This is a genomic window from Colwellia sp. SU-HH01172 (assembly GCF_057553355.1).
This window is the reverse complement of the sequence record NZ_BAAJMB010000009.1, coordinates 173,015-230,685: the sequence shown is the minus strand read 5'-3', so window position 1 is coordinate 230,685 and position 57,671 is coordinate 173,015. Positions and strand designations below refer to the sequence as shown.

The 57,671-nt window shown below is 38.7% G+C and carries 51 protein-coding genes and 1 tRNA gene (1 of these 52 cut by a window edge); 29 read left to right on the top strand and 23 right to left on the bottom strand.

What is annotated here, in order from left to right; translation table 11 throughout:
* Nucleotides 1-363: 363 nt before the first annotated feature.
* The 8 genes from AC27JP_RS19515 to AC27JP_RS19480 all read left to right on the top strand — a co-directional run bounded on the left by AC27JP_RS19515 (nucleotide 364) and on the right by AC27JP_RS19480 (nucleotide 4,631).
* Nucleotides 364-696 (top strand): hypothetical protein, encoded by a 333-nt coding sequence (locus tag AC27JP_RS19515; protein WP_487117602.1) that lies wholly within the window; start codon nucleotides 364-366, stop codon nucleotides 694-696.
* 116 nt (nucleotides 697-812) lie between these two features.
* Entirely contained in the window at nucleotides 813-1,319 is a 507-nt protein-coding gene (locus tag AC27JP_RS19510; protein ID WP_487117601.1) for a GNAT family N-acetyltransferase, read from the top strand.
* A 111-nt stretch (nucleotides 1,320-1,430) separates the two neighbouring features.
* Complete coding sequence (locus AC27JP_RS19505; RefSeq protein ID WP_487117600.1) at nucleotides 1,431-1,784, top strand: hypothetical protein; 354 nt, start codon at nucleotides 1,431-1,433, stop codon at nucleotides 1,782-1,784.
* A 124-nt stretch (nucleotides 1,785-1,908) separates the two neighbouring features.
* On the top strand, nucleotides 1,909-2,487 hold the full coding sequence (locus AC27JP_RS19500; RefSeq protein WP_487117599.1) for a hypothetical protein: 579 nt from the start codon (nucleotides 1,909-1,911) through the stop codon (nucleotides 2,485-2,487).
* Nucleotides 2,488-2,614: 127 nt separating this feature from the next.
* Nucleotides 2,615-2,941: a hypothetical protein gene (locus AC27JP_RS19495; RefSeq protein WP_487117598.1), complete on the top strand. Its 327-nt coding sequence runs from the start codon at nucleotides 2,615-2,617 to the stop codon at nucleotides 2,939-2,941.
* 127 nt (nucleotides 2,942-3,068) lie between these two features.
* Nucleotides 3,069-3,506 carry a GFA family protein gene (locus tag AC27JP_RS19490; RefSeq protein WP_487117597.1) on the top strand — a complete coding sequence of 146 codons (438 nt, stop codon included), beginning with the start codon at nucleotides 3,069-3,071 and terminating at the stop codon, nucleotides 3,504-3,506.
* 191 nt (nucleotides 3,507-3,697) lie between these two features.
* Nucleotides 3,698-4,042: a hypothetical protein gene (locus tag AC27JP_RS19485; RefSeq protein WP_487117596.1), complete on the top strand. Its 345-nt coding sequence runs from the start codon at nucleotides 3,698-3,700 to the stop codon at nucleotides 4,040-4,042.
* Between the two features lie 133 nt (nucleotides 4,043-4,175).
* Nucleotides 4,176-4,631 (top strand): GNAT family N-acetyltransferase, encoded by a 456-nt coding sequence (locus tag AC27JP_RS19480; RefSeq protein ID WP_487117595.1) that lies wholly within the window; start codon nucleotides 4,176-4,178, stop codon nucleotides 4,629-4,631.
* Nucleotides 4,632-4,721: 90 nt separating this feature from the next.
* On the opposite strand, the gene AC27JP_RS19475 is transcribed toward AC27JP_RS19480, so the two are convergent.
* The 7 genes from AC27JP_RS19475 to AC27JP_RS19445 all read right to left on the bottom strand — a co-directional run bounded on the left by AC27JP_RS19475 (nucleotide 4,722) and on the right by AC27JP_RS19445 (nucleotide 13,028).
* Nucleotides 4,722-5,318 carry a tyrosine-type recombinase/integrase gene (locus tag AC27JP_RS19475; protein ID WP_487117594.1) on the bottom strand — a complete coding sequence of 199 codons (597 nt, stop codon included), beginning with the start codon at nucleotides 5,316-5,318 and terminating at the stop codon, nucleotides 4,722-4,724.
* A gap of 210 nt (nucleotides 5,319-5,528) precedes the next feature.
* Entirely contained in the window at nucleotides 5,529-5,804 is a 276-nt protein-coding gene (locus AC27JP_RS19470; RefSeq protein WP_487117593.1) for an HU family DNA-binding protein, read from the bottom strand.
* A 572-nt stretch (nucleotides 5,805-6,376) separates the two neighbouring features.
* On the bottom strand, nucleotides 6,377-7,099 hold the full coding sequence (locus tag AC27JP_RS19465) for a FadR/GntR family transcriptional regulator (RefSeq protein ID WP_487117592.1): 723 nt from the start codon (nucleotides 7,097-7,099) through the stop codon (nucleotides 6,377-6,379).
* Between the two features lie 361 nt (nucleotides 7,100-7,460).
* A complete protein-coding gene (locus tag AC27JP_RS19460; protein ID WP_487117591.1) occupies nucleotides 7,461-8,504 on the bottom strand; it encodes a polysaccharide lyase family 7 protein in 1,044 nt (347 codons plus the stop codon).
* A gap of 151 nt (nucleotides 8,505-8,655) precedes the next feature.
* Nucleotides 8,656-10,914: a VCBS domain-containing protein gene (locus tag AC27JP_RS19455; RefSeq protein ID WP_487117590.1), complete on the bottom strand. Its 2,259-nt coding sequence runs from the start codon at nucleotides 10,912-10,914 to the stop codon at nucleotides 8,656-8,658.
* A 173-nt stretch (nucleotides 10,915-11,087) separates the two neighbouring features.
* On the bottom strand, nucleotides 11,088-11,618 hold the full coding sequence (locus tag AC27JP_RS19450; protein WP_487117589.1) for a hypothetical protein: 531 nt from the start codon (nucleotides 11,616-11,618) through the stop codon (nucleotides 11,088-11,090).
* Between the two features lie 24 nt (nucleotides 11,619-11,642).
* Nucleotides 11,643-13,028, bottom strand: coding sequence for a polysaccharide lyase family 7 protein (locus tag AC27JP_RS19445; protein ID WP_487117588.1), 1,386 nt, complete (start codon nucleotides 13,026-13,028; stop codon nucleotides 11,643-11,645).
* Nucleotides 13,029-13,511: 483 nt separating this feature from the next.
* On the opposite strand from AC27JP_RS19445, the gene AC27JP_RS19440 reads away from it, so the two are divergent.
* The 9 genes from AC27JP_RS19440 (at nucleotide 13,512) to fbaA (ending at nucleotide 26,666) form a co-directional block, all read left to right on the top strand.
* Complete coding sequence (locus AC27JP_RS19440) at nucleotides 13,512-16,607, top strand: TonB-dependent receptor (protein WP_487117587.1); 3,096 nt, start codon at nucleotides 13,512-13,514, stop codon at nucleotides 16,605-16,607.
* Between the two features lie 188 nt (nucleotides 16,608-16,795).
* The gene (locus AC27JP_RS19435) at nucleotides 16,796-17,674 is read left to right on the top strand and encodes an NAD(P)-dependent oxidoreductase (protein ID WP_487117586.1); all 879 of its coding nucleotides are present in this window, start codon (nucleotides 16,796-16,798) and stop codon (nucleotides 17,672-17,674) included.
* 160 nt (nucleotides 17,675-17,834) lie between these two features.
* Nucleotides 17,835-20,081 (top strand): chondroitinase-B domain-containing protein, encoded by a 2,247-nt coding sequence (locus AC27JP_RS19430; protein ID WP_487117585.1) that lies wholly within the window; start codon nucleotides 17,835-17,837, stop codon nucleotides 20,079-20,081.
* A 76-nt stretch (nucleotides 20,082-20,157) separates the two neighbouring features.
* Complete coding sequence (locus AC27JP_RS19425) at nucleotides 20,158-22,305, top strand: heparinase II/III domain-containing protein (RefSeq protein WP_487117617.1); 2,148 nt, start codon at nucleotides 20,158-20,160, stop codon at nucleotides 22,303-22,305.
* Between the two features lie 17 nt (nucleotides 22,306-22,322).
* Nucleotides 22,323-22,673: a cupin domain-containing protein gene (locus tag AC27JP_RS19420; protein ID WP_487117616.1), complete on the top strand. Its 351-nt coding sequence runs from the start codon at nucleotides 22,323-22,325 to the stop codon at nucleotides 22,671-22,673.
* The gene (locus tag AC27JP_RS19415) at nucleotides 22,670-23,968 is read left to right on the top strand and encodes an MFS transporter (RefSeq protein ID WP_487117584.1); all 1,299 of its coding nucleotides are present in this window, start codon (nucleotides 22,670-22,672) and stop codon (nucleotides 23,966-23,968) included. Before AC27JP_RS19420 ends, AC27JP_RS19415 begins: the two co-directional genes overlap by 4 nt.
* 50 nt (nucleotides 23,969-24,018) lie before the next feature.
* Entirely contained in the window at nucleotides 24,019-24,951 is a 933-nt protein-coding gene (locus AC27JP_RS19410) for a sugar kinase (protein ID WP_487117583.1), read from the top strand.
* Nucleotides 24,952-24,974: 23 nt separating this feature from the next.
* Nucleotides 24,975-25,592, top strand: coding sequence for a bifunctional 4-hydroxy-2-oxoglutarate aldolase/2-dehydro-3-deoxy-phosphogluconate aldolase (eda, locus tag AC27JP_RS19405; protein WP_487117582.1), 618 nt, complete (start codon nucleotides 24,975-24,977; stop codon nucleotides 25,590-25,592).
* Between the two features lie 9 nt (nucleotides 25,593-25,601).
* Complete coding sequence (gene fbaA / locus AC27JP_RS19400) at nucleotides 25,602-26,666, top strand: class II fructose-bisphosphate aldolase (RefSeq protein ID WP_487117581.1); 1,065 nt, start codon at nucleotides 25,602-25,604, stop codon at nucleotides 26,664-26,666.
* Between the two features lie 691 nt (nucleotides 26,667-27,357).
* Here fbaA and AC27JP_RS19395 read toward each other — a convergent pair.
* From AC27JP_RS19395 to AC27JP_RS19380, 4 genes are all read right to left on the bottom strand, one after another.
* A complete protein-coding gene (locus AC27JP_RS19395; RefSeq protein ID WP_487117580.1) occupies nucleotides 27,358-30,273 on the bottom strand; it encodes a TonB-dependent receptor in 2,916 nt (971 codons plus the stop codon).
* A gap of 866 nt (nucleotides 30,274-31,139) precedes the next feature.
* Nucleotides 31,140-31,994, bottom strand: coding sequence for a hypothetical protein (locus AC27JP_RS19390; protein WP_487117579.1), 855 nt, complete (start codon nucleotides 31,992-31,994; stop codon nucleotides 31,140-31,142).
* A 1-nt stretch (nucleotide 31,995) separates the two neighbouring features.
* Nucleotides 31,996-32,229, bottom strand: coding sequence for a helix-turn-helix transcriptional regulator (locus tag AC27JP_RS19385; protein WP_487117578.1), 234 nt, complete (start codon nucleotides 32,227-32,229; stop codon nucleotides 31,996-31,998).
* 453 nt (nucleotides 32,230-32,682) lie between these two features.
* Nucleotides 32,683-32,892 (bottom strand): hypothetical protein, encoded by a 210-nt coding sequence (locus AC27JP_RS19380; RefSeq protein WP_487117577.1) that lies wholly within the window; start codon nucleotides 32,890-32,892, stop codon nucleotides 32,683-32,685.
* Between the two features lie 212 nt (nucleotides 32,893-33,104).
* Between AC27JP_RS19380 and AC27JP_RS19375 the strand changes: the two genes are divergently transcribed.
* The gene (locus AC27JP_RS19375; protein WP_487117576.1) at nucleotides 33,105-33,371 is read left to right on the top strand and encodes a helix-turn-helix domain-containing protein; all 267 of its coding nucleotides are present in this window, start codon (nucleotides 33,105-33,107) and stop codon (nucleotides 33,369-33,371) included.
* 17 nt (nucleotides 33,372-33,388) lie between these two features.
* Here AC27JP_RS19375 and AC27JP_RS19370 read toward each other — a convergent pair whose 3' ends face one another.
* Entirely contained in the window at nucleotides 33,389-34,252 is an 864-nt protein-coding gene (locus AC27JP_RS19370; protein WP_487117575.1) for a phage integrase N-terminal domain-containing protein, read from the bottom strand.
* A gap of 846 nt (nucleotides 34,253-35,098) precedes the next feature.
* Here AC27JP_RS19370 and AC27JP_RS19365 point away from each other — a divergent pair.
* The gene (locus AC27JP_RS19365) at nucleotides 35,099-35,980 is read left to right on the top strand and encodes a hypothetical protein (protein ID WP_487117574.1); all 882 of its coding nucleotides are present in this window, start codon (nucleotides 35,099-35,101) and stop codon (nucleotides 35,978-35,980) included.
* Nucleotides 35,981-36,006: 26 nt separating this feature from the next.
* A complete protein-coding gene (locus AC27JP_RS19360; protein ID WP_487117573.1) occupies nucleotides 36,007-36,804 on the top strand; it encodes a DUF5677 domain-containing protein in 798 nt (265 codons plus the stop codon).
* Nucleotides 36,805-37,161: 357 nt separating this feature from the next.
* On the opposite strand, the gene AC27JP_RS19355 is transcribed toward AC27JP_RS19360, so the two are convergent.
* A tRNA-Ile gene (locus AC27JP_RS19355) sits at nucleotides 37,162-37,238 on the bottom strand.
* A 171-nt stretch (nucleotides 37,239-37,409) separates the two neighbouring features.
* A complete protein-coding gene (locus AC27JP_RS19350) occupies nucleotides 37,410-40,157 on the bottom strand; it encodes a choice-of-anchor B family protein (RefSeq protein ID WP_487117572.1) in 2,748 nt (915 codons plus the stop codon).
* Nucleotides 40,158-40,308: 151 nt separating this feature from the next.
* Here AC27JP_RS19350 and AC27JP_RS19345 point away from each other — a divergent pair, with 151 nt between their 5' ends.
* Together AC27JP_RS19345 and AC27JP_RS19340 are read left to right on the top strand one after the other, a co-directional pair.
* Entirely contained in the window at nucleotides 40,309-41,184 is an 876-nt protein-coding gene (locus AC27JP_RS19345) for an MbnP family copper-binding protein (protein ID WP_487117571.1), read from the top strand.
* Complete coding sequence (locus tag AC27JP_RS19340) at nucleotides 41,174-42,313, top strand: MbnH family di-heme enzyme (protein ID WP_487117570.1); 1,140 nt, start codon at nucleotides 41,174-41,176, stop codon at nucleotides 42,311-42,313. The genes AC27JP_RS19345 and AC27JP_RS19340 overlap by 11 nt, the downstream gene beginning before the upstream one ends.
* Nucleotides 42,314-42,434: 121 nt before the next feature.
* On the opposite strand, the gene rpoD is transcribed toward AC27JP_RS19340, so the two are convergent.
* The 4 genes from rpoD to rpsU all read right to left on the bottom strand — a co-directional run bounded on the left by rpoD (nucleotide 42,435) and on the right by rpsU (nucleotide 47,030).
* On the bottom strand, nucleotides 42,435-44,273 hold the full coding sequence (gene rpoD, locus AC27JP_RS19335) for an RNA polymerase sigma factor RpoD (RefSeq protein WP_487117569.1): 1,839 nt from the start codon (nucleotides 44,271-44,273) through the stop codon (nucleotides 42,435-42,437).
* 131 nt (nucleotides 44,274-44,404) lie between these two features.
* Nucleotides 44,405-46,162: a DNA primase gene (gene dnaG, locus AC27JP_RS19330; RefSeq protein ID WP_487117568.1), complete on the bottom strand. Its 1,758-nt coding sequence runs from the start codon at nucleotides 46,160-46,162 to the stop codon at nucleotides 44,405-44,407.
* 151 nt (nucleotides 46,163-46,313) lie between these two features.
* Nucleotides 46,314-46,760 (bottom strand): GatB/YqeY domain-containing protein, encoded by a 447-nt coding sequence (locus AC27JP_RS19325; RefSeq protein ID WP_487117567.1) that lies wholly within the window; start codon nucleotides 46,758-46,760, stop codon nucleotides 46,314-46,316.
* Between the two features lie 54 nt (nucleotides 46,761-46,814).
* The gene (rpsU, locus tag AC27JP_RS19320) at nucleotides 46,815-47,030 is read right to left on the bottom strand and encodes a 30S ribosomal protein S21 (RefSeq protein WP_011045067.1); all 216 of its coding nucleotides are present in this window, start codon (nucleotides 47,028-47,030) and stop codon (nucleotides 46,815-46,817) included.
* A 385-nt stretch (nucleotides 47,031-47,415) separates the two neighbouring features.
* Here rpsU and tsaD point away from each other — a divergent pair, with 385 nt between their 5' ends.
* Complete coding sequence (gene tsaD, locus AC27JP_RS19315; protein ID WP_487117566.1) at nucleotides 47,416-48,465, top strand: tRNA (adenosine(37)-N6)-threonylcarbamoyltransferase complex transferase subunit TsaD; 1,050 nt, start codon at nucleotides 47,416-47,418, stop codon at nucleotides 48,463-48,465.
* Between the two features lie 38 nt (nucleotides 48,466-48,503).
* Here tsaD and plsY read toward each other — a convergent pair whose 3' ends face one another.
* Nucleotides 48,504-49,088, bottom strand: a complete 585-nt coding sequence (gene plsY / locus AC27JP_RS19310; protein WP_487117615.1) for a glycerol-3-phosphate 1-O-acyltransferase PlsY — start codon at nucleotides 49,086-49,088, stop codon at nucleotides 48,504-48,506.
* Nucleotides 49,089-49,353: 265 nt separating this feature from the next.
* On the opposite strand from plsY, the gene folB reads away from it, so the two are divergent.
* The 4 genes from folB (at nucleotide 49,354) to AC27JP_RS19290 (ending at nucleotide 52,396) form a co-directional block, all read left to right on the top strand.
* Entirely contained in the window at nucleotides 49,354-49,716 is a 363-nt protein-coding gene (gene folB, locus AC27JP_RS19305) for a dihydroneopterin aldolase (protein WP_487117565.1), read from the top strand.
* The gene (gene folK / locus AC27JP_RS19300) at nucleotides 49,709-50,212 is read left to right on the top strand and encodes a 2-amino-4-hydroxy-6-hydroxymethyldihydropteridine diphosphokinase (protein WP_487117564.1); all 504 of its coding nucleotides are present in this window, start codon (nucleotides 49,709-49,711) and stop codon (nucleotides 50,210-50,212) included. Before folB ends, folK begins: the two co-directional genes overlap by 8 nt.
* Nucleotides 50,213-50,218: 6 nt before the next feature.
* On the top strand, nucleotides 50,219-51,031 hold the full coding sequence (locus tag AC27JP_RS19295) for an undecaprenyl-diphosphate phosphatase (protein ID WP_487117563.1): 813 nt from the start codon (nucleotides 50,219-50,221) through the stop codon (nucleotides 51,029-51,031).
* 210 nt (nucleotides 51,032-51,241) lie between these two features.
* On the top strand, nucleotides 51,242-52,396 hold the full coding sequence (locus AC27JP_RS19290) for an acyl-CoA dehydrogenase family protein (RefSeq protein WP_487117562.1): 1,155 nt from the start codon (nucleotides 51,242-51,244) through the stop codon (nucleotides 52,394-52,396).
* A gap of 49 nt (nucleotides 52,397-52,445) precedes the next feature.
* On the opposite strand, the gene AC27JP_RS19285 is transcribed toward AC27JP_RS19290, so the two are convergent.
* Both AC27JP_RS19285 and AC27JP_RS19280 read right to left on the bottom strand, forming a co-directional pair.
* Nucleotides 52,446-53,429, bottom strand: a complete 984-nt coding sequence (locus AC27JP_RS19285; RefSeq protein ID WP_487117561.1) for an ABC transporter substrate-binding protein — start codon at nucleotides 53,427-53,429, stop codon at nucleotides 52,446-52,448.
* 255 nt (nucleotides 53,430-53,684) lie between these two features.
* Nucleotides 53,685-54,293, bottom strand: a complete 609-nt coding sequence (locus AC27JP_RS19280) for a YdeI/OmpD-associated family protein (protein WP_487117560.1) — start codon at nucleotides 54,291-54,293, stop codon at nucleotides 53,685-53,687.
* 183 nt (nucleotides 54,294-54,476) lie between these two features.
* Here AC27JP_RS19280 and AC27JP_RS19275 point away from each other — a divergent pair, with 183 nt between their 5' ends.
* Nucleotides 54,477-55,322: a tetratricopeptide repeat protein gene (locus tag AC27JP_RS19275; protein WP_487117559.1), complete on the top strand. Its 846-nt coding sequence runs from the start codon at nucleotides 54,477-54,479 to the stop codon at nucleotides 55,320-55,322.
* A gap of 107 nt (nucleotides 55,323-55,429) precedes the next feature.
* Here the strand turns inward: AC27JP_RS19275 and msrA are convergent, their stop codons facing one another.
* Nucleotides 55,430-55,972 carry a peptide-methionine (S)-S-oxide reductase MsrA gene (msrA, locus tag AC27JP_RS19270; protein ID WP_487117558.1) on the bottom strand — a complete coding sequence of 181 codons (543 nt, stop codon included), beginning with the start codon at nucleotides 55,970-55,972 and terminating at the stop codon, nucleotides 55,430-55,432.
* Nucleotides 55,973-56,209: 237 nt separating this feature from the next.
* Nucleotides 56,210-57,313 (bottom strand): DUF3083 family protein, encoded by a 1,104-nt coding sequence (locus AC27JP_RS19265; RefSeq protein WP_487117557.1) that lies wholly within the window; start codon nucleotides 57,311-57,313, stop codon nucleotides 56,210-56,212.
* A 175-nt stretch (nucleotides 57,314-57,488) separates the two neighbouring features.
* Between AC27JP_RS19265 and AC27JP_RS19260 the strand changes: the two genes are divergently transcribed.
* Nucleotides 57,489-57,671, top strand: the 5' portion of a protein-coding gene (locus AC27JP_RS19260) for a DUF3820 family protein (RefSeq protein ID WP_487117556.1). 39 nt of this gene lie beyond the right edge of the window; only the first 183 of its 222 coding nucleotides appear in the window; its start codon is at nucleotides 57,489-57,491; the stop codon falls past the right edge of the window.

Genomic DNA, 57,671 nt, shown 5'->3' with positions numbered 1-57,671 from the left:
AGGTGTTAAATAAAACGTTATTTGATAAATTTGTATATTCCAAAATATTTGCCTTTCTCATATTGTTTAGTCTGGCAAGTTTGTTGTTGCTAGACGTATTGTTTTCCTATTTTGGTAACGTTTTAAGTATTGCAGACTACGTTTTCATTACTTTACAATTAGTGGGTGTTTCTCTTGTTTTTACAATACCTGCCGACTTATTTCTTATGTTTAAACGTAAAGCTAAAACTAAATAAAAGTACAGAGTATAAAACTTATAACAAGCTGTTCAAGCGGGACAAATAACAGTTGGCTGGTTCCGCTTCGCTTCACATTTTAGCCAACTACAATTTGCCCCTTAACAGGGCGTTAGGTGACTTTAGAGTGAAGTATCTTCGTACAAGTTTGGCAACAGATTGGAAGTTAGAAAAATCTCTATCTCAGCAAGTTGTTGAAAAGGTTCTTTGGTTTATCCCAAAAGCAAATCCTGATTATGAAAATAAACTTCATCTTGTAAATGAGTGGTTAATTGAATTTGATGAAAATGGGTTGCCTGATAGAGAAATAGGTTTGGATCAAAATGGTAATTTTGTTCTATCTGGCCCTAATCCAAATAATTATGGTTTTTGGCTGGACAGTAATGTGCAATACAAAGACATTACTGGTGTAAATTGCACATCAGAGACCTTTAATAAATTATGGAAAGAGGTTTGGTGAACTAGTCACCTAACAAGCAAATTAACAGGACAAAAAACAGTTGGTTTTGCTCCTGCGTCGCTATTTTAACCAACTATTTTTTGCCCATTATTTGGGCGTTATATCTCTTGGAGTTCATGTTGACTGTAGTGAAAACTGAAAGGTTAAATATTCGAAAAATCACTAATGCAGATGCACAAGAACTATCTAAAGTATTAGCTGATCCTATTGTAATGAAATACTCTACTGTGGGTGTTCATTCTGAAAAACAAATTCTTGAGTATATTGCTAATTGTCAGAAACAATATTGCTTAAATGGTTATGGGCACTGGGCGATTTATGATGCTACAAGTTCAGAGTTTATTGGTGTTTGTGGTCTAAATAAACATGAAATAGATTCAGGTGAAGTTATACATATTAACTATCGTCTAGCTGCTAACAAACAAGGCAAAGGTTATGCTATTGAATCTACGCTTGGAGTTCTAGACTTTGCTAAGAACTCATTAAACCTGGAATCTATTCATGCACTCATCGAGCCTGAGAATACTAGCTCTGTTAAAGTTGTAAATCGAACAGGTTTTCAGTTCATTAAGGCATCGCTCTTTCGTGGATTTAAAATTGATATTTATCAGGTTACGCTATAAAAACGAGATATAACAAGCTGTTCAAGCGGGACAAATAACAGTTGGCTGGTTCCGCTCCGCTACACATTTTAGCCAACAATTTTTTGCCTCTTAACGAGGCGTTATGTTTTTATGAGAATACTGATAATTTCGTTAATGTTTCTTAGCCTTAGTGGTCATGCTTGTAAGCTTAATCCTGAGTATAAGAAACTGCGCGCAGAGTTAACTAAGGAAGTACGTGAACCATATAATTCATGTATAAACTCTACTCGTGCCTACTTTTTTTATAAAGCCGTTGCAAAGTGCGAACAGGAAGGACGAGGTAAAGATATATCCGGTGGGTGCTACCATGTTGTTGGTTATGAAGAAACTCATGATGAATCTGAATTAAATCATTGCAAAGTTTTAAAACCAACAACAGAAGAATTTGTAGCTCTTTTAAAGGCAAACGCAGAACATCAAGCAATCAAAAGGTGCTTGGATTAGCTCAAAACATAACAAGCAATTAAAGCGGGACTTTTTACAGTTTGCTCGGTTTCGCTACGCTACACAATTTTAGCAAACTATTAAAAAGCCCCTTAATTGGGCGTTAGCTGTATAAGAGAGTTTAGTGAACCCTGTCGAGTTAGTTTTCTATAAGTTAGTTTCTCATGAGATCGAGTTATCAGAATTTGAGAGATGGGTTTACTCTGAATCAGATCTTGAGCAGACATTAACGTCGGATGATTACTTAGAGCTTATTTCAATAAATTACAAAACACCTTCAGGGCTATATGAAGCAGAAAAAGTGCTTTCTAATTATTTTTCAATGGGCAAATATTATGAATGGAGCATTCGCAATATACTTCAAAAAATAATTGAAAAACCAGACGATGCTAATAAATATATTGAGCAGTGCTATGACTTATACTGTGACGGTTTTAACTTTATGGATAACCTTGGATTAGGTTATGGCCTTGGTTTAACTTGCCCTGATTCATTTAATGAAAAAGTAGATGATTATTATCCTCAAATCTTAGATGAAGTTGAAAAAGTAGTTGAGTGGTTAGATAGCGGTAAAATAGTAATTTCTGGTCATAGTGGTGAATATCAAGGTATAGAATATGACGATAATCGTAGTTCCGATGAAAAGGAACCTACGGGCTACAAAAGGCAAAAAGTTAAAAAATGGTGGCAATTTTGGTTGTAAATACAGCTAACAAGCCAATTAAGACGGGACTGCTAACAGCTTGCTCGGTTTCGCTTCGCTACACATTTTAGCAAGCTATTATCAGCCCCTTATTGGGGCGTTAGCTGTTTCTCAATATGGAAGTTGTATGAATGAAGATTTAGATAACAAAAGTAGAATTGCATTGATAATTTCTCTAGCAGGCCTATTAAGTATATTTCTTTGTTTCAGCTTGGGTTACCCAGCTTTGTTTTGGATTGGATTTATAATGCTTTTTGTTGGCTGGTTAATGCCTACGAGTATGAGGTTCTGTGACTTTTGTGGTAAAAGGCTTGAGTATGCACGCCAACAGTTTAAGTTTAGCGATTTATATTCTTGTAAAACCTGTGAGCATAAAATTCGCGTAGGTAAGTTATCGCTAGATCACCCAGAATATAAAACCCAAATGAATGAGAACAGAGATAAAAACAGCTAACAAGCTGTTCAAGCGGGACAAATTACAGTTGGCTGGTTTCGCTCCGCTTCACATTTTAGCCAACTACAATTTGCCCCTTAACAGGGCGTTGTGTGTTTAGTCAAACTTCGGGCACCGTAGATAAAATATGAATAAAGAAAAATTGAGAACAGGAAGTTGCTTATGCGGTTCTGTCCGCGTTGAAGTACCAAAGAATCTCGTTGATCTAGGAGTTTGCCATTGCTCAAAATGTAAAAAATGGGCTGGCGGTCCCCTTATGGAGATAGAATGTGGAACCGCCGTTAATTTTCTGGGTAAGGAAAACATAACCGTTTTTAAATCTTCTGAATGGGCAGTTCGAGGATTTTGTCAAAAATGCGGTAGTCATTTGTTTATTCGTGATGATAAAAGCGGAGAATATGGTATTCCACCCGGCTTATTTGAAGATGACGAAAATATAGAGTTTAATAGGCAAGTGTTTTTTGACCATAAACCCAAGTATTACAGTTTTTCTGATACTACAAAAAATATAACAAGTGATTATGTTTATAAGCATTTTCCGCAAACAAAAGAATCAAACACATAACAAGCAAATTAATCAGGACTAAAAAGTTGGTTTTGCTCCTGCGTCGCTAATTTTAGCCAGCTATTTTATTGCCTGTTATTTAGGCGTTATATGTATAGCCTGATTCGCCGTTATTTTCTAATAATTACACTTACTTATCATCCTTCCATGTTATGGTTTGCACCTTACAATAATAATCAAAGGAATAGTTTATGAAAAAGACATTAGCATTATTTATTTTTACTTTAACAACTTGTATGAGTAACGCTGCAGTTGTAAGTACAGGTAAAATTTCTCTAGCGGACAAACAATTACATTTGATTGCTGACCCATATGTGGCGAGAGTTTATGTAATGGGAGCAGAAATGGCTCAAGATACATTGGGTTGTGAGCATAGTACCCCAGTAATACTTTTGGGCGATAAAAATCCACAAGGTGAATTACTATATAACACTTTATTATCGGCGAAAAAAGCGGGACAGAATGTTAGTTTAGAAGCTAAAGAGTGTTGGGACGGTTATTCTGTTCCTGTAGTTTTTTCTGTCAAGACTTACTAAATACATATAACAAGAACTTCAAACTGAAAAAATACAGTTGGTTGTTTTCACTTCGTTCAACATTATAACCAACTATATTTTTCCGCTTAAGTAGGCGTTAGATAGCAATTCTGGCTTTGGAGCTAAACGAAGTATGATAGCAGCACTTGAAAATTCAAATGACATTATTGCAAAGGAAATACATTCTGTTTTTCAAAACTCTTACCAGATTGAAGCACAACTTGTTGGTGTTGTTGATTTTCCGCCTTTATTAAGAAGTTCTAACAATATAGTAAATTCAAAAACTAATTTTTATGGTTTTAGTTATGAAAGTTGTCTTGCCGCAGTTATTGAAATAAAAATAGATGAAAAGCACTTAGATATTCATAGTTTAACAGTCGACCCAAAGTATTTTAGAAAAGGGATCGCAGACAAATTGATAAGTTATGTACTAAATTCATTTGATATATCAAGTGCTACAGTAGAAACTGCTGCTGTAAATAAGCCCGCTATTAATTTATATAAGAAACATGGTTTTCTTGAGTTTAAAAGATGGACTCCATCACACGGTATTAAAAAAGTAGCAATGTCAGTGAAGTTTGCTACTTAGTATGAAGTTTGAAGTGTGGCAAATGTATTTGAAATTCTGTCTCACTATGGGGGCGTTAGTGCCTCAGGTTTTGAGGCGCTTATGAAATTTTTAAGTTTCAGTACTTTCAGATATAGATAAAGCATCTTCTATTTCGACCCCGAGGTATTCAATTGTACTTTGCAGTTTTGAATGTCCCAGCAGTAACTGTATAGCCCTTAAATTCTTTGTTTTTGCATAAATTAAAGATGCTTTAGTTCGTCTGAGCGAGTGCGTACCATATTGGGTGATGTCTAAGCCTAGGGTGGACACCCAATTTTTGACTATATTTGCATAGTAGTGATAGCAAATATGTTGCCCTAGCTTTCTTGGGCTAGGAAATATAAAGTCAGAGGAAGATAGATTTTTAAAATATAGCCACTGGCTCAAGCATTGTTGAGTCTTTGGCGTTATTTCAAATTGAACTTCTTTATGAGTTTTTTGTTGCTCAATCATCGCACGAGATTGGATTAGTGAGGCTGATGAAATGTCGCGAACTTTTAAGCTTATTAAGTCACAAGATCTAAGTTTACTATCTATAGCTAAATTAAATAAAGCTAGCTGCTCTAGCTTATTTTCAATTTCTAATCTTATTCGAATACGCCAAATTTCTTCGAGTTTAAACGCTTTTTTCTGACCAACACGTTTACCTTTGTTCCAAGCAGTCATGATCAAATCCTAGTAGTTGTATGGAAATAATAGTTAAGATGAAAATGTTGGATTTATAAATGGCTGGTATATGTGTATTAAATATTAATAAGTTACCTTGGATAGAGATAGAGATAGAGATAGATATGACTTAATTTATACGCATTATTGTAAAAATTAATAAACCGCTTTTTTAGCGGCTTAGAAAGTAGTTCAAGTTATTTCATAAAATTATTTGTTCACGGCGTCTTTTAATGCTTTTCCTGCTTTAAATGCAGGTACTTTAGCTGCAGCTATTTGTATTTCGGCACCAGTTTGAGGATTACGACCAGTACGAGCTGCACGGTCATTTACTTTGTAAGTACCAAAACCAACTAACGCTACATCACCACCATTGGCTAATTCAGTTGTAACAGAGCCAATTAGACTATCTAACGCACGACCAGCAGAAGCTTTCGAAATGTCTGCTCCTTCAGCTATTTTAGCTATCAATTCACTTTTGTTCATTATTGTTATTCCTTTTATTGTTATTACCAACATACTAAAAAATAACAGCGAATAGGGCAATATAAATTATCTTCTTTCTCTTAGTCGTAGTTAATGCCTAAGATCAACTCGGAAAGGGGCACCAAGCGAGATAGATTATCTGTGCAAAATAGAAAAGTACTCGTCCAATAGGCTCTTAAATAATCAGAACACTGCGATTTTATATGAAGCTATTTGACTTCTTTGGTGCAATTTATAAGTGTATTTGTTGCTCCAAGACTACATCAAACTCACCACAGTGAAAACTTAAAACACTTTTAAATTCTTTTTTTTGTGTTGCATTGTCGACTTAATATTGACTCTTAAAAGGGGGGCATTTTACACCTGAAGTAGAAGCTTAGTCGTTTTGAAACTGTAGGAATGGTGAATCACATAATTGTCTGATTGGTATCTATTAACAAGTTATTGTAAAAAATAACGATTAACTGTAACTGTTTAATCTGTTAATAAATTCTCTTCAAATTAATGTTCATGAGAGTATTTATCCTATGAGATACTGTTTTGACAACTAAACTTTGTTCAGGGCATTACCCCTACCTTTTTATAGAATACATATCTCTTTTTTCAGTACTTTCTCTTTTCATTTTTTCCAATGCTCTTGCTTCTTCTGCATCAAATAATGTATTGATTAATCGATTGAAGTGCTCATGCATTGCCATCCGCGATTGCGCAGCATCGCCTAACTTTAATGCGTTATAGATGGCTCTATGTTCGGCAATTGTTTTTGAACTATCTTTGCTACAAACACTATCATAATCTTGAATTACTTCTTTAGATGAGGCTCTTAAATCCCACAAACTACTTATTACGCTTTTCATAGCTTCATTGCGTGTAGAGTTTGCAATAATTTTATGGAAGGCTTTATCTGCGGCCTCGACGTCTTTTCCTTCCTCCATATCAACTAGGGTTTGGTTTAATTCAAGTAATTCAGCTTCGGTTATCGAGGTAGCCGATAATGCAGCAACTTCGCCTTCCACTAAAGCTCGGGCTTGAGTCACTTCAAAGGCATTGATTTTTTGCAATGAATTTTTCGAATTTGGTGCGGCTAAAACATAGATACCGGAGCTAGTCTTTACTTCAACTTTGCCGCGAACTTCCAAGGCAATAATAGCTTCACGAATGGTTGGCCTACTAACATTGAATTTAGCGGCTAATTCTCGCTCTGGCGGTAATCGGCTACCAACAGGGAAATTGCCAGAATTTATCGATGCTTCAATTAATTCGACGATACTCCAGAAAAGTCTTTTTGCTGCCATTTTTACCTCACCTGAACAGACTGGATAAATACATATTTATAATGTTTTTTATCACTTATTTTCAATATAACTATATTAATTTTATGATTGCATATCATGTATTGATATTCAACATTTTATCATACCAATTTGTGGTTTTTATTTACTTGATTGGTATGACTTCTATCAGGAGCTTAAGTTTTTGTTCGTTGATCACATTTAAGGTGTCCGCTTTTTATATCCATTTCTGTTGCGCTTCCGTTGTGTTGGTTGATGTTACGCAAGAGTTCTTTATTAAAAGTGTGTTTTCTATGTTTTGGTATTACCAAGATTGTTGCCAATAAAGGCAACAATTAATATTTTTGTGATTTAAGTGAGCATATTATTGCTTATTCGCTTGGCTTAAGGTTAACGCTGAAAAAGTAACACTAACATAGTCGCCATTGGCTTTATCGATTGCCCAATCACCAGTACCTGCACATGCCGCATACCACATGCCTGAGGCGTTCTTTGTTGAACATTGGTTGTAAGCGCCCGCTTTAAAATAATGCCAGTCACCTGCATATCCTGCAACATTGTCTTTTTCATCAATATTGCCATATGCGTCAATATTATTTGAAAGATCAATTTTATAGTTCACTTGAGCTTTATTCGCTTGCGTAAAGGTTAAGTGCATAATGTTGTTATAAACATTAATGGTGTAACTAAATTCTTCACCTAATGCGATGCCTGTTGATTTTGGGTCTTCAGAGTTTTCCCAAGTATTACCCCACACAGGGTAGGCAATGTCAGTTCTGTTTGGATCATCTTTAGCGAGGTTTCGCTCATAAGTCCAAAATACAGAGCCTGTGTTATGCTCTGGCCACTTTTTGTAATAAATTTTAATGGGCTCATTACCGTAACCAAAGTTGTTACCTTCTGCGATGAGTGCTTTGTCTTTGCCTGCATGTATTTGCCCTACAACAACAGAGTAGGCGGGTTTTTTCGGGTATTTGGCATTTTTAGCAACATGATTTACTTTCAATGTTGCTTCTAGCTTTCCGCCAATTTGACTAAAGTAATTAGCATCTGGGTGAGCAGCAATGGCGAAGTTGTTACCGTAAGACTTGGTGCCTATCGAGGTGTCTAAACCTCTGTTCATTTGCCTTAGTTCACTACGTGTATTTGATGATGTTTGGGTAGTAACGGCCTTGTTAGGAGAGGTAAAAACTAAGCCACCATTTTTATCGACATAGAAAAAGTCACTATGCTGATAGTTTTGCAACGCTTTGGTGTCAATATCGTCAGCTTTACCGTTATTGTCTTGATCTAGCGGAACCGTAATTTTCCATTGAGTTAAATCAAACTTTCCTGCAGGTGTATCAGAGGTGCTAGCACAGCCAGCCATTATTAAAATAAGTGAAGTTGTCGATAAAGCTTTAAACATAAAAGCATTCCTGTTGTTTTTTTTAATGCCAATAAGGCATGTGATTAATATTGATAACAAATAAGGCGGTGAAGCATGTAACTATATTTACAGCTTAAGAAAAAATAGCGCTAATATAAGCGCTATTTTATTTAGTTTTTAACGTGTTTAGCTATTTTGCTTTCTTTGCAACTACAGTTTCTGCCGTGCTTGAATTGTATGGTGAGTCAGCATTGTCGGTATCTAACGATACACCTTCTGCGTAACCTTCAAAATCATCTTCAAATGCCACGGTAGTACCGTCAATATCTGAGTATAATTTGAAATCATCTATGTGGTATGCAGGGGCGCCAATTACCGAGCCGTTATCACCTAATTTAAATATAACGGTTTGCACGCCAGACATCACATCACTTAGCGCGCCCGACACTGAAGCAAATGGGTCAGTTGTTACGCTTATACCGTCAATTGTTAAGGTAAGTAGCGGCGCAACGGTTGTTGAAGCACTGCTTGCATCCCAGGTCATTTCAACGTTTGTCCACTTGTCTGCAGTAAACGGAATAGTAATATCTACGCCGGTATTATCGCGAATAACGTAGCCTGTACTTTGAATGCGTAAATCAATCAGTGCATCACTTGTACTGGTAGATGAACCGTATAAGCCAATGTAAGCATCTTTGGCAATGGTATCTTCCTTTAAGAAAGAAACCATTAACTTGCCTGCCGGTATAATATCGCTTGAAGACAATTTGTAACGTAACTCGCCTGCATCGTCTGTCATGTTATCAGTGATTTTAGCTGTTTGGTTATCAGGGTTACCTTGCTCCGGAGCACTGCCATCAATGATTGCAACAACGGTTTCTGCTGTACTTGAATTATACGGCGAATCAGGGTTGTCGGTATCTAACGAAACACCTTCTGCGTAACTTTCGAAGTCATCTTCAAATGCCACTGTGGTGCCGGCTATATCTGAGTAAAGCTTGAAGTTATCAATATTGTAAGCGGGATCACCAATAACTGAACTGTTATCGCCTAGTTTGAAGATTACCGTTTGAACACCTGACATAACATCACTTAATGCACCAGACACCGAAGAAAACGGCTCGGTGGTTACACTTGTGCCGTCAATAGTTAGTGTTAACAGTGGAGCAACTGTTGCAGAAGCGCTAGTAGCATCCCAAGTCATCTCGACGTCTGTCCATTTATCCGCAGTGAACGGAATCGTGATATCAACACCGGTATTATCGCGAATTACGTAACCGGTACTTTGAATGCGTAAATCAATCAGTGCGTCACTAGTACTGGTAGATGAACCGTATAAGCCAATGTAAGCATCTTTGGCAATACCGTCTTCTTTTAAGAATGAAACGGTTAACTTACCTGCTGGAATAATATCACTAGACGATAATTTATAGCGTAATTCGCCGGCATCGTCTGTCATATTATCAGTAATTTTTGCAACTTTGGTTGGGGCAACAGCCGCCGCACCGGTAATCGTAACAACAAGCTCAGCCATAGTGCCATCAACAGAGCTAACTGCAATGGTATCAACAACGGTGTCGTTTTCATTGGTTAGCGAAGCCACGGTTGCATTGGATGTATCAAGCATATATGTCCAATCACCATTCGCCATTATTGAAAATGTACCAAATGTTGTTGCAACAGCAGTTTGAACTTCAGCCGCGCTTTCATCAACATCAGCGTCGTTCACGGTAATGGTGCCAGTTACGTCGTCTGTAACATTGTTTGCTACCGTCGCTGTTAAATCTCCAGAGAAGGCCGCGGGTGTATTTTCTGAAGCAGGCGCTACTGCTACAGTGGCTTCAGATGTCAGCATTTCACTGTAATCGTCATCATCAGTATACGAGGCCGTTACCGTAATTGTTTTACCAATTTCATTGTCGGTAAGTGCAAGTGTTGATTCAATGGCATCAGTAATCGCTGTGCCGTCAGCCAACCAAGCATAAGTAACATTTTCAGGAACATAGCCATTGTCATCAACTACTGTGGCTGTGAGTAATTTACCTGATTCCACCGTACCGGTAATTCCAACCATACCAATGAAGTTAATTAATACATCATTGGTTGGGTTAGAGGTTATTTTTTCAATGTAGTCATCGTTATCAGTGTATGAAACGGTAACCGAAACGTTGGTGCCAGCTTGCGCTTGCGTTAACAGCAGTGAGCTAGAAGTCTCACCCGCAATGGCAGCACCGTCAGCTAACCAGCTATAAGAAATCGCCGATGCGTCTACACCATTAGCATCAGAAACCGATGTTGTTAAGATCTCGCCAACTTTTGCATCGCCAGAAAGCGTAAGTTGACCAAACGAGTTACCGGTTTTGTCTGGTAATGTATCCGTTTCATCACAACCAGCAATTGCCAAAGCAATCGCCGATATAGCAATCGTTTTATTCATTAGTTTTTTCATTATTATAATTCCACTTTTTTTGGTAAACAGTTTTGCTGTGAATTGGTTTGTTGTTAATATTAATTTGTAAAGCCATTTTGTCAACCAATATATTAAAGAAATTAATTTAATGATAAGACCAAGCCAGTTTTATTAAGGTTTTTGCTTAAATAAATAAACTGAAATAGCCCCGTTTATGGGTTTGTTAATTGAATTGAGTCCATACTTTTTCGAGCAAACTCAAGCCATTTGCTTTTGTATTTTTTCTCAGTAGTAACAAAGGAAATGAAAGTCAGTTTGCCATTAACCGGTAGCGCATAAGTTAGGTTGTATTGGTATTTACCAACGGCGGTTGTTTCGTATTCAAAAACGGCAATTCTGGTGTCAAGGCGATTGTAAACCTTATCTTTTTTCCATTGAGCGCCGCTATTAGCTTTGCGTAGCATCGAAGATAAAGCGTTATGAACTCTTTTCATACTTTTCTTATCCGCAGGCGTTGTGTACTGAGTAAACGTAAAGCTGACGTTTTTGTCTTTGTTATTGAATGCAAATGCCGGCGGAGTACTTTGTTGGCTATAGCGTTTACGCATTGCTGATTTTGTTAATGGCTTTAATTGTGTGGGCAATTCAATCACTAATTTATCGTCAAAAAATTGATGGGTGTTGGTTTCTGCGGCATTTGCGGTAAAGCCAATTAAAAAAAGTAGTGCGAGGAAATATTTCATTATAAGTCTCTTATTTTATTAATATTAGTGTTCATAACCGGTGTGGCTATTGTGAATTTGATAGAATGTGGCTTGTACATAGTCATGTTGATCACCTGAGTTATTTTGGTTGTATACGCCAGCTTTAAAGTACATATACTGATCGCCTTCATCGTATCCGCTGTTCGTCATATCAATGTTTTTGGTAAACTCACTACCATCTGATTTGGTGATGGTTATGGCGAGGTTATGGCCATTAACAATAATGGCATAGGTGAATTTTTCATTTAACGGGATCCCATCTGCAGGGTTACTTGCGCTATTTGAGCGACTTCCAATAATTTCATAATAAATGTCGTCACCACCAAGAATTTCGTGAGCAAGGTAAATGGCGCCATTTTCATTGCCAGGTAATTTACGATAGTAAAGTCTTGCGGGTTCATCATCATTGGCATGTATTTGGCCAATAATTACACGACCTATTTGATAGCTTTCACCTGTGCTAGTAACATGATTAACGGCTAATTCGGCGGTGAGTTCGCCATCTATGCCGCCGGCATTGTTAAGGTCTGTTTGTGGCGCAGTAGAAAATACCCAATTGTTTTTATTCACGCCCTGCGTTTTGTAGCTAGTATTCCCGCGGCGTAGCATTTCTCTTAATTCAGAGCGCACATACTTAGTGTTAGTTGATGTTTTATATCCAGAAACTGAGGTGCTAAAGGTTAAGCCGCCGTCTTGTGATAAAGCAAAAAATCGAGCGTCAAAATAACCATCAGCTAAGTCGTCTTCTTTAATACTGTCTGATTTATCATTGTTGTCTTCGTCGGTAGGTACGCTTAAATACCAGTCGATTAATTCAATGTTATGAGTAATGTCTTGTTCGCAGCCAAATACTTCTAGTTCTAAAATGTTACTTGGCTCTGACACTTCATTGCCACTTAGCTCTAATTTTATATAGAGCGCAGTCGAAGCTCCTGACGCTGTAAGGTCAATTAAATCGGGGATCAAGCTGTTCTCACTACTTTGGCTTGGTGTATCTACTAACTGCCAAGTTTCTTTATCTTTTGAAGAATATACTTTGAATAAATGAACATACTCCAAGTTACTCCAAGTAATGACGAGCGCCTGTATTAGCGCAGGGTTGGCAAGTTCTATAATGATATTGGTGTTTAAGCTTGGGGCTTGCCAATTTGAGGCATTCAATTTAACACCGTTAAATAACATGGCTATGTTGGTATTGTCATTTTCGGTAACGATCGATGAAATAGTTAAAGGATAGTTAACACTGCATGAAATATCTTCAACAACAGGGGCTATTACTTGGGAGTCATCCTGACTTGGTATTGTTGGTGCTGTGCTTGACGAGCTTCCGCCGCAACTAGCTAAGCTAAACAAAGCCGCGCATGATAATAAAACTTTTCTAATTTGCATGTTTTTCCCAATAGTTGATTGGTAAAGAATATGGAACGATTGCTTTTATACGCCGCTTTAGCTGCATCATAGGTCGTATTTTTACTGCTAAAAACGGGTGTTTATTACACAATAGTTAGCTCTTTATCTAAGGTGTTATACAGGTTTTTACACCACGCCGTACCTGTTGGTCAACCAAAAAGTATTATTGGTTATCAATTTCGGTGACTGTTAAAAGCGCATTTTGCTTATTCGTTTATTTACTACAAATAGAGCGCGAAGCCTTTAAGCCATAGCCTTGGCGTAAGGTAAATATAGCATCATTACAGAGAATTTTTGTTATTAAGGTAATATCTATTTGGTTAGTTTTTTGGTTTGTTATTGGTAATGTTATTTTTGAATAATTACATTTATTGTTTTACCAAAGTGGTTGACAATTGTTTTTTATATTGCTTGAATAAGGTACGTTGAATATAAAAAAACTATAATTAATCGGAAATATCAATGGCTACTATCAATAAACTAAATCAAATTAGCTGCGTTTTGCGCAAGCAGGCCAGCTACCCTAGAAAATTCTTGTGTGCGTCAACAATTCTTTCTTTACTCGCATTCCCTGCCGCAGCAGAAGAAGAGAGTGAAAAGAAAACAGCTGATGCAGACATCGAAGTTATCGAAGTCAGCGGTAGTATGCGTCGTACAATGACGCGTTCATTGAATGAAAAAAAGAACAATACTGCGATTGTTGATGCGGTGGCGGCAGCTGATTTTGGTGACTTGCCAGGTTTATCATTGTCTGATGTTATTGAAAATATTTCCGGTGCTTCTGGTCATCGCCTTAAAGGTAGCCAGAACGAAATATCTATTCGTGGTTTAGGATCATATTGGGGCTATTCAACGTTTAATGGTCGCACTATTACCAATGCAGGGCCTGGACGAGCGGTAAACTTTAAAAAATTCCCCTCAGAGCTCGTTGATAAAGTTGTTATTTATAAATCACAACAAGCCGATTTAGTAGAAGGTGGTACGTCAGGCACTATTGATGTTAACTCGTTAAGAGCGGTTGATTACGGTAAAGCCCAAACGACTGTAGAAGCAACAGGTATTTACAATTCATATTATGATGATGTTGATGGCGATGTTTCGCCTTGGGGTAATAAGTTTGTTGTTTCAACTGTTCAGCAGTGGGAAAGTGATGATTTAGGCGACTTTGGTTTTACCTTCGGTATTACGCATTCTGATTCTGCAAACCCGGAAGAAAATTACGGTGGCAGTTCTCAAATGGCTGTATGTGCTTTACGAGCGGCAGACGGCTCAAACTTAATTGGCGGTAGTAATTGTGCTACGGGGCAGCAGGGTGTTAGTGCGGGTCGAGTAGGCCGTGAACCCGAACTAGGTATAGATACCGATTTAGCCGACTTTGACCAAAGCAGCATTTTTTACGTACCTAATGATGCGTATTGGCGAACGGGTGAAGATGAAGATATTCGAACCGGTGCTGTGTTTACCTTCCAGTGGGTACCGAGAGATGATTTAGAAGTTAACTTCGATTATGAATATTCAGATTTAGAATACACCGAAAAGCGTATGGAATTAGCGCTAGACTCGCGTCGCGATGACTTAGCTGACCATATTATTTCTGATGATCATACGTTACTTTACGCAACCGGTGAAGCACGTCCTACTTTGCAAGGTGAGCACAGAAGTCAGCTTGATGAATATCGTGGTGGCGGTATTGAAATTGAATATGATGTAACTGATGACTTATCACTTGATATTGATTTATCTTATTCAGAGTCATACCGCTATCGTTTGCGCCATCGTACTAAATTTCGCTCAACGGAACGTTACAATTATGCACTCGACTTTCGCGGCCGTAATGTACCAACGTTAACGTGGTTGGATGATAATCGCTTAGGCCCAGGCGATGAAGGTTTTTCTTCTTGGCAAGCATTTGACGCCAGTGATATGCAAAATTTTGTTAATGACGACCATGCCTATGTAGAGTATCGCCGCACGCATGAAGAACGTAACGATGATATTTTGGCTATTAATTTTAATGGCGAATATCAATTAGATAACGATTACTTTTCAAGTATTAAAGCGGGAGTTCGTTATTCAAAAGAACATTTGCTTGATTATGTTACCAATGACGTTTCTTTAGTGATTGCTGATGGATCACAACGCAATGGTTCCAGTGATAACGAAGATAATAACTGGGATGAGTTAAACCCAGGTGCCAATTCTGATTTAATTAATGGCATTATTGATAACTGTCAAAATGGTCATTCAAATAACGTTCAATTTACTGAAGAGCCTGGCAGTGGTGGCGACGCTACACGTTACGCAACTTACGATCACAAGTGTTTTATTGGGCAAGTTTTGGGTCAGTTGCCTGGGGCATCGGGTACAGGTTTCTATGACATTGGTGAGCGTGAAGACGGTCGTGATGGTGGAGACCGAGACGTAACCGAAACCATTACTGCAGCTTACGTGATGGCTAACATTGACACCGAAGTTGCGGGCATTCCTGTTTACGGTAATGTTGGTGTACGTGTTGTAAAAACAGAAACAGAATCTAAAGGTTGGGGTGATAAAGTTTATATTACTACCGACGAAGAAACCGGAACATATAGCGCCGAAATTAACCCTACAGGTGAAATTGAGCGTGTTTACCTAGAATCTGACTATACGGAAGTATTACCTAGCTTAAACTTAACCTTTCATGTTACCGACGAATTTTATGTACGAACGGCAGCCTATCGTTCAATGTCGCGCTTTCAATTAAATGCCATGTCAGCAGGTGTAAGTTACGAAACTTGTGAAAATGAAGATGACACCATATGCGACCCTGCAACCAATACTGATTATTCAGAAGTTATTCGCGGTGGTGAAGCAAACGGTAATCATTTAGCGCCATACACAGCAGATAACTATGATTTATCTTTCGAGTATTACCCATCTGAAGACGCCGCGGTTACCTTGGCGCTTTATCATAAGTCGTTCACAGGTGGCTATGAAACGCTTACTGAGCAGCGTGATATTACTGTTAATCTAGATGGTGTAGACACCACATATGCCGACGTTAGCCACTTGGTTAAACAAACCTCTAATGATAATTCAATTATTAAGGGTGTTGAAATCACCGCACAAAAGCACTTTGTTGAATTACCTGAGCCGTTCAATGGTTTAGGTGCAAAAGTAGCTTGGAACTATGCGGATTCTAACTTCGTAACCGATGAACCTGCGAGCCCAGGCATTGTTGCCAATGCTAACTTATTTGGCTTTTCAAGAAATGTGGCCTCAGCGTCAGTATATTGGGAAGGCGATAAAAGTTCAGTACGTTTGCTGTGGAAGTACCGCTCTAAATATTTACAGCCGAACAGCTTACCATTTCCAGACCGCTCACATCGTTATGTTCAAGATGCGCTTTATTTAAATATGTCGGCTAAATACAAGGTTAATTCAAATGTCAGTGTTTTTGTTAAAGGCCTTAACCTAACTAACGAGCCACAAGTTTATACCCGTGGTAACGACACCACTATTGCAGATTATTCACGTTCAGGCACGAAATGGGAGTTTGGTATTAAAGCGAAATTCTAACAAGCAATGAATTTTTGTCAGTAGCAAAAGTTACTGACAATAAAAGTAAACCATGAAGTCTTTTAAATTACCAAGTTTAGATAGATTTCAAATATTTAACAGCGATATGAAATAACAGTGAAGTATGTAAATAGCTCATTGTTATGCAACATCAGATAAGCACTAGCTAATATTTTTAGGAGTAATTTATGTCAAAACCAACGATTGGTTTTATCGGACTTGGCCTTATGGGCGGCAACATGGTCGAAAACTTGCAAAAGCGAGGTTACCAAGTAACGGTAATGGATCTTAACAAAGATGCAGTTTCAGTATGTGTAGCACGTGGCGCAGAAACAACCACTTCAGCAAAAGAGTTAGCAGCAAATAATGATATTGTCATGCTATGTTTAACTACATCGAACGTGGTTGAAAGTTTAGTTTATGCAGAAGACGGAATTTTAGCAGGTATTAAGGAAGGTTCAGTATTAGTTGACTTTGGCACATCTATCCCAGCTTCAACGAAAAAAATAGGTGCTGATTTAGCGGCCAAAGGTGCTGGCATGATCGACGCACCATTGGGTCGAACTCCTGCTCACGCAAAAGACGGTTTGCTTAACATTATGGCTGCTGGCGATATTGATACCTTTAATAAAGTTAAAGCGGTATTAGAAGAACAAGGCGAAAATGTATTTCATTTAGGCGCATTAGGTGCCGGCCATACAACCAAGCTTGTTAATAACTTCATGGGAATGACAACCGTTTGTGCAATGTCGCAAGCCTTTGCTGTAGCTGACCGTGCTGGCGTTGATCGCCAGCAATTATTTGACATTATGTCGACAGGCCCATCTAACTCACCATTTATGCAATTTTGTAAAAACTATGCCGTTGACGGTGTGAGTGATCTTGGCTTCTCAATCGCAAATGCAAATAAAGACTTAGGTTACTTTATACAAATGGTGGAAGACTTAGGTACACAATCGAAAATTGCTGAAGGCTCGTCTGCTAACTTACAAGCGGCATTTGATGCTGGCATGGGTAGTGGCAATGTACCTGAAATATTTGATTATTTTCTTAAATTGGAAAAATAATTTGCCAAGGTAAGTACACAAGTTAACTTTTATAGCCGCTCGCTGATTTAAAAGTTAACTACTGCGCTTGAAGTGCATGCAATTAGGGCTTTCTCTTACATGGAGTTGTGAAAGCCTTAATTTTTTAAATTAAAATAATGAGAATAAAATGGTTTACGGTATGCAAATAAAACAATTAGTCGTTATGTTTTTTACCTTGGTAATTGCCACGGATCTTTACGCTAAAGAGTATTTAGTTGACACGCCTAAAGCATTTAAAAAGAGAGTTAAACAGCTTAACGCCGGCGATACAATTAAATTAGCAAACGGCACCTGGCAAAATTTTGAAATTTTGTTTACCGGCCAAGGTACAAAAAAAGCACCGATCACATTAACGGCAGAAACTAAAGGGCAGGTGATTTTATCTGGTCAATCTAACCTGCGTTTGGCGGGTAAGCACTTAGTTGTTTCAGGCTTAATGTTTAAAAATGGCTATACGCCAAGTAGCGAAGTTATTTCTTTTCGTCGCAACAAAAATGAATTTGCATACCATTCTCGCGTTACTGAAACCGTGATTGAAGACTACTCAAACCCTGATAAGCGAGAAGGTGACTATTGGGTAGGTTTATATGGTCAATATAACCGCTTTGACCACAACTATTTAGCAGGAAAACGCAATAAAGGTGTTACCTTAGCTGTACGTTTAAATAGTCAAAACAGCCAACAGAATCATCACCGTATTGATCATAATTACTTTGGCCCGCGCCCAATTTTTGGCTCAAACGGTGGTGAAACGCTGCGTATTGGCACAAGTCATCACTCGTTAAGTGACTCATTCACCGTTGTTGAAAATAACTACTTTGACCAATGTAATGGTGAAGTTGAAATTGTTTCGGTTAAATCAGGTAAAAATCAATTACGCGGTAACGTTTTCTTCGAATCGCGAGGTACGTTAACGCTGCGCCACGGTAATGGCAATGTTATTGAAGACAACATCTTCTTTGGTAATGGCGTTGACCATACCGGCGGTATTCGAGTTATTAATAAAAACCAAACCGTTCGTAATAATTATTTAGAAGGCTTAACAGGCTACCGATTTGGTAGTGGTTTAACCGTGATGAACGGTGTGCCAAACTCGCCAATTAATCGTTACCACCAAGTCGACAATGCGCTTATTTCTGGTAACACCTTGATTAATGTTGACAATATTCAATTAGCTGCAGGCAGCGACGCTGAGCGTTCAGCTGTTCCAATTAATTCAGCGGTAAAAAACAACCTTATTTTCAATGAAAACCAGCAACAACCTTTTACCCTATTTGATGACATAACAGGCGTTAAGTTTTCAAATAATATTGCTAATACTAAGCCACTGGTGGTGTTGAGCCAAGGCATTAAGCAGCAGGAAATTACCCTAAAGCGAGCTGATAATGGTTTGTTGTATCCAACCAACGCTACCTTAGGAGTGAGCGATTCATTATCGCCAATTAAGAAAGAACAAACAGGCCCTAGTTGGTACCCTAAGCCAGTTGCGGAAACACCCTTTGCTAGTGGTAAAACAACACAAGTTAAAGCACAAGAAGATGCCTTATTTGATGCAGTAAAAGCAGCAGAAAGCGGTGATGTTTTGATGTTGGAAAATGGCCAATATGATGCACGAAAAGTCATCATTATTGATAAAACAATTACAATTTCATCAAAAAACAGTCAGCAAACCAGTTTAAGTTTTGAACGAGGTACATTTTTTGAAATTGTTGACGGTGGCAGTTTAACGCTTAATGGTTTACGTATTAGCGGTAAAAACAGTCCTGACTATTCAGGCAACACTTTGGTAAGAACCAAAAAATGGGGCATGAGTGCTAACTACCGCCTTGTTATTGAAAATTCGATTATTGAAAACTTAAATATTAATCACTCTTTCCATGTTTTTGAATCAGGTAAAGGCGCATTTGCAAATGAAATTACCCTTAAAAACAATGTATTCTCAAATATTACTGGCGATATTTTACGCCTTGATAAAGAAATTGAAGACTTAGGAATTTATAACGCTGAATACGTCACATTAACCAATAATGAATTTTCACAGGTTGATGGTGCTTTGGTTAAATTGTATCGCGGAGGATCAGACGAAAGCACTTTTGGTCCACACCTTTTAATGACTCACAACAAGGTTAACGATTTAGGCTTAGGCAAGCGCAACAAGTCGGCAGCTAGTGTTTTATTGCATGGTGTGCAAGTAACTAATATTAATAACAATACAGTGAAAAAAAGTGCGCCAATGATAGTTGAACATACCGTTGGCGAGCCAAAAACATCGATTACTGATAATACACTCAATAAAGCGCCATCGGTTGTTGAGTTGCGTGTTAGAGGTGAACACACCGCAACACTTGAAAATAATGTTATCAACAATAATGCAGCGATTAGGTAGGTTATTCATGTTATTAGCGAGTAAAACCTTTCTTAAAAAACTTATCACTATTCATAGTATATTTGTGCTGCTATTCATGCATTTTTCAGTACAAGCACAGACCCGACAAAGCCCTAATTTAGTGGTTAGTCACCAAGACATAGCTAAAATGCAAGCTGCCGCACAGGGCACTGGCAGCTATGCCAAGGCTTATCAGCAATTAAAAAGTCGTATTGATAAGCAAATGCTACTTGAAATAGACGTACCTGTACCTGCCGATGGTGGTGGTGGGTACACTCACGAACGTCATAAAAAAAATTACCAGCTGATGTACAGCACTGGTCTTATTTACCAGTTAAGCCAGGACAAAAAGTACGCAAACTTTGTACGTAACATGTTACTTGAATACGCAAAGCTATACCCAACTATTGGCTTACACCCAAAGCATAAAACAAAGTCACAAAACCCAGGTAAATTCTTTTGGCAAAGCCTTAATGAAGCGGTTTGGCTGGTGCATACTATTCAGGCATATGACTTAGTTTTTGATGCCTTAACTGATGTACAAAAACATGAAATTGAAGAAAACTTGCTAAGGCCAGTTGCGATATTTTTATCGGAAGGGCAACCAACAACTTTCAATAAAGTACATAACCATGGTACGTGGGCGACTGCAGGTGTTGGCATGGCAGGGTACGTATTAAATGAGCCTGAGTGGGTTAAAAAAGCACTTTATGATTTAAATAAGTCGGGTGAAGGTGGCTTTTTACGCCAGTTAGATGAATTATTTTCGCCTCAAGGTTATTACAACGAAGGGCCATATTATCAACGTTATGCATTAATGCCATTTGTTACCTTTGCAAAAGCGATTGAAACCAACGAGCCGGAACGAAAAATATTCCAATATCGCGATAACATTATTGTTAAGGCAATTAAAACAACGGTTGAGTTAAGCTATAACGGATTGTTTTTTGGCATTAATGATGCGATTAAATCAAAGGGAATCGACACCATTGAGCTAGTGCACGGAATTACCGTGGCCTATGGCTTAACACAAGATTCTGGCTTGTTAGATATTGCCAACAAACAGCAAACCATTATTTTAACGGGTGACGGCCTTAAAGTTGCACAGGCGTTAGATGCTGGCTTAGCTACGCCATACCAGTACCCGTCAGTTGCTTTTGGTGACGGCGCAACAGGTAAAGACGGTGCACTTGTTGTGATGCGACAACAAGCTCAAGGTGAGCAAGCGTTAGTGTTTAAACCTGCGGCTCAAGGCTTAGGCCATGGACATTTTGACAAGTTAGCATGGCAGTTTTTTGATAATGGTGAAGAAATTGTTTCAGACTATGGTGCTGCTCGCTTTTTGAATGTGGAAGCCAAATATGGCGGGCGTTACTTACCGGAAAATAAATCTTACGCAAAGCAAACGATTGCGCATAACACTGTGGTTGTTGACGAGAAAAGCCACTTTAATGCCAATACTAAAGTCGGTAACAAACACCATCCAGAATTGCTATTTTTCGACACTAACGCGCAAGGCTCGGTGTCATCAGCCAAAATATCAACAGCTTATAGTGATGTTGAATTATTAAGAACCATGGCATTGGTGACCTTACCAAATACGGACAAGCCTTTGGTATTTGATGTATTCTCAGTAGCAAGTGAAAACTCACATCAATATGATTTACCGTTGCACTATCAAGGACAGTTAATTGAAAGTAATTTTGAACGTAGCGCTTTTACCAAACAGTTGTCAGCGTTAGGCAATTCGAGCGGCTACCAGCATCTTTGGTTAATGGCAAAGTCGACACCTGAGCAAGGTTTAGCGCAAGTGACTTGGTTAAATGATAATGGCCGTTTTTACAGTCAAACATCAATTGTGGATGGCCAAACACAAGTATTATTTACCCGTATTGGTGCTAACGATCCTAATTTTAATTTACGTAATGAATCCGCTTTTATTTATCGAAAACAAGGTGTTAAAAAGCATACATTCGTTAGCGTGTTAGAGCCACACGGCGAATACAACCCGTCGAAAGAGTACACGCTTTCGGCACAGTCAGCAGTAGCGCATCTTAATTATAAGCGTGATAAGACAATCGACATTGTCGAGTTAGGCGTAAACAATGGTAGTCGCTACTTATTCGCTATCAATACTAACAACAACGGTGAAGCTTCATTTACCTATAACAATAACGATTATCAATTTGATGGTCGATTTACCTTAATTCAAATTAATAATTAGCAGTAAGGCGAGGAACAATTATGAGTCAAAGTGCCCACTTTTCATTTGCTCACGAAACAGAAATAGAAGACATTGGTGGAGGTTTAAAACGCCAAATGTTGGGATACAACCATGAACTTATGGCCGTAAAAATTTGGTTTGAAAAAGGCGCTATAGGATATAACCATGCACATAGACATTCTCAAGTAACCTATGTGGTTGAAGGGGAATTTCATTTCAATATAGCGGGTGTGACTAAAATTTTAAAACCGGGTGATAGTTGTTTTATTCCTCCCCATGCTGATCACGGTGCTACTTGCCCAACAGGCGGAATTTTAATTGATACTTTTAGCCCTGCACGCGAAGACTTTTTAGAGGACGAATCATGAAATTGCAAGGATTACGTTGGTGGGTTATTGCCTTAATCGCGCTCGCTACGGTGATCAACTACATCGATCGCTCTGCACTTAGTGTACTTTGGCCTGATATTGTTGAAGAATTATTCCCTGATGAAACCGCGTTAGAGCGTAAGCAAATATATGCCAATATTTCGATTGTGTTCATTTTGTCATACGCTTTTGGTCAGGCAATATTCGGTAAAATATTTGACTGGATAGGCACTCGCCTCGGTTTTGTTCTGTCCATTGGTGTTTGGTCACTTGCAACAGCTGCTCATGCTTTTGCGCAAGGCGCTCTTAGTTTTAGTATTTTCCGCGCTATTTTAGGTGTGTCAGAGGCGGGTAACTGGCCCGGCGCAGCTAAAAGTAATGCCGATTGGTTTCCAACGAAAGAACGTGCTTTAGCTCAAGGTATCTTTAATTCTGGTGCCGCCATTGGCGGTATTGTTGCTATCCCATTGATTGCTTATTTAACGGTGTTTTTCAGCTGGAAAATGGTTTTTATTGTCATTGGTTTAGTTGGTCTGTTATGGCTAATTCCTTGGATTATTTTAGTTAAAGCGCCGCCGAAATCACACCCGTGGATCACAGACGAAGAACGTGAATATATTTTAACTGGCCAAAAAAACCTTGAAACTGGTGTCGTTTGTGAAGAAGACGAATATAACCCGTCAACGAAAGAGTTACTCTCTCGAAAGCAAAGCTGGGGCGTCATTATTGCTTCTGCTGCCATTGACCCAATTTGGTGGTTATTTGTTTTCTGGATCCCAATTTACCTAAATGAAGTGTATGCCATGGATGTTAAGTCGATTGGTATTTACGGTTGGGTACCTTATGTTGGTGCTATGTTTGGTGCTTGGTTTGGTGGCCTTCTTGCACAAAACCGCATTAAAGCGGGCTGGAATACCGATAAAACACGTAAATTAACGATCACCTTAGGTTGTATAATTATGTTGCCAGCATTATTGGCAATGGCAAACCCAGGTGGACCAACAACCGCAGTTATGATTATGGCGGTTATTCTTTTTGGCTTTCAAACTGCAATCGGTAACGTGCAAACATTACCAAGTGATTTGTTCGGTAAAAAAGCCGTGGGTCGATTATCGGGATTTTCTGGAATGGCAGCAAAGCTTGGAGCATTAGGTTTAACTGCTTTGGTGCCTATTCTTACGGCTGACGGTAATTACACGCCAGCGTTTGTTATTGGTGCCTCTTTAGCGGTTATTGCAATGTTAGCTGTATGGGTACTTATTCCGAAAATTGAACCGTTAAAAAGCGTTAAGTAACTCGATATTGTTATCGATAAAATTTCAATGATATACATAAGGTTATGTAAATGAAGAACATTTTCTTGTTCGGCGAATGTATGGTTGAGTTAATGACAACGGTAAGAAGTCCGTTGGCTAACACCATGAAACAATCGTTCGCTGGTGATGTTTTCAACACGGCGGTTTACTTAAAACGCACTTTTTCTCAGGCGAAAGTGCATTTAGTTACGGCCGTAGGTCAGGATGAGTTTAGTCTTGATATGATCCAATATTTTGAGAAAGAAAATATAGGAACTGATTTCGTTTTTCAATCAGATGACAAAATACCCGGCTTATATTCTATTCAGCTTGATGACGAAGGTGAGCGAAGTTTCACGTATTGGCGGGAAAACTCAGCCGCTAGAAGTGTAATGAACTTTATAAATGACGACACTATCCAACAGTTTAACGCTGGCGATGTTTTCTTTTTCAGTGGTATTTCTCTTGGCGTTGTAAAGCCAGACGACCGTGATAAATTTTGGCACTTTGTAAATCAGCTAAAAGATGCTGGCATAACCATTGTTTTTGACCTCAATTACCGTCCAAAACTTTGGACAAGCGAAGATGAAGCTCGTAAACAGTTTCGTTTAGCTTTTCAAGCCGCAGATATATTACTGCCCGGCGTTGATGACTTTGCCGCAATATTTGCAGTGGATGACGTTGAGGCAATTATTACGTTTTTTGCTCAGTACGACTACCAAGAGTTAGTGATAAAAAATGGTGACAAAAATGTTTACTGTATCTCTGCTGCCGGCCAAGAAATTGTTGATGTTACGCCAGTAGCAAAAGTGGTTGATACCACATCGGCAGGTGACTCATTCAATGGCGGCTATATCAGTGCGCGATTGTCGGGTAAATCTATTACCGACTCTGTTGAATTTGCTAATCAAGTTGCAGGATTTGTTATTCAACACCCTGGTGCAATTGTCGATCCGACTGCATTTTCAGCACGCTTTAATTAATTTATTTTCAAAAGGTTAACTTCATGACTTCCTTTTCCGCTTTAATGGGAAACCAAACTCTTCTGCCTATCATTCAGGCTAATTCTCCAACTCAAGGTGTGGCAATTGCTAAAGCAATGCGTGAAGCTGGTTTAACGCTAGTAGAAGTCGTACTTAGAACCGAATCTTCGTTAGCAACGTTAAGTGCAATTAAAACAGAGTTTCCAGACTTAATTGTTGGTGCCGGCACTGTGACCAACGCCGATATTTTAAAGCAAGCACTTGCAGCAGGCGCTGACTTTATTATTACTCCTGCAGTTTCTGAAAAGTTACTTGAGCATTTGTCTACGTGCGGAGTACCGGTATTACCAGGTGTGTCAAATACTGGTGAAATATTACTAGCACGTGAATTTGGCTATCAGGAACTTAAGCTATTTCCCGCGGCTTTATCGGGCGGCGCAAAATTTCTCGCGGCAATTAGCTCAATATTTCAAGATATTAAGTTTTGCCCAACGGGTGGCGTGACCGCGGAAAATAAAGCGGATTACTTTTCACTAAATAATGTATTTGCTGTTGGTGGTACTTGGGTGGTGCAAAAAGAGTGGCTAGCCGATAATAACTGGCAAGCTATTACTGACGCTTGCATTACAGCCAATAAGTAGGGCATTAGTATGGAGCTTAGTGCAGGGGTTTTAACTGGCCTACAGGTACAACAAGCATTTGCAAAAGCAAAAGACGCGCAATACGCTTTGCCAGCCGTAAATGTGATCAGCACGTCTTCGATTAATGCCTGTTTAGAGGCAGCTGCTAAAGCTAATTCACCAGTTATTATTCAGTTATCTCATGGTGGAGCAAGTTTTTTTGTTGGTAAAGGTATTAGCCTTGATGAGCATCAAGCGTCAATTCAAGGGGCAATTGCGGCGGCGATGTATGTGCATCAAATGGCAGAATTTTACGGTGTTTCCGTAATGTTGCATACCGACCATGCTGCTCGTAACTTGCTTCCTTGGGTTGATGGTTTGCTAGCAGCCTCTGAGGCGTATTTTGAGAAAACAGGTAAACCTTTATTTAGCTCACACATGATTGATTTATCAGCAGAGTCACTAGCGGATAATATTGCAATTTGTGCTGAATACTTAGCGCGTATGAAACCGTTAGGAATGACACTTGAAATTGAACTAGGTTGTACTGGCGGTGAAGAAGATGGTGTTGATAATAGTGACTTAGACAATTCTGCGCTTTATACCCAGCCAGAGGACGTTGCTTATGCTTATCAGCAGTTGAGTGCAATTAGCCACCAATTTACCATTGCCGCATCGTTTGGCAACGTTCATGGCGTTTATAAACCTGGAAACGTAGCACTAACGCCGATGATCTTAAAACATTCACAAGCGTATGTGTCGAAAAAATTTACCTTGGCACACCAGCCACTAGATTTCGTGTTTCATGGTGGCTCAGGCTCAGACTTAGGTGATATTAAAGAAGCCATAAGTTACGGTGTAGTAAAAATGAATATCGACACAGACACACAATGGGCAACGTGGGCAGGTGTGAAAAACTATTACGCAAGCCACAGTGCGTATTTAAAATCACAAATCGGCAACCCAGACGGTAGCGATAAGCCCAACAAAAAGTATTACGACCCGCGTGCATGGTTAAGAGAAGCAGAAAAAGGCATGGTGGCGCGTTTATCGCAAACTTTCGCTGACCTTAATTGCATTAACCGCAGTAGTTAACATCAGTGCGTAGCTTATAAGCCAGTAATTATATGACTTTGTTACTGACTTTGTTACTGGCTTTATTAATTATGTTTGAAGTTACTTCTCTTCCTCCAATATATTGCTCCCACTTATTAACTCAATATTTTTACTAGCCATTTATACTTTTTCAACTCATAACTTTTTTGTTTCTATGTTTTTCTATCTGGCTATTAGTAGCTCTTCAATTCATTTACGGATCCATGCTTTATCAACGTTTATATAGCATCATTGATATGAGCTTAGTATTCGCTCCAATAGCAACTAAAATGCCACACATAACGCTATGGCTTGCTGCGTTAGCTACCTAGTTTGTGTGTGTTAAACATTAGTAAACCTTGATGAAATTGCGCATTCTTTCTTTTTAGTTATTCATTTGAATGTTGTTTAAATGCTTATGATGAGTAATAGGGATGTACATAATTTTTGATTAGGCTTTGTATGAAAGTTATGCATTGAAAAGTGTGGCAGTGATTGTGGGATTATTAATAAAGCGACAGTAAATATAAGCTTAGAGTGAACGTTGGCAATTTATATTTGATGTTGATGAGAATAATTTCTCGTGGAACTAGAATGTTAACGCGGGCTGTGCAGGTTACGTATGGTGAAATTAAAAGAGCCTACTTAATAGTAGGCTCTTTATTATTAATCTAACTTAGCTAATGCTTAATTAGAATTTAGCTCTTACGCCAATTGAGTAACGACGGTCTGCCTCTGTATATTTCCAAGGGCTACCTAATTCAGACAAGAACACTGAAGGCTCTCCTGTTAAGTTAGTGCCGTTTGCTACGATTGTGAAGTTCTCATTTACATTCCAGCTTGCTGAGAAGTCTAATTGACCTCGGTCATCACGGTAGTTATTACCGTAAACCGCATCATCATCACCAACAGAGCCCGCTGAGTTAATACCGATAACACGCTTTTCACTTTCAGAATCTAAGAACTGATCACGGTAGTTGTATGCAAGACGAACTGAATAGTCTGAATATTCCCAGAACGCTTGTATGTTGTAAGTGTTCTCAGAGATATCTAATAGTGGGTTACCATTTGGTTGCTCACTGTCTGCGTAAGTATAGTTTACGTTCACACCTAAACCAGACCAAGCGCCAGGCAAAAAGTCAAAGTGCTGTTGGTAGCCAATTTCAAAACCTTTAACTTTACCATTTTCACCGTTAGTATCTTTTTGAGTATCAATACCGGTTAAGCCTGCGTCACGTAATCCTTCAACAAGAGCAAAACCATCAGCGTCTGAAAAGTCAGTCGTGCTTGAATAAACTAGGTTAGGATTATCAACGCCTGCAGTGTCAAGCTGACATACGCTGTACCATTCTGTTACGTTTTGACCTGCAGTAGATGAGTTGGCAACACAGGTTGATTCAGTGCTTAAGAAAGATTCAACGTCTTTGTAAAATATAGCAAATGACACCATATTACCTTCACCAAAGTAATGTTCTAGTGATAAGTCATACTGTGTAGCGCGGTAAGGGTCTAGGTCTATCGCACCTTGTGTCGCTTTGGTTGTGTCATTGTTTACGTCAAAAGCAGGGCTTAATTCATTAAAATCGGCACGACGCATAACTTTGGCCGCCGCGAAACGAACCAAGGTTTCGTCCGTTAATGAATACGTTACATTTAAGCTTGGTAAAAAGTCGTTGTAATCATTTGTTCCTTTTACTTTTTCACCGTCACGAATAACGCTCGACTCAAGGTCTGTTTTAATATAACGACCACCAATAATCGCAGTAAGGTCATTGAAGTCTAAGTAAGCCGAAAGGTAAATGGCTGTTGTGTCTTCTGTGATATCACGGTAAGCACCGTCGTTATGATCTTGGTTATCACGCAAGCTACCTGTTGTTGCTAGGTTAGTACCAGCAAGTAGTTGCTGAAGTTGGCTATATGCCGCTGCTGGGTTTTGTAAGCCATTGTAGGTTGCAAATGATAGTAAATCATTTTGGCCAGAATGCCCTATTTGATCGAATGAGTTTTGATGGTGAAGGGTAGTAAAACTGCCAGGAAACGCATTGTTGTAATCATCAATCCATAACGCTGCACTTGAGCCATCGACGTCATTAAATGCATTTTTATAAATGTCTTTAATTTCTTCTTTGTACTCTACATATTCATATTGTCGATTTGTCGCACGAATACCCGTTTTTATTGAGCTTAACCACTCAAGATCTTCAAATGGTTCATCCATCACGACATCAAATCGAACGGCTGTTTCTTCATTATCAGTGTTTTTTAATTCACTTTTGAAAGTACGTAATGCTAAATTTTCAGCGGCAGTATATGCGTTTGGATCTGAATGTATAATACTCGGAAGTTTATCGCCAGATTGTGAAAAAACACCGTCATATACGTGAGTGACTAATGAACCGTCAACTAACCAAGGCGCTTTTTCAATTGGACGTAGCGTAAATTCAGAATCAGGTCTTGTGCTTTCTGAAGAGGCATAGGCAACTTCACCTGAAATTTTTATTTTATCACTAAGGTTGTACTCGCCACCTAATGCGTGAGAAAACGAGTCTGTATCGCGAAAGTCACTGTAGGCTTTAGGAATAGCGAAGTCGTTGGTCAAGGTGTAGTTATTAATTTGGCCATTGCTGTCTTGTGTTGTACCAGTGTTTGTTTGAAGCGAGCCAACAACACCTAAAATAGAGTTACCCATTTGCTCGCCAGCACGTTTCGTACCGCTTAAGTCAAGGTATACCATGCCGTTGCCTGATGCAGGAGCCCATTGTAGTGAAAGGTTGAGTGCCGTACGTTCACGCTTTTCAAGGTACTGCTCAACTGTGTGCTGATCTCTAACAATAAAGTTTCCGCTTTCGGTATTTGCTGTCATACCGTTAATATCAATATCTTGTGCTAAAACACGGCTCATGAACTGGTCTTGGCGAATTTCGCGGTCTTGATATGAAAGCATGGCGATTGCACCGAAAGAGCCCGCATCACCTAAGTCCCAATTGTTACCAATTGAGCCATTAAATATTGGTGCCCAGTTTTCAGTTTTATCAGCGAACTCGCCATCTAGTGAAAATGCTGCTGTCATTTTATCTAATTCTAACGGGCGCACGGTACGCATGCTTACTGTACCACCAAGTGCGCCTTCGATCATATCTGCAGTTGGAGATTTAACCACTTCCACTGTTTTTAAAAAACTTGACGGGAAATCTTGTAGGCTTATTCCATCGCGTGAATCACCAATGGTAGAGCGACCATTTAATTCCACTCGGTTTTGAGGTAAACCACGAATTGATACACTGTCACCAATACCAAAGTCAGTATTGATTGAAACACCAGTAATACGTTGTAGTGCTTCAGCTATGTTGTTGTCAGGCAATTTACCAATATCTTCTGCAACAATAGCATCAACAATACGACCGTCTGTACGCTTACGAAGTGCAGCGGCTTTCATACTACCTAACATGCCCGTCACTTCGATAATTTCGATATCGTCATTAGCTGCACTGCTGTTAGCTTCTTCTGCAGTCACAGACGATATAGATAGTAGCGCTGTTAAAGCCGCACAATATACCGGCAACCCGACTTTAGGGCGCATTGCTGCGCATATAGCATTAAGTTTCATCGTGTTCTCCCCACATTTTTATATATTTATAATCATTTGGTAATACCAAATTGAGTTTGTTATTTATATTTTAAGTATATTTATAGAGTAATTAATAACCAAATACAATCTGTATTTTTGCCAAAATATCTATATTGGTATTACCATGTGGTCAGTTGCTTTGGTGCAGCTGACTTTCCGATATTGTTTTTTTTTATTTTTTCTGACCGACGAAGTAAGGTGGAATGCATCAACTAGCTTTTGGATAGACTGGCAATTATTAACTGATATAGAACTGATATAGAACTGATTTAATATATAAATTTTGTATTGTGAGTGCACTTGACTTGCTGAAACCCTATATATTTCTACTTGAAAAGTAATATAGAGCGGATTGCTTAAACCTAAATGGTTGAAACTCTGCTTATATAAAAAAAGTTAACGATAGATGGTAGGATGTTGAATTTACTTTTTGTGGGCTTGAAGAAAACCTCATGATCTATTTCTAACGGAAACGAAGAATGTATAGCACCCTTTAACAAGATAAGAATTCATATTTATGTTATACAGAAAGGGCAACTTCCTCTTATATATTAATACATATTTCTAACTAATATTTCGCTCTGGGGGCGAAAGCGAAATAGTTTATTGTTCTAATGTGAGTCATCACATTTTATTTTTCTGTTATCCACAATTGTTTAATCATTAATAATAAGTTTATATTAGATAATAATGAGCTTACTAGGGGGAGGCTACAACCACCGCCTATCAAAGGTTTGCAGTTTTTTATGTCATTTGAGTGACGTACTTTGTTTTTTGGCTGACGTATAATTTATTTAATATGGTTCTTTGGCTGACGTATATAGTATTTTAATTGACGTGGATAACTATAGACTCTTTCTATTTATCCACTTTATGTGCGGCTGAGATTTTTTTATTAAGAGGCCTTTATTGTCAATAATTTCAGCATTTAACTCCAAATAGACTAATTTTACTAACATAAGTGCGCATTTTATCCTTTGCTTAAATGTACAAGTTCTTAAATGAGCAATATTTGGGAAAATGGACATAAGTAACTCCCAATTTAATAGCTTTGATGAGGTTTTTAGATGGACTGCCTTTCTTGTTAAATATATATACAAGTCGAGTGCTAATACTGTCCTATTTGCTCTGAAAAATTGCAATGCTCTCATATCAATAGGGTGGGCTCCTCCCGCCCGTACAAGTTTTTTGAAAGAGCTAGAGGGTTTAAAAATAACATCAGTCATTTTCCCATTATTTTTTTTAATACATGAATGTTCTGTAATCAATAGTGACTTTCTGGTATCGAGCTCTATAGATTTGACTTTAATATTTTCATGTTGATAAACACTTAAAGTAAATATTTTTTCTAGTACAGATTCAAATATTGCCTGACTCCCGCCTCCCATGCTCCTTCCAGTACATCGTTTGTATAGTGCACTGATTGATTTTGCTACTCTAAATTCATTACATGTATTTTTTCTAACTTGAGTGGTCAAAATAGCAATTAATAATCTAGCGTAATAGCCATGAGGTAAGCCGTCAGGAGAGTAAATAATTACTTGTGAAAACGTGCCATTGGAAAGCTTCTCTTTCACATTTGTAGATTGTAATGGTAGTAAAAAAGGGTCGGTGAAAATTTTAGGGTACATGACCACTGAATTATCTTCGTATGCAGAAGTTGACTCAATACGTTCAACTAGATGCCAATCTTTCAGCATGCTATTCCCTCAAACTATGCGTAGAATAACTAGTGCTGTGATATCTAGGCTGTGTATTAAGCCATGCATCAAACTCTTTTATTGAAAATAACAGCCTCCCGTGGATGCGGATATATGGAGGAATAGGGTATTTTTTATCATTAAGCTTATTGTGATTTATATGGTTATATAGGGTTTGTTTGCTTATATGCAGTAGTACTGCGATCTCTTCCAAGCGATAAAATATTTTTTCCATGGTTAGCACTTCTCACTAGTTACTTAGTTTTATTTGTGCTTACCTATTATTCATATTAAAAATTAATATTCTCAATAAAACCCCTGTAATCGAACAGGGGTTTTTCAAAGATTATTTTGGGGATAGTAAATATACTTGTTTTGCTCTGTGCCGAGGTTGGCTGCTTATAGGCTGGCAAGTTATGCCCAATAACTAAATCTCGTTAGAAGCGAGGAGTTTTAATGGAAGCGCTTTAACTATAGTCGTGTACATCGTATACGCGCCCAACAACTTGGGTCCTTCTTAATTGGTGCAGAGCAACTAACTAAATTAGCAGCATCTAGGTGCTCTTTGCCATGGGGAATTTGGCATGCCAAATTTTATTTAAATATTTTATTAAACGTTTTTTCATCAATACTTATTTCATCTTCATTGTAATGTGGTCAGTCTTGAATAATAAAAAATTTTAATAGCCTATAAGTAAGTGTCGTATAACTCACCACGAGATTTTGCTGCAGTAATTTCTTCATCAGTATAAGATTCATCATCAGCAATATAGCTACCTAAACCATCAGATAATTGATCGAGCTGATCATCATTATGATCATTTGAACTATCATCAAGCACTACCTCTACAATACTTACCGCAATATGACCTGTTATTTTTAGTGCTTTTTTTAACATAATCTCACCTGTTCCGAAGTATTATAATTCTCTGTGCCAAATTATTAATTAATAGGCAATGTGCCTAAAAGCTTGTTTTTATTTAACTAATTGTATTTTAAGTATTTGTTTTCATTTTTACGTGGATACTTTGGGTGCTAAGTATTCCTTAGTATCTAGTATTCATTAAACCTAAGAATATCTTAGTTTTCAAGAGCCAATGTCTCACACCAATGAAAATTAATGATGGTTCACCTTTCTCGAAAAGGTTAAAAGAAGCTAGAACGGCTAAAGGTTTCTCTCAAAAACAATTAGGTATACAAGCAGGTATTGATCAGTTTGTCGCTTCTGCACGGATGAATCAGTATGAGCGAGGAGTTCATACACCAGATTTTAAAACAGTGAAGGCAATAGCTGAGGTACTGACAGTACCCACAGCGTATTTTTTCTGTGAGGAAGATGAATTGGCAAATGTAATTATTAATTGGAGTCAAAAATAATTTGGCATGCCAAATTGTTAACTCCCTAAATACGCATAAGTGATACTAAATCTAGTGTGCCCTAATTCCTTGCTAATAGTCATTCTAGCTTGATAATCAATTTCTCTGTCTTCCATTGAAAGCTCTTTACGATGTAAACCACCATCGGCAGGGCACTGCCAGCCTGTGATAGCCAAGTAACGACTTCTCGCGTACATGTGGCGTAAACCATGGTTTTTATTTAGACCTACACGATTTGTTTGGTTTTCATATACCTTTAATTGTTGAATGTAGTTTTTATCTGAAGGTATTAAAGACTTTCCCCTACAAAATTGGGCTATCTCAGTTAATAATTTTTGTTGTGATTCTTTAGTTACTGGAATTTCCCGCGCTTTTCCTCCTTTTGTCCATGATTTCTTAAGCCTTATTAGATTTCCACGCATTGCATAAGATACGTTAAATTTTATGGACTCTTCACGGCGTAGGCCAAGTTCTTTTTGTAGCAGTAATGAAAAATATATGTACCTGTCTGTTATTTGATGAAGCTTGCTCATATCAAGTTCTTTCGCTTTTCCTTTCGGTTTATGTTGGCGACGATTAATGCCATATGCATCGTTGGTTCTTAGTACAATGTTTTGCTTGCCAATGATTTTTGCCGTCCAACGTAAAATAGATAACCTGTTTTTTAATGTAGATGGCGAAAGACCTTCATCTTTCCAGCGCTGCACTAAGTGTTCAATATGTTTAGTTTTTAACCCTTTGGAGTTTTTTAATTTAAAGCCAGATGTTAGTAACTGATCCGCAACAAGGTTAAGAATCTTCATTCTTGATGCTTGTGTGTTTTGGCTTCCTTGTTTGTGTGTTTTTACTAGTAAATGAAAGTTGTATCCGAGTTGACTCATAGTTGCTCTCCAATTTATGAAAGTAGCAATAAAACAAAACAAAAAGGTTTAACGACTAGAAGCCTATCGGTAAGTTTAAAAGCCATTCATGTGATCGTAATCATCATGTATCAACGCAACCAAAAGGAAGCGTTACAAGGGCTAAAAACCTTAAAGCGGGGGAAGCTGAGCTGAAAATTTTCTGTTGAAAATAAAGCAGACTACTGTTGTTTTGGTTTATTACTTTGCCCTGATATTAGGGCGGGTATTTCATTGCGTCATGCGCATTGAAGGCAGCTGAATAGCGCCTGTCTTTTTTGATGACTCACATTAGTGAGCTTGTATACGTTTTTAATATATCACAGAGGCTAATAAGTGCAATACCCCTGCTGTCCTTGAGGTGTCTCTTATCAGACATCAAGAGCAATGGAGTCTGATAGCGACTCTGTCGAGTCGTCCCTACCCAAATGAGTAGGGACGACTCGGCACTCGCAAGACTTTAACTGACATAAACTGTGAAGAAAAACTGATACCTTCCTCAGCAATGTGTGCATTGGAGACATTAGCCACAAGTTTTCCAATATATAATTTAATCCGAATCAACTTTAACCGTTCGTAGGTTAAAGTCCGCAGTTTGCAAAATTGATCGTTTCATATCAATGAGCGAATGATGATTAATGGTGCCAAAGGGAAGAATCGGAGCAATGAGTTTGTCGTAAAGTAAGCTCATTTTTTTATTGATGTGACTAAAACTCAGTTGCCTACAGTTAACGCTAATAGAGCCCTATATTTTGTAATGCTATTTGATTTAATATATTGTTGTTTAAATGATTTATTGAATAATTCTGTAATATTAGCAGGTGATAAATGGATACTGGATTAATTGGGTTGATAGCTAACATAGGAGCGTTAGGGGTTGCTGGAATATTATATGCCGCGTATGTTAAAAACCTTAGGTCAATGGTCAACTTAAAGAAAGAACAGCTTGGAGTTGCAGAACAAAATATTAAGTTGTGGAAAGACAGAGCTAGTGAATTAGAGAAGCAAACCCCGCAATTCATTGAAAAGATGCTTAACGATAGAATCAAAGTTAGAGAAGATGAAGTTATACGATTAGCCAAAGATGGAGAGTCTCATAAAGCTGAGATTGAATTAAAAGGAAATGAAATTAAACTGCTCAAGAAGGATTTAGAATATGCTCAGGAATATAGACCGTCATTATCAGTTTACGACCCTAAGGAAAAAAGCTTTATAGATGTTCAGGTTAGTGAATTGACACAAGAGGTTGTTGGAGAAATTTGCGTAGATTCTGCCAGTATAATGATTGGAGACCCTTGGTATAGACTCATGAATAGTCAGCAAGAAAATGATTTGTTAACAGAGGCGGAATTTAGGTTTCAGAATATAACCACTGGAGAAATATTTTGTACTAATGATGACCTTGATTCAGAGCCAAATATGGAAAATTTTTATTCAAACATGAGCCTTAGAGAATTGGTTCAAAAAGGGATGCTTAAGGAACTCCCTCTTTCTGACGATTACCCAATAGAACCTAGCACATACATAAAAGGAGATTATCAGTTAAAAGGGGATTCAAAAAATTATAAATTCCCTCTTATTCGTAATTACTCCTTTCTTAATGGAATGTTAGGTGCAGGAGTCTCTATAAGTCTTCCTGGTGATGGAGTGTATTCAGTGAAAACTGAATCATATAAGGGGGCGATTCAAAGGATAATAATTGATATTTAGTAGGTACATTTTAAAAGGACTTTTCTATGGATTATCTTGAAGAATTGATTAGTGATTTTAACTTACTAACTGAAATTTCTTATGATTTATCTCAACAATTTTATGGTGTTATAACTGACTGTAAGCGTAGGCGATTATCAACGTATTTTCTAGCGAAAACAGTACCAGGATGTATGTCTTTATTAAAGATACTCCCTACAGAAAGCCAGATTTCTAATGAAGAAATATATTTAGATTTTTCTTCAATCTCTTCACTGAGTAGGAACCTGATAGAGGCAACAAATTTACATTGGTATTATTGTGTCGATGTGGTGGGTGAGGAAGAAATAGATTTTAGATTTCTACTCTATGACTACCATGACTCTGTAACACTTCTAAAGATATTTCAAAGTTTAGAATTCACACTTGAAGATATTGAACAACTTGAAAGTGAGCGCGATATATTGAAAGAGAAATTGACGGAACACTCATACTGTCTTTCATTAGACAAAGACATGAAAAGGAATATTGTAAAAGGTCGGAAATCATCCATATTATCTCAGGTAGAAATAGCTGAAAAAAGAGGACTGAATGTAGGTGAGTTCAATGGGATATACAAACTCTTATCAAATCATGTTCATTCAACTCCTTCTTCTATTAGATCTGTTGTGCATGCTCGTACAGGCAGTCAAGAAATGGATTTAGCTTTCACTGGATTAATACTAAACTACGTTGCAAGCCTATTAGCTAACATGATTTGGACTATTGGTGAAATGTGGGGGATCGAATTTGCTAAAATTGAGTCTAGAGATATAGTTTTAAGATATTCTAATGAGTATATATAAAATAGCTGAAGAAGATTAGTCCTCGATATTTATTAGGAAAGTAAAAACCAGCAAAGAATTTGCCAACCTATGCTTAAGTGTTTGCTGCTTTACTGATACAAAATCAAATCCAACCTGTCCCATTAGCTGTAATAGCAAATGACCGTTTTTTGGCATTAATAGACATGAAACAGTTCGGTGAGCAGTGACTTAAAATTACTATCATTGGCAACGAAAGCCAAACGTAGAAAAAACATTCTTTATCGAATAAATTACTTATGTGATAATCGAGAAATATCAATTTTTGGTATTTAGTAGCACAGAGGTAGCACAAGCGAGTATGTGTTAGTAGATGATTACTAGAAAAGTCTTTAAAAATGGTGGCCCCTCCCTGACTTGAACAGGGGACCTGCCGATTATGAGTCGGATGCTCTAACCAACTGAGCTAAGGGGCCATCTTTTTACTTTTGCTCGATAACCATAAAGGTTAATCAAAAGCGGCGAGAAGTATAAGCATTTTTTATTTTGTTGTCACCACAATAAAGTTAAAAAACCTGATAAATGAGTCTGATAGTTTAATAGTTGAGCGATTTGGTGTTTAGCTAACCGCTCAACCATACAGGTGATTATTTAATATGCTTTCTTGTTAAACCTAAAACTAAGAAAAGTATTAGGTAGCCGAATGTACCGCTTCCAGATGATGAAGTACTGGTGGTCACTGTTGTAACTGGTGCTGCAACAATAGTAAGTGTGACGGTACTTGTGCTTGATAGGCCTTTAGAATCTGTTGCGGTAAATGAAAGTTCTATAGTGCCAGCTGCCGCTGGTGCAACAAAATTAGCAGATAATGTCTCAGCATTGTTTAATGTTACTGAGGTGCCAGCGGTTTGCTGCCATAGATAGGTTAGTGGATCATTCTCATTGTCTGCCACTGTTGCTGTTACGGTAACTGTAGCTCCGGTATTCTCTTCTCGGTTTTCAGTTAACGTCACGGTTGGAGCGGTATTACTGTCATCGTCTGAGATAGTTACAGTGTATTGGGTAATTGCCCCTAAATTACTGTCCGAAACGGGCTCTAGAGCAATAGAAAAGGTTTCATTTTCTTCTTCATCACTATCATTAATTATCGTAATACTAATATTTTTTTCATCTGAATCACCATCGGCCCAATTAACCACACCTGAAGCTGATTCTACATCTTCGCCGATAATTGCTGTGCCAGAGCTAAGTAGATAAGAAACTGATACTGCTCCCTTTGAGCTTCCTTGACGAGCAAGGGTGATATCTATGTTGCCTTGATTTTCTGCGACAGTTGCTTCGGCTGCCGTAAATGCTAATGTGCCGCTGTTAACACGGCCATCAACATTAATGGTTAGATAGCTATTACTACCTAATGTTGCTGTATTACTTGGTTGACTTAGGCGGACAAAGAAGACTTCTTGGAATTCTTCACCTGTTGAGTCGGTTGCTATATCAATATTAATGGTTTTGTCTGAGGTATCATTTGCTGGCCAAGTTAATGTTCCTGAAATAGGCGTATAATCGCTATTTTCTTTCGCACTGCCAGGTAGTAATTGGTAATTAACACTGACCTCTTGGTTTGGGTTGCTGGCACTATTGCGTTCTACATTAATTGTCAGAGTTTCACCTTGGTTGGCATTGATAGCTTTAGCAGCAAAGCCTAGTTTGCCTTGGGCTGATTCCTGGGTGCGGTCTTTTAAAATATATAAGCCACTACCAATGTCACTAACTAGAATATTTCCCGATGGTAAATAAGGGTATGTGCCCCACGCGCCGTTGAAACCAGCACTGTCTGACGGTGTATAAGTATCGAAAAAGCCAACATCAACAGGGTTTGCCGGATCAGTTATATCTAATACCGTAAGGCCGCGCTCGTAGTTTGACATATAATAGCGATTACCTCGAACAAAGCCATTATGGTCAATAGCGCGTGTTGGCCCGGTCCATTGTCCAACCTGTACAGGGTTGTTGAGGTCTGCAATAGAAAATATACGTACTGTTGAATTTAATCCGCCATCTTTTTCGTCAAATTCGTCGTGTAAAAATATGTGCTGTTTATCTTCAGTACCCCAGCCAGAGTGAACATATTGATTACTTTTGGCAACGTCATTGTATTCACCGGTACCAAGTAAGGTGGTATTGGAAGTATCGGTGATGTTCCATAGCTTCATTTCTTTTTCGTTAAAATCAATAAATACAGTACAGCTATCACCAGCGGCATTACATTGATTGTCTTTTCGACTATCAGTGATATTAATGGACGCGCCGTCATGGGTATATCCTGAGCCGAAATAATTGTCCGATATCGCCGTTAATGTATCAGGTGTCTCTAATGAATAACTATGGAATGCACCGCTAAACCTGTTACTACCAATAAGTTGCAAACTTGGTGTTAAACCCGGTAATGCAGTATTTAAAGTGTAATCAACATTGCTGATGTAGACATTATGCGCCTTGGTTACCACTCTGTTTTTTTCAACTAGGCTTACAGAGTTTGGTAGCTGATTAAGGTTTATAATTGTTACATAATCTGTTGAACTGTCGATGGTGGCATATGCATATGCTTGCCAGGCACCTATATTTGCATCGAAATATTGATACACTTTAATATCACGCCAACTAGAGCCGAGTCCTCGGATAGTGCCAACTTCTTCTGGGCTTTCTGGATCAGTTACATCTACAACCGCAACGCCGTTATATAATCCTATTAAGGCATATTCGTTGCCTGTATTTAGGTCAACATGGCCCCAAATATCGTTTGCAGAACTAGGGCGGCTAGAGAATTCACTTAATGGCATATGAGCAAGTAAATCTATGTTATTACAGGCAAAGCTACCGGCTAAGCCATTTACACAGTCTAGGCCTGATTGCTTTTCACTTAGCATATGGTAACTGGCAAGTTTGCTTTTCAACGCTTTGCTTTCAGGACTGTTGTCAGCAAATAGTGATTTGCCATCCGCCATAATAACAAAGCCTTGTTGGCGTAACGGTTCAGCCATGTCGAGTGGAATGTTTTTTAGTTCTGTTGGGTTGGTGTCAGGACTTTGGCTTTGAAAATGATCAAAGCGATTATAACCACCATAAATAGGCACTAAAGCACTTTTTAAATAGAACAATTCTTCACTAGAACTAATCGTATATTTGCCAGAAGATACCAGTATTTTATCGCCTTTGTTTGCTTGTTGAACCGCATAGGCAATAGTTTTACAAGGCCTTAATACTTGATCACACTTCCCAGTATCTTTCCCATTTTCGGCAACAAACCGTGCTTTATCATGCTCTGAGTGGGCAAATACTGCTTGGCTATTAAAAATTGCCGCAACCATGACAAATATCCATGTTATTCTGAACATCAGATAGTCCTTGTGTTAATAAAATGTTATATATATCACTGTACAACATTTGAATTGCTTTTTAAATCATTGCTTTTTAGCGTTTATCGATTTATCTTCTTTGAAAATAATGTCTTTGTAATCATTGGCTTTGGGCTATTATGTGGGATGTATGTTAGGAAAAAAAATTGCCGTTATTATTCTTTTAATATCTTCTTGTTTAACATATTTTATTTTTTTTGCTAAGCCATCGTCTAAGCAACAAGTTGCTGTAAATCTTATTTGGCATGATAAAACTCTCAACTGCCAATCAACCTTTGATCCTAAAAAGCGTGGAGAAGCTTGGTTTATTGAACAACTGCAGTTTTTTATTAGTGAGATAGAAGTTGAAGTTTCAGGTAAAGGTTGGCAGCAGTTAAAGCTGATTGATAATCCCTATCAAACCGCAGGCACCGTACTTTTAGGTACAAACTGTCGAGATCAGCAAGCTCAAGTTAACTCAGAAAATATGGGGCATTGGCTGATAGAATTTGATAATAATATCGATATTTCAAAAGTAGCTTCGATGCGATTTATGTTAGCAGTACCTTTTGCAAGCAATCACTTAAGTCCAGTTAGCCAGGAAAGCCCTCTGAACTTACCTTCTATGTTTTGGGTTTGGCAAACAGGACATAAATTTTTACGAGCTGAGCTTGCGTCAGTAAACGAACAGTGGCTATTTCACCTTGGTTCAACAGGTTGCAAAGGTAGCAGTGTTATGCGAGCACCGGAGCAAGCTTGTCGTTATCCCAATACCTTTAAGTTTGAAATAGCAATTGCGAAGGGAAGTGGCGAGGCATTAACGTTAAACTTGAATTTAGCTGAGTTAATAAAGAATGTTGAACTAACACAAACAACGAGTTGTCAATCAGAACGGGATAATGAAAGCTGTCAGCAACTATTTAAAAACTTATCAGCGGTTAAAAATATGCCTAATTCGGGTGAGGCATCTCGCCTTTTCAGCATAACCAAAGCAGATAGTATCACTCAAGGAATTGGTGTTGAATAAGTTTATAAGCAGCACGTTAATACTCGCGATTAGTTATTTTATTGCAGGCTGCTTTACAGCCGATAAAACTGAAAGCTCATATCAATGGTCAATAATTGATGGCTTTCCTAAGCCACAAGTTCCTGACAACAATCCCATGACCAATGAGAAAGTGTTATTAGGAAAGGCACTGTTTTTTGATAAAAACTTGTCGGCTAATCAGCAACAGTCATGTGAGAGTTGTCATTTACAAAAGTTTGCTTTTGCTGAAAGCAAACAAGTTTCAGTTGGCTCTACAGGGCAAGCGCATAGAAGAAATGCCCCAGCTCTGGTTAATATTGCTTATAATAAAACACTAACATGGGCGCATGATGGCATTACCTCGTTAGAGCGACAAATTCTGTTACCTATGTTTGGTGAAAGCCCCATAGAGCTGGGTATTACTGGTCACGAAGAAGAAGTACTCGCTCGATTTAAAACTACAGAATATCAGCAACTTTTTAATCAGGCTTTTCCCGGGCAAGAAATCAGCTTTGAGTTAATTGTCAATGCGCTAGCAAGTTACGTTCGCAGCTTGATTTCTTTAAGTTCGCCGTTTGATCAATACGCCTATTTTGGGGATGATAATGCGATTTCTGAGTCTGCTATTCGCGGTATGAATTTGTTTTTTTCTGAGCGTTTAGAGTGCCACCATTGCCACGGTGGCTTTAATTTTACTCAATCGACGGGACACGAGCAGCAACTGATCGATAGAAGACCGTTTCATAATACCGGTTTATATAATGTCGAGCTTGATGGCAAGGTAATAGGATATCCAAAAGGCGATATCGGTTTAGCTGAAATATCTACGTTGTCAAAAGATAATGGTCGCTTTAGAGCGCCAACGCTAAGAAATATTCAGCACAGTGCTCCCTATATGCACGATGGCAGTATCGCAACATTGTCCGACGTTATTGATGTTTATGCTGCCGGCGGGCGTAATATTGAACAGGGGAAATATCAAGGTGATGGTCGAGCTAATCCACTTAAAAGCCAGTTTATAAAAGGTTTTGAGCTAACAAAGGAAGAGAAAGAAGACTTGTTAGCTTTTCTTGATACCCTTACCGATAAAGAATTTTTAAATACCCCTTTACACGCACCTGAGCAATAACGGTGAAATATTATTGCTTATACCATTAACAGTGCAGCAGCTGTTTTAGGCAATAAAAAAAACCAGCTTAATAAAGCTGGTTTTTATTTATATAACAAATGTCTTGTTACAACAGTATTACTTATTCACCGTCTAAGAAACTCTTCAATTGCTCAGAACGAGAAGGGTGGCGCAATTTACGTAATGCTTTTGCTTCAATCTGACGAATACGTTCACGTGTTACATCAAACTGCTTACCTACTTCTTCCAAGGTATGATCTGTGTTCATATCGATACCGAAACGCATTCTTAAAACCTTTGCTTCACGTGCGGTTAAGCCCGCTAATACTTCGTGAGTGGCATCTTTAAGGTTTTCTGAGGTTGCAGAATCAACAGGTAATTCACCACTACCATCTTCAATGAAGTCACCTAAGTGCGAATCTTCGTCATCACCAATTGGCGTTTCCATTGAAATTGGTTCTTTAGCAATTTTCAACACTTTACGAATTTTATCTTCTGGCATGATCATGCGTTCAGCTAATTCTTCAGGTGTTGGCTCTCGACCCATTTCTTGTAACATTTGACGTGAAATGCGATTAAGTTTGTTAATCGTTTCAATCATATGTACTGGAATACGAATAGTACGCGCTTGGTCAGCAATTGAACGAGTAATCGCTTGACGTATCCACCATGTTGCATAAGTTGAGAACTTATAACCACGACGGTATTCAAACTTATCAACTGCTTTCATCAAACCAATATTACCTTCTTGGATTAAATCCAAGAACTGTAAACCACGGTTAGTGTATTTTTTCGCAATTGAGATAACTAGACGTAAGTTAGCTTCAACCATTTCTTTCTTAGCGCGACGAGCTTTCGCCTCACCAATTGACATACGACGGTTGATATCTTTAATACCATGAACATTTAGGTAAGTTTCTTCTTCTAACATGTTCAATTTATAGATACAGCGTTCAACATCTAATTCAATATCTGAAAGCTTTTTAGAATACGACTCACCAGCAGCTTTTTGTGCTTCGAACCAATCTTTAGAGGTTTCGTTGCCTGGGAATATTTTAATAAAGGTTGCTTTTGGCATGCCTGCGCCAACAACACAGTGCTTCATGATCAAACGTTCTTGTACGCGCAAACGATCCATCACGCTACGCATGTTTTTCACTAAGCGGTCGAACACTTTTGGTACAATGCGGAATTCTTTAAATACTTCCGCTAATGCGTCAATTGCTACTTGTGCATCAGCATGGCCACGGCCTTTTGCTTTGATAACACTATTAGCATTTTCGTACGCAGCGCGTAAGGCATTGAATTTTTCGCGAGCTTCTTCAGGACAAGGACCAGTATCTTCTTCTTCTTCGTCTTCATCATCGTCAGACTTATCTTCGTCTTCTAACTCTTCTTTCGATAGTTCAGAGCCGATATGTGTTGCCGCGGCTGGAATTTCTTCATCTTCAGCGTCAGGGTCTAAGAAGCCAACGATAATATCACTTAAGCGTACTTCTTCAGCTTCAAAGTTATCCCATTGCTCAAGTAAGTAGTTAATGGCTGGTGGGTATTCAGAAACACTGCGTTGTACTTCTTTAATACCTTCTTCGATACGCTTGGCGATAACAATTTCGCCTTTACGTGTTAGAAGTTCTACCGTGCCCATTTCACGCATATACATGCGAACAGGATCAGTTGTTCGACCAATTTCACTTTCAACAGTAGCAAGTGCCTGGGCAGCCGCTTCAGCAGCATCCTCATCAGTATTACCTTCTGTCATCATTAACGTATCGTTATCTGGCGCAGTTTCGAATACTTGAATGCCCATGTCGTTGATCATTCTAACAATGTCTTCAACTTGGTCGGAATCGATTATATCTTGCGGAAGATGGTCGTTAACTTGTGCAAAAGTTAAATAACCTTGCTCTTTACCTTTGGTTATTAACTCTTTAAGTCTAGATTGAGGGGCTTGATCCATTGACGAGTGTCCACCTATTTATGGCTATCAAAAATACAACAGTAAGCCGGAAATTATAGCGAAAACTTTACTATATTACCAGCGATAAACTGCACTTCTATTTGTTTAAATATAGTACAACTATATTCGTTTTATGCGCTTAACAAACCGTGTAATTCTAGCTTCTCGGTTTTATTTAAGCCGCCGTTACGTTCTTTTTCCAGTAATTGCTCTGTTCTTTGTTCAATAAAAACATTTAAAAAGTTTTCAATTAAGTCAAGGAACATACTTTCTGCATTTTCTGGCTCAACATGATGTTCTAAGCACATCAGCTTTGTTAGTTGTTTTCCGGCGTCCTGGCCTCTAAAGTGTTCAATCAATTGCGCACTATTCACTTTTGAATTTTGTTTACACAGCGCCAAAAGCTGGTTCAGCAGTGGAATTCCTGGCATATTCAATTGTTGTAATATGGCAGGATCTGGCAATACTTCTACTATATGGGGATGCTCTAGTAATAATGCAATAGCAAGTCTTACTGGTGTTATTTTTGGTTTAGCAACTTTGGGTTTATTACTGCTCTGCTGTGAGAAGTTTTGTTGTAATTTTTTCAGTTGCATCTCATTATTGGCGCCAAACTGATTGGCTAACTTAGTAACGATGGCATCTTTTAAGTTACTTTCAGGCAATTTAGCTAAATAGGGTTGAAATGCCCCAACTGCCGCGCCTTTGCCTTCTGCCGAAGACATATCTAACTGGGTTAATAAATGATCGAATAGAAATTGTGATAAAGGTGTGGCTTTATCTAAGATGGCTTCGAACGCGGCTTGGCCTTGTTCTCTAATTAACGAGTCGGGGTCCTCACCATCAGGTAAAAATACAAACTTTAGACTATAACCGTCTTGGATCATGGGTAGGGCATTGTCCATCGCTCGCCATGCCGCATCACGACCCGCTCTATCGCCATCGTAGCAACATATAACTTCTTTGACGGTGCGAAATAAGGTTTGTAATTGTTCGGGGGTTGTTGCTGTGCCCAGTGAAGCTACGGCATAGTCAACACCATGTTGGGCAAGGGCTACAACATCCATGTAGCCTTCAACAACGACCAAACGAGTTAGTTGCTTAGTGGCTTGTTTTGCTTCATACAGGCCGTAAAGTTCTTGGCCTTTATGGTAAATTCTGGTTTCAGGTGAGTTAAGGTATTTTGGCGTACCATCACCTAATACCCGACCACCAAAACCAATGACACGGCCACGTTTATCTCGAATAGGGAATTGTATTCTGCCCCTGAACCTGTCGTAGGGTTTGTTTTTATCGCCTTGAATCGCCATGCCTAAATCAACTAACTGCTGATTAATTTGACTACTACGACCAAACACTTTCATCATGCCGTCCCAGGCATCGCTGATATAGCCAATGCCAAAACGTTTAACGATTTCACCACTTAAACCACGACCCTTTAAATAATCAATAGCGGTGTTTTTATCTGTGGCAACTTTCAATTGCTGTTGAAAGAAGCGACTGATTTGTGCCATCAACTCGTAATCATCTTGCTTTTGAATGTAGGCTTTTTGGTCTTGCTTTTGTTGTGCCGGTGTACGGTTTGACTGCTCACGTGGCACATCCATATTATAGTGAGAAGCGAGTTCTTCTACGGCATCGGGAAATTCTAAACGGTCAAACTCCATTAAAAATGAAATGGCGTTACCATGTTCGCCGCAACCAAAGCAGTGATAAAATTGTTTGTCCTGACTAACACTAAATGACGGGGACTTTTCGGTGTGAAATGGACAACAAGCTTGGTAATTTTTGCCGGCTTTTTTCAATGGCACACGAGAATCTATTAATTCAACAATATCGGCACGTGCCAATAAATCATCAATAAACTGTCGGGGGATCATGCCAGCCATAATTACCTATACACTGAAGTAAAGTTCTATTCTACACAAATAAGCAGGGTAAAATAGTGGATTTTTGTACGCTAGTTAAAATAAAACCGCGAGGCCTAAGCGATCGCGGTTTTATTTCTTTTTGAGCAAGTTTGCTCAATAGAATATTTGACTAACTGTTTAAGGCCGCTCTAACTTGGCCGCTTACTGCGCCTAGGTCTGCTTTACCTTGCATTAACGGTTTTAACACCGCCATTACTTTACCCATATCAGCCATTGAAGCTGCACCGGTATCAGTAATTGCTTTTGCAATCAGTTGTTCAATTTCATCTGCAGATAATGGTTGTGGCAGAAAATCTTCTAAGGCGACAACTTCTGCAGCTTCATTTGCTGCTAATTCATCGCGACCACCTTCACTAAACATTTTGATAGACTCTTTACGCTGCTTAACCATTTTGGTTATCACCGCAATGATATTGTCATCAGTTGCTTCGGTATTGTGATCAATTTCTGCCTGTTTTACTGCAGATAACGCCATGCGAATAACACCAAGACGAACTTTGTCTTTGGCACGCATAGCATTTTTCATTTCATCTTTAAGCTGACTAAGTAGACTCATGATTTAATACTCTCTTAAGTTAACTCAGTTGACTTATAAAAATACTAAGAAATCTTAGTACATGCGAACGCGACGAGCGTTCTCACGAGAAACTTTTTTAGCTGCACGTTTTACTGCTGCTGCTTTTTTACGCTTACGTTCCCAAGTTGGCTTTTCGTAAGATTCGCGACGGCGAACTTCTGAAAGGATACCTGCTTTTTCACATGAACGTTTGAAACGACGTAGTGCAACGTCAAATGGTTCGTTTTCTCTTACTTTAATTACTGGCATGTACTGTTTTACCTTAGTATATATCTATATAAATCGGTGAATAACTTCGGCTTATTGCCTTATCATCACCCGCTCTATTCAAAAATTGGTGACATATTCTAATGCGAACAACATAACAATGTAAAGCAGTAATGACTTTTTCAGGTGATTATCTGGTTGTCAGGTTATTTACGACGGCAAAGACAAGATTAATGTTGATGAATACAAGGTCGAGGTTGTTCTAAATAGCGGCCAATAGTAAAACTATTTTAATAACTTTTACGCTATAAATTGAAAGATCGTCGGCTGCTAGGTAAAATCTCCGCAAAATGACGACTGCAAGTGCAATGGTTATACAGTCTGTCAATATTCTTTGTTGAAGTAACACGTCTAGGTAAAACAAATTATGCGAATTTTAGGTATTGAAACCTCTTGTGATGAAACCGGTATTGCGATTTACGATGACGGTCAAGGTGATTTACCTGAAGGAATAGTCGCGCACAGATTATATAGCCAAATAGCGGTTCATGCTGACTACGGTGGTGTCGTACCAGAGTTGGCATCGCGTGATCATGTGCGTAAAACCATTCCTTTAATAAAGGAAGTATTGGTGGACGCTAATTTAACCCCTGCTGATTTGGACGGTGTTGCATACACCGCTGGACCGGGATTAGTGGGTGCGTTGTTAGTGGGGTGTTCAATTGGTCGAAGTTTAGCTTATGGTTGGGATTTACCTGCGGTACCTGTTCATCATATGGAAGGACATTTACTTGCGCCAATGTTAGAAGAGAATGTGCCTGACTTTCCTTTTGTCGCGCTATTAGTTTCCGGTGGCCATACCATGCTAGTGCGTGTAGATGGTATTGGAAAGTACGAAATGTTGGGGGAATCGGTGGATGATGCCGCTGGTGAAGCCTTTGATAAAACGGCAAAATTATTAGGCTTAGATTATCCTGGTGGCCCAGTGCTTGCGAAAATGGCAGAGTCAGGCCGTAAAGGGCGTTATAAGTTTCCTCGTCCGATGACAGATAAACCTGGTTTGAACTTTAGCTTTAGTGGCTTGAAAACTTTTGCTGCTAATACTATTCGTAAGGAAGAAAGTGCTGAATTAACGCCCGAGCAAAAAGCGCAAACGCAAGCTGATATTGCTTATGCTTTTCAAGACGCCGTAGTTGATACCTTAGCAATAAAATGTAAACGGGCGTTAAAGCAATGTGGGCTAAATCGCTTAGTGATTGCTGGTGGTGTCAGTGCCAATAGTGTTCTACGAGAAAAACTAGCGGACATTACTAAAAAGCTTGGCGGTGAAGTGTTTTATCCTAGACCAGAATTTTGTACCGATAATGGTGCGATGATCGCCTATGCGGGTCTTCAACGTTTAAAATCTGGTGTTGATACAGACTTAACCTTTAAAGCAACGCCACGTTGGCCTTTAGATACATTACCTGCAGTATAATCGTTAATACCACAGTAGCTCATTTAGTCTAAAAAGAGTTACTTCTTATTAAAGGATATTTTGCTTTCTGTGCCTTTAATGAGTCTGACAATATTTTCTTTATGACGGAAAATGATCAACCCTGACAGCATTAGCACTGGGTATACGTAGATCGGTTTTAGTAGCCAAGTATAAAGTGGTGCAAGCGATACGGTGACAATCGCTGCTAAGCTTGAATAACGTGTTATTTTCGCAACTAATAGCCAGGTCAGCACTAATAACCCGCCTAAATCTAAGCCAATGGGTAATAACACGCCAAATGCTGTGGCAACGGCTTTGCCTCCAGAGAACTGGAAAAAAATAGGGTACATATGCCCTAAGCACGCGGCCACAGCTATCACACCTAGATACAATGGTTCTAAGCCTAAAAAGTAGCCGCCCCAAACTGGTAAAGTACCTTTTAAGATATCGAAAAATAATACTAAAGCTGCAATAAACTTATTGCTAATACGCAGAACATTGGTGGCTCCGGGGTTATTAGAGCCGGTAGTACGGGGGTCGGGTAAGCGAAAGAGTTTACAAAGTAAAATGGCACTAGAAATTGAACCTACTAAGTAAGCCACAATCACCATGAGCAATGTAATAAGTAAACTACTGATAATAAATCCTTTTCATATTCAAGCGGGTAATTTAAACAATACCTTGCTTGGAAATATATCTGAGTTCTCGCAAAACTGCTGATAAAAATAAATAACAGATTTTCAGCATTGTAGCGTGATGTTCACTAGTTTTTCTAGGCCTACACAGGTAAACTCGCCATTTATTTTGTAAAGCAAGTCGTATGTGGTGTTTGCTCAGTAAAATTAAGGCAATCTCCTTAACAATTCTTGAATATTTAAAGGGTTTAGCGTGGATAAAGTTTATATTGAAGGGTTAACCTTTCAAACCACCATTGGATTCTACCAGTGGGAAAAAGAAATAAAGCAAACCTTGGTGATTGATCTCGCTATGGGATGGAATACTGCCATCGCTGCTGAAAACGACGAACTTGCTAAAACCTTAGATTACGCAGAAATATCTGAAGAGATAGTTAAATTTGCCAATAATAACCCGGTTGATTTAATTGAAACACTTGCTGAACGTATCGCCAGCTTCTTAATGGCGCAATATCATATTCCCTGGCTACGATTGAAATTAATGAAACCAACGGCTGTGCATAATGCGACAACGGTTGGTGTGGAAATAGAACGTGGTCAGGTAACTAATGGCTGAAATTTACATTTCACTTGGCAGTAACATTAATCGCCAATACCATGTTGAAAAAGGCCTAGATGCCTTAGCTGAGCTATTCGGCTCGTTAAGCTTGTCTTCGTTATTTGAAAGTGAAGCGGTAGGTTTTGCCGGCAAACCGTTTTATAACATGGTTATTGGCGCAACGACTGAACGCTCATTAACAGAGGTGGCGCAAGCTTTAAGGGATATTGAGTATGCTAATGGCCGCAGTAAAGATGCCAAGAAGTTTAGCCCAAGAACGTTAGACTTAGACTTGTTACTTTATGATGATGTGATCGCTAAGCAACCGGCACAAATTCCACGCGATGAAATAACCAAAAACGCTTTTGTATTATGGCCATTAGCCGAAATTGCTGGTGAATTAGTGCACCCTGTAATCGGTAAAAGCTATCAAGCGTTATGGCAAGAATACGATAAAAACCAACAACAATTAAATAAAGTGCCATTAATGTGGTCAGAAAAAATAGGGACATAAAGTAGTATGAGTACCATCGACGTTTTTATATTAGCGCTAATTCAAGGACTGACGGAGTTTTTACCGATATCGAGTTCTGCGCATTTAATTCTGCCTTCAGCGGTGTTTGGCTGGCAAGATCAAGGACAAGCACTTGATGTTGCTTTGCATGTTGGTACCTTGCTCGCGGTTGTACTTTATTTTCGTAAAGAAGTTGGAAGTATGGCTGTTGCATGGTTTGGTACTGTTGGTATTGGCCCTGAAAAAAACAACCATAGCTTCGATGGTAAGCTTGCCTGGTGGATTTTACTGGCATCAATTCCGCTAGGTCTTGTTGGTTTGTTAGGAAAAGACTTTATTGAAGAAAATTTACGTTCAGCCGCCGTTATTGCAATTACGACTTTGGTATTTGGTGTATTACTGGGTTTTGCTGATATTAAAGCGAAAGAGAATGTTAGCGTTGAAAAGTTGGGCTTTAAAGGCGCAATGATTATTGGTTTAGCACAAGCTATTGCTTTGATTCCTGGTACATCGCGTTCGGGTATTACCATGACTTTAGGGCTTATGTTGGGACTAAGCAAAGAAAATGCTGCGCGCTTTTCATTTCTACTATCAATTCCTGCCATTATTATGACCGGCGGCTATTTAACCTATAAATTGGTAACTTCTTCGGAGCCTGTTGATTGGAACACCTTAGGTTTAGGTAGTGTTTTGGCATTTTTCAGCGCTTATGCCTGTATTCATTACTTCCTAATTTTAGTGGGTAAACTTGGCATGATGCCATTTGTGATTTACCGCTTAATACTTGGTGCTGGTCTGCTTTGGTTTGTGCTTGGATAATTGCTACAATACGGCAAATTTTGAAACACGCTTTGGCGCGTTTTTGTTATAAATAAAAATGTAACTATTTCAGCGTTAACTTTACGCATAATAGAGATTTTATCTACTCTGGCAGTACTAAGGGACTATTTGGCTTATTTAATAAACGAGCTAAACTTAGGTCCTAATTGACTTTGGTAGATATTCACCTGATTAAAAGTGAGAGTGTTGATGGATTTGTCTTTAACTGAAGAGCAAATGATGATTCAAGATATGGCGAAAAAGTTTGCAGAAAGTGAACTGGCGCCTGTGGCAGCGCAGCTTGATGAAACAATGGATCAAACGCTGTTTTTAAACAACTTAGCGCAATTAACCGAACTCGGCTTTATGGGCTTAAACATTAAAGCTGAATATGGCGGAGTAGAAGCCGGTAGCGTTGCCTTTAGCTTAGCTATCACTGAGCTTGCTCGCGCATGTGCTTCAACAGCAGTCACGACATCAGTTACTAATATGGTTGCTGAAGTTATTCAAGCGGTCGGTAATGAAGAGCAAAAACAAAACTATTTACCAAAAATATGTAGTGGAGAGTACCGTGCTGGCGGTTTTTGCTTAACAGAAGCCACTGCAGGCTCAGATCCTGCGGGCATGAAAACTCAAGCCGTTAAAGATGGCGATGAATACGTTATTAGTGGTAGTAAGCTTTACATAACCAGTGGCTCTTTTGCTGATGTCTTTGTTGTGTGGGCGGTTACCGACCCTGAGGCGAAAAAGGGTAAGGGCATTTCTTGTTTTATTGTTGAAGCTGGCACGCCAGGTATGACGATTGGCAAAGCCGAAGATAAAATGGGCCAAAAAGCCTCGCCAACCAATGAAGTACATTTTGATAATTGTCGTGTACCAGCATCTGCATTAATGGGTACTGAAAATAAAGGCTTTGGGGTTGCGGTTGGTGAATTAGCTGGTGGCCGTATTGGTATTGGTTCATTAGCTTTAGGTGTTGGGCTTGCTGCGCTAGATTACGCCAAAGCTTATATTGTTGAACGTAAACAGTTTGGCCAATCAATTTCAAACTTCCAAGGTTTACAGTGGAAGTTAGCTGAACGCTATACAGAAATGGAAGCAGCGCGCTTGTTATTAATGCAAGCGGCGTATACCAAAGAACAAGGGCAACCATTTGGCCCAGCAGCTTCAATGGCGAAACTATTTGCTACTGAAAATGCTAACAAAGCTTGTTATGACGCTTTGCAACTAATGGGCGGTGCGGGTTATATCAAAGAATATCCACTTGAGCGCATGGCGCGCGATGTCCGTGTTACTTCTATTTATGAAGGCACAAGTGAGATTCAAAAAGTGATCATTGCCCGCGATTTATTGCAAAACATGTAATTTAACTCGTGACAGAAAACGGATAAAAGCTTAGCTTTTGTCCGTTTTTTTATAGCTGATTATTGAGTTTGCTACTACAGGAAGACGGCAGCCATTTGTTGACGTCCTTTTGGTATTTTTCTTGCCAAATTTTAGCGGCATATTCTTCGCTGTGATTATCAACAACCCGTAGTGTAGAAGCATCAGCAAGCATTGCGGTTGTTAAGTTGATATTTTTTACCAGTTGAAAAACACACGGAGAGTGCTGTTCTAGTTTTGGCCAAACCGCTTTTTTTAGCCAACCATTGCTTGGGTTAGCGCAATCTTTTAATCGATGTTTATTAAGACCCCAACTCGCTTTGGTTTCACAGTCAGGGTGATAAGCTGGAAATTTAACGAACTTGCCGCTAATTTTGCTATCAGTCCAGTTTGGCGTCCAGTTTAGCAACATTATTGGCTGTTGCTGCTGGATTGCTTGCATGAGTTGTTGCCAAACTTGCGTGTCATTTTCAAAACGATGAATGGTAAAGTTTAAGTCCAGTGCTCGAATGATATCGCCATCACCATAGTTCCAAGGACCGGCATAATAAACACCCTTGCCATTTGATGTCGAGTTAGAAAATATCTCAGCACAAGCGTTCATTGCCTGCCAATCAGGTAGGCCAGGGCAAAGCTCTTCTACATAGTCGGGATACCACCAATCCTCTTTTCCTATCGCATTATGGGTACCAGCATCAAGGATATGATTTTGTTGTACCATTCGCTCGAATTCTTTCGCCATGGATACCTGCCAAACCTCAAGCTGAATATGTACTAAACCTTTACGTAAGGCACCCCATTGATCTGTTGAACTAATATTTTTGTATTCAACATGCTCGCCAAGAGATTGCACCATAGTGCCCAATGCTTTTGAAATTACTCGCTGACTGGCCCAATTATTCAATGGCAAAATAATAGTTTTTGGCTCGGCTTGCTTTGTTGAGGCTGATTTAGCCTCACTACAAAGTACAGTATTGGCAGTTAACAAAGTGATCAGTAAAAGGCATTTGCGCATATAAATAAACAGTACTATGAGTGATTAAGTAAATTGAGTTGTGGGCAGTATGTTAAAAACTAACAGCTAAATTATCGCTAATTATTATCAGAGTTAATAGGACCCTTGTGTTTAAATTTGTATAAATAGGCATTTCTTATGACGAAAAATAATACGGTTAATTACTCACTTACTTTTATTGTACTAAAAATATTGTTTCTAGCCATTCATACTTTGCTTTTAGGTTACGGCCTTGGTTAAATAACAAGGCTCTTTCTAACAATTTTCATATTTCCAATGGCGAGCTTTACCTTCACTTATCCATTCTAATGCCGTGGCTAATCTTGAGACTCGAGTTGCTTCTCGCTTGGCCGAAGTTAGCCACTCAATATAATCCTTTTGTTTTGAATAACTAAAATCATTGAATACTTTTTTTGCGGTTGGATTCTCTGCGAGTGCTGATGTTAAATCCTCGGGTATCACTAAGTCCGCTTTATCTTTACGTACGACTTTCCTCTTTTCGGTATGACTAGTGTTGTTTAATGCGATGGCTTGCTGCACATAGTTGATCAGAATGTCATCCACAGGTACATCGCTAAGCTTGGCAAACTTGAGTGCGGCCAACTCATTGTTTTCGCTTGCAGAGAATATTTGTGCGTTATCATTTAGTAACTTACCTTTAAAAAAGGAAAAATTAACATGTTTTTTAAAGGCAGCAATCGCACAAACTAAACCGTTATTTTCGAAACATGGATGACGCCACTTAATTGTTTCAGAAACACCACTTGAGCTTTGATGGATAATGTCACGCAGGTGCAAAATAATTTCTTGGGCAAAGGGTTCTTGACGGCTTATATATTCGTCTACGGCGTTGTTTTTTGGCATGGCGTTCTCGTCTGTAGCCTTTTCCGAACTATAAATATTAATACAGAAATGAAGCTTATAATTAAAGAGTATTATCGATATGACATCAAATCACAAAAATAAATATTTGTTCAATAAGCTTGTTTAACCATAGTTTTGCCCCCAATTAAATGGCATATCTTAAATTTATCTGGAATTGTATTGATGACAAATTCGCTTGCTATCACCCTTGAAAACTTCCAACAAGTCGTATTAGAAGAATCGAAAGCTAAATTGGTACTGGTAGATTTTTGGGCTCAACAAGTGCCTGAAAGTATTGAACTGCGCGATAAACTTGCCAAGATGTTGGAAAATCATGGCGAGACTATACTTTTTGCTACTGTTGATTGTGAAACACAAGGTCAAATTGCCCAGCAATTCGGTATCCAAGGTTTACCAACCGCTATTTTAGTCAAGGAAGGGCAGCCGCTTGATGGCTTGTCTGGCCCACAAACGGACGAAACCATTAACGAATTTTTGGCTAAATACCTGCCTAAGGAGCAAGACTTATTGTTAAATCAAGCTACTGCTTTGTTAGCTGAAAGTAAGGCTAGTGACGCTTTTAAGCTTATTGAACAGGCCTACCAACTTGATAGTGAACGGGCTGATATTAAATTAGTTTTGGTTGATGTTTATTTGCAAATTGGCAAAGTGGCAGAAGCAGAAACAATATTATCAAGCATTAAGATGATAGATCAGGATAGTTACTATCAGTCATTAGTGGCAAAACTTGAACTAGCAAGTCAAGCAGCAGACTCGCCAGAAATTCAAGCGCTAGAACAACAATTAGAAACTGACCCTGATAACATTGATGTACGACATCAATTGGCAGCTCAGTATAGCCAAGTTAACCGTCATGAAGATGCGCTAGTGATACTGTTTTATTTAGTGCAAAAAGATGGTTCAGACATGGTCAGTAAAGATTTACTGCTAGACGTACTAAAGTCGTTACCTGAGGGGGATACTTTGGCTACTAAATATCGCCGTAAACTTTATACCTTAATGTATTAGCTGCCATTAAACGACGATTGCTGTTTAGAACAGAACATCATTTACGACCAATAAACGCCCTATCTGAGGGCGTTTTTTATCACCTTATTCTTTGGCTTGTTTTGAAATTAAGCCGCTTCTTTAAGCAAGTAAGAAAATTCTTGTAGAAATTTTTGAATTTTTCTTGCAACGACTAATTGGCAATATTGATTATCAGGATTGTTAGTAAAGTAGTCTTGATGATAACTTTCGGCGCTGTGAAAGTTATTTACTGCTTTTACCTTGGTAACAATAGGGCTGTCAAAGTATGCATCTGCGGTGAGTTGGTTGATCTTTTGCTCAGCAGCTGTTTGCTGAGCTTCATTGTGTACTAATATTGTTGAACGATATTGACTGCCAATATCATCGCCTTGGCGGTTTAGTGTCGTCGGATCATGTATGGCAAAAAATACTGTCAATACTTGCTCAATTGATAATTGGGCACTATCAAAAGTTAACTGTATAACCTCAGCATAGTTTGTTGTGCCAGAGCATACTTGTTGATAACTCGGATTGGCAATATCACCATCAGCGTAGCCACTGATGACGGATTTCACACCAATAATACGAGAGAATATATTCTCAACACACCAAAAGCAGCCAGCGCCTAATGTTATGGTTTCAATGCTCATTGTTGATATTCCTCTCGCTTTGGTGTTTTACAATTTATTCTTCTTAGATTAAAGACTTTTGGACGTCTAAAGCTCTATTTGCTAAATTTAGCATTCAGCCATTTAGATGTCTATATGTTTTTTTGAGAAAAACCAAAAAATAAATGTGAAGTGTGTGAAGTTAGTGAATGATGTTGAGAAAGGCATCTAGAGCTTAGCCTAGATGCCTTTGGCTGTGGAGCTTATACAGCTGTTGGTTTACATGTTGTAGGCAATGTGTTGATGAAAGCGCAGTATAAATTCATCTTTATCAGTTGGAATTTCTAATTCGGTTGCCAGCAGGCGCATTGCTTGCTCTATTTGATTAACAAATTTGCCATAGTTTTGTTCTTCACCGTTGTGACAGTTTGCCACGAAGATCAGCTGAGCATTATCGACCAGTTCATCAGCATTCCATTTACTGACAATGCCACAAGGACTTTGTTTTGGGTTGTAACCTAACATTTGTAATTCACCCACTTTGGAAACTATTTCATGCAAACTATGCCTGACAATCGGCACTAAGCCATTTGCAATTAAGGCGCCGTTGTTTAAGTTGAAGCGCTTGGCGACTAATGAAAATGTGTCGGTTAAGTAGGTATACAGCGGGTTGTAAGGATCTGCTGAGTTAGCGTCGATATCGACTAGTTGTGAGATACGGTGGTTCAGGGTTAAATTAATCACGGCATAAGTGATGGAAGATAAACCGGCAGGCAATGTCACCTCTTGGCTAGCATAGCGTTGACTTATTGGCCTAAACTTATGGGCTTGGCTATTGTTACAGCCTTTATTTTTTGAAAATAAATCATAGGTAAGGTGTTGGTGATCCCGTAGACGAATTTTATCCAATGGTAATTGTATTTGTTGTGCAAAGTCCTCTAATAAATTTTTGACTCGTTGATGAAAGTTTGCCGCGCCAGAGCGAATATCCGTGCCAGAGGCCAAAAATACTAAGGTAATTTTTTTCGCTCTGACATTGGCATCAAAAAATGAATTCTGGAGCACGTGCTGCAAAGGATCATAATAAAAAATAATTTGCTGGCTAGTTTGCCATTGATGCATTTCTTGGCTGTAACGCACGCGAACGAGTTTATCATTGGCAACGAATAAGCTATTACTGACGGCGTAATCATTACTGAGGGTAAATAGTAAGTCGGCTAAGCTTTGGTAGCAGTGATAGAAGTTGTTAGCATTTGCCGGCGAAGACATTTGTGAAAGTAGTTGATCTGATAAGGCAAATTCAGCCAAAATATACTGATTATCACGAGCGTCACCTGGAATATAGGCTTTTTGCCCTGCGTTGCGTTTCCTAACTATTGACATAAAAATTCCCTGAAAAATTTGAGTATCACCTTGATACCACTTAAGTTGCGAGAAATTATAAGTAATGCTTGTGACAATTTTATGTCAATAACATCGCTGGTTGATATGTCGTAGAGATGAGCAGGTCTTAGACGGAATATAATGTTGGAATTTTAATGAACAGAACGAGAAAAAAATGTCGATAGCAAGTCATGCAGATTTATTGGCTGCAGTTAATCAAGTGATGCCGTTTGGTAAGTATAGCGGCAGAAAATTACTGCAATTGCCCGAGCCCTATTTAGTTTGGTTTCATGGCAAGGGCTTTCCTGAAGGAAAGTTAGGGCAACAATTAGCATTAATTTATGAGGTTAAGCTAAAT

Excerpts from the sequence above, each read along its gene's own strand:
- AC27JP_RS19295 (WP_487117563.1), top strand. The coding sequence starts at position 50,219 with ATGAGTACCATCGACGTTTTTATATTAGCGCTAATTCAAGGACTGACG.
- AC27JP_RS19495 (WP_487117598.1), top strand. The coding sequence starts at position 2,615 with ATGAATGAAGATTTAGATAACAAAAGTAGAATTGCATTGATAATTTCT.
- AC27JP_RS19285 (WP_487117561.1), bottom strand. The coding sequence starts at position 53,429 with ATGCGCAAATGCCTTTTACTGATCACTTTGTTAACTGCCAATACTGTA.
- AC27JP_RS19445 (WP_487117588.1), bottom strand. The coding sequence starts at position 13,028 with ATGCAAATTAGAAAAGTTTTATTATCATGCGCGGCTTTGTTTAGCTTA.
- fbaA (WP_487117581.1), top strand. The coding sequence starts at position 25,602 with ATGGAGCTTAGTGCAGGGGTTTTAACTGGCCTACAGGTACAACAAGCA.
- AC27JP_RS19415 (WP_487117584.1), top strand. The coding sequence starts at position 22,670 with ATGAAATTGCAAGGATTACGTTGGTGGGTTATTGCCTTAATCGCGCTC.
- AC27JP_RS19455 (WP_487117590.1), bottom strand. The coding sequence starts at position 10,914 with ATGAAAAAACTAATGAATAAAACGATTGCTATATCGGCGATTGCTTTG.
- eda (WP_487117582.1), top strand. The coding sequence starts at position 24,975 with ATGACTTCCTTTTCCGCTTTAATGGGAAACCAAACTCTTCTGCCTATC.
- tsaD (WP_487117566.1), top strand. The coding sequence starts at position 47,416 with ATGCGAATTTTAGGTATTGAAACCTCTTGTGATGAAACCGGTATTGCG.
- AC27JP_RS19465 (WP_487117592.1), bottom strand. The coding sequence starts at position 7,099 with ATGGCAGCAAAAAGACTTTTCTGGAGTATCGTCGAATTAATTGAAGCA.
- AC27JP_RS19275 (WP_487117559.1), top strand. The coding sequence starts at position 54,477 with ATGACAAATTCGCTTGCTATCACCCTTGAAAACTTCCAACAAGTCGTA.
- AC27JP_RS19265 (WP_487117557.1), bottom strand. The coding sequence starts at position 57,313 with ATGTCAATAGTTAGGAAACGCAACGCAGGGCAAAAAGCCTATATTCCA.
- AC27JP_RS19375 (WP_487117576.1), top strand. The coding sequence starts at position 33,105 with ATGAAAATTAATGATGGTTCACCTTTCTCGAAAAGGTTAAAAGAAGCT.
- AC27JP_RS19485 (WP_487117596.1), top strand. The coding sequence starts at position 3,698 with ATGAAAAAGACATTAGCATTATTTATTTTTACTTTAACAACTTGTATG.
- AC27JP_RS19505 (WP_487117600.1), top strand. The coding sequence starts at position 1,431 with ATGAGAATACTGATAATTTCGTTAATGTTTCTTAGCCTTAGTGGTCAT.
- AC27JP_RS19460 (WP_487117591.1), bottom strand. The coding sequence starts at position 8,504 with ATGTTTAAAGCTTTATCGACAACTTCACTTATTTTAATAATGGCTGGC.
- AC27JP_RS19510 (WP_487117601.1), top strand. The coding sequence starts at position 813 with ATGTTGACTGTAGTGAAAACTGAAAGGTTAAATATTCGAAAAATCACT.
- AC27JP_RS19360 (WP_487117573.1), top strand. The coding sequence starts at position 36,007 with ATGGATTATCTTGAAGAATTGATTAGTGATTTTAACTTACTAACTGAA.
- AC27JP_RS19280 (WP_487117560.1), bottom strand. The coding sequence starts at position 54,293 with ATGCCAAAAAACAACGCCGTAGACGAATATATAAGCCGTCAAGAACCC.
- AC27JP_RS19475 (WP_487117594.1), bottom strand. The coding sequence starts at position 5,318 with ATGACTGCTTGGAACAAAGGTAAACGTGTTGGTCAGAAAAAAGCGTTT.
- AC27JP_RS19395 (WP_487117580.1), bottom strand. The coding sequence starts at position 30,273 with ATGAAACTTAATGCTATATGCGCAGCAATGCGCCCTAAAGTCGGGTTG.
- AC27JP_RS19480 (WP_487117595.1), top strand. The coding sequence starts at position 4,176 with ATGATAGCAGCACTTGAAAATTCAAATGACATTATTGCAAAGGAAATA.
- AC27JP_RS19450 (WP_487117589.1), bottom strand. The coding sequence starts at position 11,618 with ATGAAATATTTCCTCGCACTACTTTTTTTAATTGGCTTTACCGCAAAT.
- rpoD (WP_487117569.1), bottom strand. The coding sequence starts at position 44,273 with ATGGATCAAGCCCCTCAATCTAGACTTAAAGAGTTAATAACCAAAGGT.
- AC27JP_RS19430 (WP_487117585.1), top strand. The coding sequence starts at position 17,835 with ATGCAAATAAAACAATTAGTCGTTATGTTTTTTACCTTGGTAATTGCC.
- dnaG (WP_487117568.1), bottom strand. The coding sequence starts at position 46,162 with ATGGCTGGCATGATCCCCCGACAGTTTATTGATGATTTATTGGCACGT.
- rpsU (WP_011045067.1), bottom strand. The coding sequence starts at position 47,030 with ATGCCAGTAATTAAAGTAAGAGAAAACGAACCATTTGACGTTGCACTA.
- folK (WP_487117564.1), top strand. The coding sequence starts at position 49,709 with ATGGCTGAAATTTACATTTCACTTGGCAGTAACATTAATCGCCAATAC.
- AC27JP_RS19490 (WP_487117597.1), top strand. The coding sequence starts at position 3,069 with ATGAATAAAGAAAAATTGAGAACAGGAAGTTGCTTATGCGGTTCTGTC.
- AC27JP_RS19290 (WP_487117562.1), top strand. The coding sequence starts at position 51,242 with ATGGATTTGTCTTTAACTGAAGAGCAAATGATGATTCAAGATATGGCG.
- AC27JP_RS19470 (WP_487117593.1), bottom strand. The coding sequence starts at position 5,804 with ATGAACAAAAGTGAATTGATAGCTAAAATAGCTGAAGGAGCAGACATT.
- AC27JP_RS19440 (WP_487117587.1), top strand. The coding sequence starts at position 13,512 with ATGGCTACTATCAATAAACTAAATCAAATTAGCTGCGTTTTGCGCAAG.
- AC27JP_RS19350 (WP_487117572.1), bottom strand. The coding sequence starts at position 40,157 with ATGTTCAGAATAACATGGATATTTGTCATGGTTGCGGCAATTTTTAAT.
- AC27JP_RS19380 (WP_487117577.1), bottom strand. The coding sequence starts at position 32,892 with ATGTTAAAAAAAGCACTAAAAATAACAGGTCATATTGCGGTAAGTATT.
- AC27JP_RS19370 (WP_487117575.1), bottom strand. The coding sequence starts at position 34,252 with ATGAGTCAACTCGGATACAACTTTCATTTACTAGTAAAAACACACAAA.
- msrA (WP_487117558.1), bottom strand. The coding sequence starts at position 55,972 with ATGAGCATTGAAACCATAACATTAGGCGCTGGCTGCTTTTGGTGTGTT.
- AC27JP_RS19325 (WP_487117567.1), bottom strand. The coding sequence starts at position 46,760 with ATGAGTCTACTTAGTCAGCTTAAAGATGAAATGAAAAATGCTATGCGT.
- AC27JP_RS19410 (WP_487117583.1), top strand. The coding sequence starts at position 24,019 with ATGAAGAACATTTTCTTGTTCGGCGAATGTATGGTTGAGTTAATGACA.
- AC27JP_RS19390 (WP_487117579.1), bottom strand. The coding sequence starts at position 31,994 with ATGCTGAAAGATTGGCATCTAGTTGAACGTATTGAGTCAACTTCTGCA.
- AC27JP_RS19365 (WP_487117574.1), top strand. The coding sequence starts at position 35,099 with ATGGATACTGGATTAATTGGGTTGATAGCTAACATAGGAGCGTTAGGG.
- AC27JP_RS19425 (WP_487117617.1), top strand. The coding sequence starts at position 20,158 with ATGCATTTTTCAGTACAAGCACAGACCCGACAAAGCCCTAATTTAGTG.
- AC27JP_RS19435 (WP_487117586.1), top strand. The coding sequence starts at position 16,796 with ATGTCAAAACCAACGATTGGTTTTATCGGACTTGGCCTTATGGGCGGC.
- AC27JP_RS19345 (WP_487117571.1), top strand. The coding sequence starts at position 40,309 with ATGTTAGGAAAAAAAATTGCCGTTATTATTCTTTTAATATCTTCTTGT.
- AC27JP_RS19385 (WP_487117578.1), bottom strand. The coding sequence starts at position 32,229 with ATGGAAAAAATATTTTATCGCTTGGAAGAGATCGCAGTACTACTGCAT.